The organism is Paenibacillus sp. sgz302164, from assembly GCF_056120505.1.
Map to the genome: position 1 here is coordinate 56,780 of NZ_JBVYOL010000006.1, position 56,454 is coordinate 113,233.

A 56,454-nucleotide genomic window follows, 5' to 3' on the forward strand; every position below is an offset into this window, starting at 1 on the left:
GTAAAATCTTTCCGCAGCAGCGGGATGCCCACCGCCTTGCGCACTGCGCTCAAGTAATCGTTGCTGCCTTGAAAGTACTGGACATCGGTCAGAACGGATATGCAGTCCGCTCCGGCCCGCTCGTACGCCTGCGCCAGCGCCACAGGCTCAAAATCGGGGCGTATCAAGCCTTTGGACGGCGATGCTTTCTTCACTTCCGCGATCAGCCCCATCGGGCGGTTTTTGCGCTCCGTGAGCGCCTTTTCGAATCCGAGGCACGGAGGCAGCTCGGCGATTTTTTTCTCCGCATCCCGCACGGAAAAGCTGTCCTTCATCGCTTCCACTTCCGCTTGCTTGGTGACTACGATTTTATCAAGAAACATGGCTCAATTCTCCCGTAAATTGAATGTATTCGTTCAGCTTTTGCTCCGCTTTGCCCGCGTCGATAATGTCGGCCGCAAGCTTGACCCCTTGCTGCAAAGTTCCGCAATGGCCCGTTACATAAAAGCATGCTGCGGCATTCGCCAGTACGATATCGCGGTGAGCGCCTTTGTCGCCGGCGAAAATATGACGGATAATTTCCGCATTCATCTGCGCGTCGCCGCCCGCCACATCTTTGATGCTGTGGGCTTTCAGCCCGAGTTCGTCCGGCGTGACCATGTAAGTTGAAACCGTGTCGACCTTCAGCTCGGTCACTTTGGTCGGCGCCGAGATGCTGATTTCGTCCAAGCCGTCTTCGCTGGCAAGCACCAGCGCCCGTTTGAGGCCCAGGTTTTGCAGCGCATGCGCGACCAGCTCCGTTTTGGAGCGGTCAAACACGCCCAGTACCTGGCGGTCGGCGCAGGCCGGGTTCGTCAGCGGCCCGAGCAGGTTGAACACGGTGCGGATGCCCAGCTCTCTGCGGGGCGCCGCTACGTGCTTCATCGATTGATGGTACGCCTGGGCGAACATGAAGCAGATGCCGGTCTCGTTCAAACAGCGGGCCGCCTGCTCGCCGTTGATCGTAATGTTGACGCCGAGCGCTTCAAGCACGTCGGCGCTGCCGCTTTTGCTCGACATCGCGCGGTTGCCGTGCTTTGCGACGCGGATGCCGCCGGCCGCCGCCACGAATGCAGCCGCCGTTGAAATGTTGAACGTATCCGCTCCGTCGCCGCCGGTTCCGCACGTATCCAGCAAGTTCGCCTGGGCTACGCGAACCTGCGTCGCCTTGCTGCGCATCGTCTCGGCAAAGCCGGTAATTTCATCCAGCGTCTCGCCCTTGATTCTCAGTGCCGTAAGCAGGCTGCCGATCTGGGCTTGCGTCGCCGCACCTTCCATAATTTCCGCCATGACAGTGCGCGCCTCAGCGCGATTCAGATGCCCGCCGCTCACAACTTTGGCAATTGCCGCCTGTACCGAAATATGCCCGTTCATACGCGTCCTCCTTCTCCCGATTCCCGCTTAGGAATTTACATAGTAATCTTTATTAATGTCGCTTACCGGTTTCGGCGCCGGGCTGAACATCGCCTCAGCCATGCGAATCGATTTCAAAAGCGCCTTCGCTTTGTTGACGGTCTCCTGGTACTCGCTCTCCGGCACGGAATCCCAGACGATGCCCGCTCCCGCCTGCACGTAAGCTTTGCCGTGTTTGAAAATGATCGTCCGGATCGTAATGCACGTATCCAGATTGCCGGAAAAGCCGAGATAGCCGATCGCTCCGGCATAAGCGCCGCGCGCTTCGGGCTCAAGCTCAGCGATGATTTCCATCGCTCTCAGCTTGGGTGCACCGGATACGGTCCCCGCCGGCAAGCAGGACAAGAAGGCGTCGAAGAAATCTTTATTTGGCGCGAGCTTGCCGGATACGTTGGAGACGATATGCATCACATGCGAGTATCGCTCGATATCCATGAACGTATCGCATTTGACCGAGCCGAACTCCGACACGCGGCCGATATCGTTGCGTCCGAGATCGACGAGCATCAAATGCTCGGCGCATTCTTTCTCGTCGGCGAGCAGCTCCCGTTCGAGCGCCAGATCCTCCTCCGGCGTCTTCCCTCTCGGCCTGGTGCCGGCAATCGGCCGCGTCTCGACTTTCTCCTCCTCGACGCGGACGAGAAGCTCCGGCGAAGTGCCGACTACGACTTCGTCGTCCATTTTCAGCACATACATGTACGGGGATGGGTTCATCGTGCGCAGCACGCGGTACACCTGAAGCGGCGAAACCGCCGTTTCGATTTCAAACCGCTGGGACAACACGACTTGGAAAATATCGCCGGCGCGAATATATTCCTTCGCTTTTTCCACATTGGCGATAAACTTCTCCTTCGTAATGTTGGAACGGATCTCGCCGAGTTCGGGCTCAGCGGCAATCGGATTGTGCGTCATCGTGTCCACGCTGAGCGGACGTTTGATTTTGTCGATCGTCACGTCGATCTTCGCGCAAGTTTCGTGGTAAGCTCTGACGATATCTTCTTCCGTGGCAAACTGCGGCACATGCACGTTCGCAATGACTTTGATCTGCTGCTTGAAGTGGTCGAATACGACTACCTGGTCGCAGAACATGAACTGGATGTCGTTCATTTGCAAATCGTCGATCCGGTGGGCCGGCAGGTTCTCGTAATATTGCAGCAGATCGTAGCCGAAAAATCCGACGGCGCCGCCCGTAAAACGCGGCAGATCGGGAAGCTGCGGGCTTGAAAAGGAGCGAAGATAAGCTTTGAGCACATCGATCGGCTTATCCGCCGTCACCTTCGTCTCCGCCGCCGTCTGCACTTCCGTTTGGCCATGCTTCGCCCGGATCATCAAAAACGGATCGCTGCCGATAAACGAATATCTCGCCCATTTTACGCCGCCCTCCACACTTTCCAGCAGAAAAGCGCGCGGTTCCGAGTACAGATGCTGAAAGACGCGAATCGGCGTTTCCGTATCGGCCAGCAAATTGCGGACTACGGGTATCAGATTATAATCCTTTGCCAGACGTATGACTTCTTGAATTTCCGGTGTGTACATGGTTTGGCATCCCCTTTCAATAAATCCCTGTTAAAATTCAGACTGCCCGAAAAACTCGATCGCGCGCACAACCCGCACTTTCGCACCGCTCCCGGCATGCGGTATTGCGCTTCATGACGGCGGTCGGTCGACCGCATGATCCGCCTGGCAACGCGGGAAAGCTTGCAAAAGCAAGACTACCGCAGAATTCCCTCGCTAAAGCTATCACATCTACCGGCAGTATGCAGAAAACCTGCAAAAGTGCAGCTTTTTGTCCGCAGATCCGCTTGCCTCGAAATATTCCTGCAAAACTGCAGGTTTTTCCCCCTAAACTCGCACCTTGAGCCGCAATGACCGAAAATTCCTGCACAATTGCAGGTTTTTCGCCAAAACAAGCTGCTTTTATGGAAAAAGCCTGCACTTTCGCAGGTTTTGCCAGGGGGCCGGGCCGGACGCGAGGTACCAGGTCGTCTACGAAACGGCCCTGACAGCGTGGCGAGACTTTCTCAACATTCTGAAAAGTTTCCCATCCTGTACAGCGAGTTGTTCGAAGCCAGTTTCGGCGCGGCAATGCTAATTGCGATCAGCCGATCCTCACTTTCAAAGCCGGCGGGGCGCGCCTGCTCCAGTCGTTGAAGCAACAGGCAAGCTCCCCAGGAACGGAGTCAAATAAAAAAACCTCTACCGAAGTAGAGGTGATCATGTTATAAGCAGAAAGGCAGCATGAATTGAATCAAAGAAAACAAGATTGCACCGGACGGGCAGACAATTCCCGCATCAAAAAAATCCGTATCCGGACTCCGGGTTCCACTTTGCATTCTCCACTCAACTTCGCTCAGCTCTACTATAACTATACTCGGCTCTACTCGCTACTTACTCAACTACAACCAATATACTACCACTTTTATTGGTTTGTCAATTTTACAATATCAGGACGAAGCGCTTGCGCCTCTTTCAAATAGACGTGGTTCATTTCGGACTGACTTTTAGTCGTATTCACCTGCACCATGAAGCGGATGCATCTGGGCAAGCTGTTTTCCACAGGAATTTCCAACGAGCACATGAGGGGAACGAGATCCCATCCTGCCATCGAACGAATGGCGCGCGCCGGAAAAGTCGCTGTAAGATCCTGCGTAACCGTAATGAATACGGAGCAAATCTCATCCGGTCTAAAATCGTTAGCTTCTATAATGGCATGAAGCAGCTCCGATGTTGCCGCTAAAATCTCTTGTTCTTCGTTGTGCTCCACTGTCGTCGCACCGCGAATTCCCCTGACGAACATAGACTAGCTCTCCCCTTTTAAATAATCCACAATTTGTCTGACCTGATCCACGGTCACGTCCTTGCGGATTTCCACCTTGCCGATTTCGGTCGGTATGATGTAGACCATCGTCCCTTCCTGGAACTTCTTGTCATGCATCATTGCGCTCATGATACTATCCGTATCCAAATGCGGTGGAATCTGTACAGGCAAACCGAATTTCAGAAACAAATTGCGCGTGATCGTATGGATGTCCTCGCTGTAACCGAATTGCTGAGCCAGCTTGGCCGCGCCGACCATACCGATGGATATGGCTTCCCCGTGAAGCAGCTCGCCGTATCCGGCCACAGCTTCCAAAGCATGTCCGATCGTATGTCCGAGATTAAGAATGGCGCGAAGATCGTTCTCCCGCTCATCCTGCGAGACGACGATGGCCTTGACTTTGCACCCTTGATACAGCGCATAGCCTAGCGCATCCGAGTCGAGGCCGAGCAGCTTGTCTGCGTTGTCGTCGCACCACTGGGTAAAAGCGGCGTCCCAGATCAAGCCGTGCTTGATCACTTCCGACAGCCCGGCCTTCACCTGGCGGTCGGGCAGCGTCAGCAGCGTGTCGAGGTCGAACAGGACAAGCTCAGGCTGGTGAAACGCGCCGATGATGTTCTTCGCCATCGGATGGTTCACGGCCACCTTGCCGCCGACACTGCTGTCGTGGGCAAGGATCGTCGTCGGGATCTGCACGAAGCGGATCCCGCGCATGAAGCTCGCCGCGGCGAAGCCGGCGAGGTCGCCGACCACGCCCCCTCCGAGGGCGACGATCGCGGATTTGCGATCGAGACCCGCCCGGAGGGCGGCCGAGACGATTCCCTCGAGCTGCGCGAGGGATTTGGACGTTTCGCCTGCGGGCACGACGCAGGCCTCGGCGGCATAGCCGCCCTCGCGGAGCCGCGTCATCACGCGCTCCAGGTGCAGCGGAGCCACTGCGTCGTCCGTGACGACGAGCAGCGGCGATTTGCGGCTCAGCTTATGCCGCTCGAACAGTTCGGCGATATCGCCGAGAATGCCTTGGCCGATATAGATAGGATAAGAGCGTTCTCCCAGATCGACGGTCAGCTCTCTCATCCTAGTAGCTCCCCACTTGCGCCAGGTAATTGTTCAGGTTCGCGCGGATCTCTTCCAGCGAATCTCCGCCGAATTTATCGAGGAACGCGTTCGCCACTTCCCACGCGATAACGTTCTCCATGATGACGCCGGCTGCCGGAACCGCACACGTATCGGAGCGTTCCACCTGGGCGGTGAACACTTCCTTCGTGTCGATATCCACGCTTTGCAGCGGCTTATACAGCGTAGAGATAGGCTTCATGACGCCGCGCACGACGATTTGCTCGCCCGTCGTCATTCCGCCCTCGAAGCCGCCTGCGCGGTTCGTAGCGCGGCGGAAGCCGCCTTCCGGCGTGTACAAAATTTCATCGTGCACATTGGAGCCTCTGCGCTCTGCGGCTTCGAAGCCGATGCCGAATTCAACGCCCTTGAAGGCTTGAATGGAAAGCACCGCCTGCGCGATTTTGCCGTCCAGCTTGCGGTCCCACTGCACGTGGCTGCCGAGTCCGACCGGCACGCCTTCGATGATCACTTCCACGATGCCGCCCAGCGTGTCGCCGTCATCTTTCGCTGCGTCGATGGCGGCGATCATTTTCGCTTCCGCGTCTTTATCCACGACGCGAACCGGCGATTCCTCCGTAAGCCGGATCAGCTCGTCGATCGGCAGTTCCTTGCGCTGAGCTTCAACGTCTCCGATGCGGATGACTTGCCCGGCTACTTTAATGCCGAATTCCGCAAGCAGTTGGCGGGCAACCGCGCCGGTCGCCACGCGCATCGTCGTTTCGCGGGCGCTGGAACGCTCCAAAATGTTGCGCAAATCTTTCTGATTGTATTTAAGGCCACCGTTCAAATCGGCGTGTCCCGGACGGGGACGGTTGACCCGGCGTTTGCCCTCGTTGTCCTCTTCCACAGGCTCGATGCCCATTACGGTCGTCCAATGCTTCCAATCGTTGTTCACGACAACGAGCGCGATCGGCGCGCCTGTCGTTTTGCCATGGCGTACGCCTCCGACAATGTCGGCGGTATCTTTTTCAATCTGCATCCGACGACCGCGGCCGTAGCCTTTTTGACGTCTATGTAATTGAAAGTTCAATTCATCGAAATTCAGGGTCACATTGCTCGGGAACCCCTCAATAATTGCCGTGAGCTGCGGACCGTGCGTTTCTCCAGCCGTCAAGTATCTCATTTTCCGTTTCCCCCTAAAGAGTTTTTCGAGAACAACCTGCTTCGCAAGCATTCCCGATCTCCTGACTCCTCCTTACGCGTCCGCCAAACACTTTAGCGCTTTGACGCGTAATTACCTTTTGTCATTATAGTATAGCTCTCCCCGTTTGGCAACCTGCCAAAGCTCCCGAAATGATACGAACCCATCGGCGGCTACCGTAACGGAACATCCCCGCGCAGCCGTCTGCATACAGCAAAAACACGCTTCATCAGGGAGAAAGCTTCTCTCTGCGAGGCGTGTCTATACGCGCTGCATCCGCATTTAACCGTGCATGTGCTGTTTTTGAATCACTCTCGGAATGTCGGCCATCTGCGGGTCGTTCATCAGCCCCATGAGCTGAATCGAATCGATGCCCAGTATTTGCGCGCACTCCTGAATCGTGATCATTCCCCTTCGGTAGGCGGTAATCACTTTTCTTTTGTCCATAAAGCCCCTCCTAAAAGTTTTCGCCCGGGAGTCTGTCGGCGGAGCTGCTTGTGTGCATACCGCCTGTACTGGGTTCACCCGCCAAACTCCAAGAAAACTTGCATCGTAAGCGCCGGCCGAGCGCTGCCTTGCTTTTGCAGAGCCGCCGCCGTAAGGATAAGTATTCTTAGTATAGGAAGATATGGAAAAAGTTATACCAGCCGCTGCCGAAGCTACCCCTTTTTACGGTAAAAGAACGTCTCCGCAGGTTCGAAATCGTATTGTCCCGGGGAGAAAATTTGCTCGGTAGAGCCGACAAACAGCAGCCCGCCCGGCTTCAGCGCCTTCGAAAACTTTTGATAGAGCACATGTTTCGCTTCTTCGGTAAAATAGATGATCACATTGCGGCACACGATCAGATCGAAGCCCGTGTCAAACGCATCGACAAGCAGGTTCTGCTTCTGAAATTTTATCGATCGTTTCAGCTCGTCCGAAACGCTGTACATGACCTGGTCCTGGCGGAAATATTTTTTGACGTACTTGTCCGGCACGTCGCGCAGCGAGCGATCGAGGTAGATGCCCTTGCGCGCTTTGTCCAGCGCTCCGTCGTCGATGTCCGTAGCTTGCAGATGAGTATCCGCAAGTGCGCCCTGCTCCGCTAAAATCATCGCCAGCGTATAAGGCTCTTCGCCTGTCGAGCACGCGGCGCTCCAAATTTTCAGGCGGCGGTTTTTGCGCAGCATCTCGGGAACGAACCGCTGCTCGACGAGCTCCCAGCGATTCGGGTTGCGCCAAAACTCCGATACGTTGATCGTCATTCTGTCGAGAAACTCATAGAACAGTTCCTTGTCCTTCATCATTGCATCGAAAAAAGCGACGAACGTGTTGTATCCGCGCTTCATCCGAAGCGTCGTCAGACGCCTTTTCATCTGCGCTTCTTTATACTGTGCAAGATCGATAGCCGTATAATCTTTGACTTTTTTTATAAAGAGGGAAAAATCCTGATCTTCCATGCTGTTCACCCGCCTTGACCATTTGCTGACTATAGGGATTCTGTAAAATAAAACAGAATTCCTGCAAATAACGACAAAGACTGTAAGACTCGCCTTGCCGAGCGCAAAAAAACCTGCAACTGCTTGGCCGTGTATAGCAAACTTGAATTCTTTTCATTCTGTGGGGCGACGTCTCCCGGTACGTGGTGTTGCGCTGCATGACGGCAGTTGATCGGCCACATGCCCAGAAACCACCCGCACGCCAGAGCCGGTCGCACAATCTGACTGGTTGCATGAAGAAAACCTGCAAAAGTACAGGAATTTGTGCCTTGATACGTTGGCAATGAAAAATTCCTGCAATTGTGCAGGCTTTTCAACGCAAATATGGGCTCAGAGTCTTTTTCACGGAAAATTCCTGCACTATCGCAGGCTTTTCGCTGAAATGACCCCTTTTCACGGAGAAAGCCTGCACTTTCGCAGGTTTTCTCTCTGCCAAGCCACCTTGTGCCCCCCACTTCAGCGCCGCAACCCGTGCAATTGTCGAAGAGAGGTTGCGCCACCACTGATGCCACTAGCCAGTCAGTATACTAACTATCTGATTGTTGCGGAATTTCTACGCGTTAATAGAGATGGGTCTCTCCAGTGTACGTTTTCTCAACAGCCTGACTTTTACAGGGTTTGCTGGGTTTGCTGGGTTTGCTGGGTTTGCTGGGTTTGCTGGGTTTGCTGGGTTTGCTGGGTTTGCTGGGTTTGCTGGGTTTGCTGGGTTTGCTGGGTTTGCTGGACTTGCAGGACTTGCGGGACTTGCAGAATTCGCAGGCGACCAAGCCACGCAGCAAAAAACAGCCCGCTGGCTTAAGCAGCAGGCTGTCTTATTCCGGAGACCGGCTCCGTGTTATGTATGTTTATATCAAATCCATGGACCGATCGCTTTGGCATACTCGCAGAGCTCGTTCGGGCTGAAAAAGTTGCCGATTTCGCGCTCCGCGCTGGCCGGGGAGTCCGATCCGTGGATCAGGTTCAAATTCGTATGTACGGCGAAATCTCCGCGAATAGTTCCGGGAAGAGCTTCCAGCGAGTTCGTTTTGCCGATCATCGTGCGAGACAGCGCTATAACCTGCTCGCCCTGCCAGACCATTGCAAAAACCGGGCCGGACGTAATAAAATTGACCAATCTTTCAAAAAAATCTTTACCTTTGTGCTCCGCGTAGTGATATTCCGCCTGCTCTCTCGTAATGACCATCAGCTTGCCGCCAATGAGATCAAAGCCCTTTTGCTCAAACCGCTTTACGATTTCGCCGATCAGCCCGCGCTGCACACCGTCAGGCTTCACCATTAAAAACGTTCTCTCCATGCATCATCGCCTCCTGATCATATTTACACGTACATCACTCTATAGTTTACACTTCTTGGAAGCATTTCTCAAATATATGATACGGGAACCGGTTAATAAGAACGATTGCCAATAAAATGCGCAACTTCGATAAGATCTTTTTTGGCTTGAATGTCGGGAAGCCGAACCAGCGCTGCGATCGCTTTGTCGATATATTTTTGCGCCAGCTCTTCGGCTTTGCGAATGCCTTCGCTGCCGCGAATGAGATCGAGAAAGCGGGTGACGTCCGTCTGCCCGTCCAACTGCTGAATCCTGTCCAGCTCCTGCAGCAGTTGCGGCTTAAGCAACGGATCCTGCAGCGCGAAAATGACGGGAATCGTAATGTTCCCCTGCTTGATATCGCTGCCCGGCGGCTTGCCTATTTGCTTCTCCGTTCCCGTCAAATCCAAAATATCGTCGCGGATCTGAAACGCCATGCCGACATTGTAGCCGAAAGCATAGAGCTTGTTGCTCGTCCAATCCTCGCTGTCGGCAGCCATCGCCCCGAGCTGGCAGCTGATGGCGATAAGCAGCGCCGTTTTGCGGCGGATCCGCAGCAAATAGTCGCGAACCGACTGCTCCGCATGGTAGAAGAAGCGGATTTGCTCCATTTCGCCGATCGACATTTCCACGATCGCCTTGGACATGACCTGATGCACGGCAGGCTTCCGGATTTGAGTAATGACGGTCAGTGCTTTGGCGAAAATATAGTCTCCCGTATACATCGCGATCCGGTTGTCCCACTTGGAACGGACCGTCAGCTGGCCCCGGCGCGTATTCGCATCATCGATCACGTCATCGTGCACAAGCGAAGCCATATGGATGAGCTCCAGCGATACGGCGACGTGTTTCATCGTTTGCAGCCTGTAGGTCCCGAATTCGCCGGACAACAGAACAATCGCGGGGCGAAGCCGCTTGCCCCCCGCTTTCAGCAGGTGCAGTGAGGTTTGTTTCAGCATCGCATGATCGGTATATACGCTTTCTTCCAGCTCTCTTTCGATCGAGGCGATGTCTTTTTTCTTTCTTGCATAAATATCCAATAGGTTTTTCATTCTGTCACCCGTGCTTTATCTTTCTCTGACCAAAGCTCAATCTTCGCCTGTTTCGGTAAAAAGCCAAGCTCATAGCAGTACTGATAATACAGCTGAAGGCCTTGCCATTGTTCCTGACCGAAATCGTAGCATAACGTATGAAAATAGTGATTCCAGTAGTCTTCCGTTCCGCCGACGCTCTCCCGGGCGTCCCGGATCATCGCTTCCGGCTGGCGGTGCGCCATTTCCTTGCTTTTTACAAACGCCGCGAACACTTCGGATACCAGCTCCGGATAGCGATCCACAGTATCCCTGCGGATCGCCCAGACGGCAAAAGACATCCATTGTCCGGTCCATTTCGCCCATTCTTGCCCAAGATCGGTAATCATATACTTGTCGTTCCGCCAGCTTTCCTTAATGGCGTCGTCGCCGATCAGGAGCGCTGCGTCCGAATCTTTGATCATCTCTTCCAGATTCGGGGCCGCATCGTGGTATTCCGGCTTGCCGCCGTAAAACTTTTCGATAATGACTTTCAACAGATTGACCGAGGTCGCCGATGTGGTCGGCAACGCAATGCGCCCGTTCGTAATTTCCCGCAGCGGCTTCTCGTGAAACAGCAGAATCGAATTGACGTCGCCGTAGGCGCTGACGGATAAATCGGGATAGAGCATGTAATGCTCGAACGACTCCCCGTAGGCGAATGACGAAATCGGCCCCATATCGATCTCGCCCGCGGCCATCGCCCGATTCAGAGAGGTGGGCACTTGTTCGATAATGTCGACCTCCCCGCTTGTCATCAGCTCGGGGAAATAATAGTAGATGGGCCAAACATTCGTATAGTCGATACGGCCGATTCTTATTTTAGCTTCCTGGTTGTTCATCGTTTTCTCCCCATCTTCGGTACAAGGAATGCTCAATGTCCATACTGTCCAGCACTTTGCCCACTAAAAAGTCGACTATTTCGCCGATCGAGCCGGGACGGTTGTAAAAAGCCGGCATCGCCGGAATAATACGCACGCCCATCTTCGACAAGGTGAGCATATTTTCAAGATGTATCGTATGCAGCGGCGTTTCCCTTGGCACCAAAATCAGTTTTCTTCCCTCTTTGAGCATCACGTCAGCCGTCCGCTCCAGCAAATTGTCGGAAGCGCCGTGAGCGATCCCCGATAATGTCCCCATCGAGCACGGGACGACGACCATCCCTTTCGTTCGAAAGGAGCCGCTGGCCACGGAAGCTCCGATATCGGCGATCGGATGATACGTATACGTTCCCGCAAACCCGCCGAAATGCTCCTGAAGCATTTCTTTCCGCTTGCCTGCGTTCCAATCCAGCTCATCGTGCAGAACTCTCCAGCCGGCTTCCGTAATCAACAGATGCACGTCCAAACCTTGCGCCAGCATCGCTTTACACAGTCTCACCCCATAGACCGCTCCGCTTGCGCCGGTTATCCCTACGACCCAGTTGCCGCTATTGCCGCTCATGGATGGTTGGAGACGACGACGTCCAGCAGCGTAAACGCGAATACGACTACGCTAAGCACACCGTTCATCGTGAAGAAGGCCGTATTCAGCTTGGATAAATCGTCGGGTGAGACCAGTCTGTGTTCTTTGTACAACAATACGTAAGCGATAACCAGTCCGATTAAATAAAACCAGCTGAGATGCGTCATGAAAAACAACGTGACCAAACCGACGGCCGTAAGCACATGCAGCACGCGAGCCGTCACCAGAGCCGCCTTGATCCCGAACCGGCCGGGCAGCGAATACAGTCCTTCCTTGCGGTCAAAATCCGTATCCTGGCACGCGTAGATGAGGTCGAAGCCGGCGCTCCAGCAGGCAACCGTCAAATAAAAGACGATCGACGACCAGGTGATATGACCGGTAACGGCCACCCACCCGCCGAGCGGCGCAAGTCCGAGCGTCAGGCCGAGAATGAAATGGCATGTCCACGTAAATCTTTTGGTGTAGGAGTAGAAAACAAGAAAAAACACTGCAATCGGCAGCAGTTTCATCGCTAAAGCGTTTAAATTGTAAGTTGCCCAAAACAGCAGCGCAAACGATAGAATGATATAGATGATTACTTGTCTGACCGATATCAAGCCTGCCGGAATGGCGCGGTTCGCCGTCCGCGGATTTTTTTTGTCGATCGCGCGGTCGATAACGCGGTTCAAAGCCATTGCGGCGGTTCTGGCTCCGACCATCGCCAGCGATATCCAAAGAATCTGCATCCAGGTCGGCAGATGCCCTGTCAGCACCACGGAGCCGAGTATCGCTCCCATGAAAGCGAACGGCAGCGCAAACAGCGAATGCTCGAATTTGATCATTTCCAAAAATACTTTTAGTTTTGTAAACATATCGTATTACACTCCCGAATTAGTTTTCCCCTTGGTGCCGATGTGCAGCGCCGCGATGCCGCCGGTCAGCGGGTAAGCTTGCACTTCCTGCAAACCCTGCTTGGCGAATATGGCAGCCAGCTCTTTATGATCGGGAAAATGAATTAATGATTCCGGCAGCCACTTGTACTGCTCGTAACTCTTGGCCAGCAGCTTGCCCAGAACGGGCAGCACGCGCTGAAAGTAAAAGTAGTAGATCGACTTAAAAGGCTGCCAAGTCGGCTTGGACAGTTCCAGCGACACGACCAGCCCGCCCGGCTTGACCACCCGCCGCATCTCGCGGATGACTTGCGCCAGATCGGGTACGTTGCGGAGCGCGAAGCCGATCGTCGCATAATCGAAGCTGTTGTCCTCGAAAGGGAGCGACATGGCGTTCCCGCGGATGAGGCGGATCTGCTTGTCCATCCCCAGCCGGCTGATTTTGTCCGCCCCGACGTCAAGCATTTGCTGGCTAAAATCAAGCCCTACCATCTCGCCGGTTCCGCTTGCCTGCGCCAGACTGATCGTCCAGTCGCACGTTCCGCAGCAGATATCGATCGCAGTAGAGCCTGGCTTAACTTGGATTTTGTTCATCGTGAACTTCCGCCACGCCTTATGCCGGCGAAAGCTCAAAATATCGTTCATCAAATCGTACTTCGGAGCGATCCGCTCAAACACGGAATGAACGAATTCCTCTTTGGATTTTGTCGTCATCAGGAAGGTCACCTCATATTTCTTCAAGCACTTTAGGTTTGGACAAAAACCGCAGGAACGGCTCCCCAATGTGAAACAGTTCACTTACGAGCTTATCGGAATCCAGCTGTGCGATCAACGTATGCAAATGCTTGACATTCGTTTCGAGCATTTGGTAAAGCTGCGATGAGACGTTATATTTATGCATCAGCAGGCGGATTTTGGCTTGATCCGTTTCTTCGGCATGAAGCTGGTTCCGCTCTTCCTTCGTGCCGTGCTGCAAAATGTGCCAGAATCCCCAGCTTCCGTGAAAATTAGCCGTCGTCTCGGCCCGGAAAATTTCTTCGGACAGCACTTCGCACTTCGTGTAGCCGTTTAAAATTTCCGGCCAGGCGCGGTCGTATACGCCCGCCATAAATTCCGAAAAAGACAAAAAAAGCTGAGACTTAATCTCCACCGAATGGTGAATATAATCTTCTGCCGTCATTTTGAACTGCTTCATTTTGGTATATACACTCATCTTCATCCGGTTCACATCGCAAATAGCGCCGGCCAGCTGCTTGATCGTATCGATATGGCCCGCCTGCGACAGAAGATGGTAAAATCGCGAGCTGAAATAATCGCCAGCCAGCACTTTGAGCTGCCGCGAACGCGCCGCCTTCTTCTCCTTCAGCTCATTTCCCGGAGACACTTGCTCATGCGTATCCAGCGCCAACTGCACGAGTGAGGTCGCCAGCGAATACAGTTCGCTTTCCCCGCTAAACTTCGTATTTCCGTTCAAAAAGGCAAACAGCAAACGTGTGCGAAGCTCCGGAAAATCCGGCAAATCGGTGTGAATCTGGATCATGTCATATTCCGTATATTGTTTGGCGATCTCTGGGATCCGAAAAGAATTCATTCAAAAGCCTCCGTAACCGTATGCAGTTGTGTCTCTATGCTCTCATCCAAGCAATTATATCATAACCCGCTATGAGAAGCACAATTAATTGTGATGACTCCCCATGCCTAAAGACAAGGGCTTCTCGGTTCATCGAGGATGGCAACCCGTTCCTCTCCCCGAAGGCTCCATCCGAGCCCAGTTCATGTTTAGGCGGTCGCTCGTTGCAAGATGTTAATTGCCGCGTTCACGTCTCGGTCTGCCACGTATCCGCAGTATGGACAGCGGTGGACGCGCTCTTTCAATTCTTTTTTAACTACTTCGCCGCACTTAGAGCATAGCTGTGACGTATTGCGGGGGTCAACTTGCTTCACGATTCTACCGGCACTTTCAGCCTTGTATTTCGTGAATCGGACAAGCTGATTCCATCCTGCGTCTGTGATGCTCTTTGCAAGCCTGTGATTCTTGACCATACCCAGCGCATTCAAGTCCTCGAAAGCAATCAACCCGTAACGGTTCACAAGGCTTCGGGAAAGTTTGTGCGCGTAATCCTTGCGCTGATTGGCGACATGCTCATGCAGACGCGACAGAACGCGCACAGCCTTCTTACGGCGGTTTGAGCCTTTCTTCTTGCGGCTTACTGCACGCTGAATACGCTTAAGCTGTCTCTCCCTATTACGCAAGCATTTCGGAGCGTCGAACGTCTCGCCATCTGATGTGATGGCAAGGTGTTTCAGTCCAAGATCAATTCCTACTTGGCTCTCATTTTGTGGTAGCGGAACCGTCTCGACTTCACAACTTAAGCAAACGTAATACTTGCCATTCTTCTGAATGACGGTGCAAGTCTTGATCCTGCCTTCGATGGGGCGGTGAAGCTTGATCTTAACGTCTCCGATCTTGGAAAGCTTAAGCTTGTTACCATTCAAAGCGTAACCGCCTTGCGGATAGGTGAAAGAATCGTATTGTGTCGCAGGTTTGAAGCGCGGGAATCCCGGCGTTTCCCCTTGCTTCACACGACGGAAGAAGGCTTGGAACGCTTTGTCTAGGCGTCCCGCAACGTCCTGCAATACTTGACTATGCACTTGCTTAAGCGCAGGGATATGTCGCTTACGCTCACCCAACGTATTCGCCTGATCGTAGTAATTTAAGCTCTTGCCTTCGCTCTTGTAAGCGTGGATACGTTCCTCAAGTAATCGATTGTACAGCAGACGACAACGTTCTAAAGTGAAGTCAATCGCCTTGCGCTGCTCTCGGTTTGGATACAGTCGGTATTTGTACGCTATGAGCATATGGTCACCGTTCCTTCTGCTCTTCGATGTACTTCTTAACCGTTTCGAGCGACACGCTTCCGACCGTGGCGACGAAATAGGAATTCGTCCACAGAGAAGGAAGTCGAGAAGATAGGTGCTTGTACTCCATGCGTAAAATGCGTGACGTATAGCCTTTCAGATGCTTTACGGCGCGATGAATGCCGAATTGCGGATCGCATTTAATGAGCAGGTGTACATGATCGGGCATTACTTCCATTTCCAGCAGCCCGACGCTAAGTTCCTGAGACTTTTCGCGGAATAGCTCTTTAAGCCGCTCGTCGATAGGCGAGACAAGAACTTTGCGGCGATACTTCGGACAGAATACAACGTGATATTTGCAATCAAAAACGACGTTATTGTTGCTGTCTATGTCTCTTGACATACTTTTCACCTCAAGAAAAGTATACCACAAACAATAGATAACTCCTAGATATCTATTAAAATGAAGGCAACTTACATCCTCATAGCTAAAGCAAGGGGTTTTACGTCGCATCCTATAAGGGGTAGCGCTGCTGCCATTTCGGGGTGTATGTGATGCGAAAACGGTTCGACAGCTGCTGTTCGAGCTGTACCTGGCTTAACTCGCTCGCCTTCTCCTTCATGTCTTTTCCGTGTTCGCGGTCCGCGACCATAGCCAGAACGAGCTGAGCCGACGAGCTTTCCACCGCCCCCGAATAGTCCATAACCCGTACCCATACTTGATTCACATTTTTCGTTCTGGCGTTCATCGTCTGCGCGATCGTATACAAGTCGCGGTACACTGCGGCGGCGTCCGCGTTTTTGGGAAGGCTCAGATCGATGAACAGGTTCGAATCGCTCAATTCCACTTTGCGGATCCGCAGCTGCAGCGGAACCTGAACGAGCAGATCGACCAGATTGCGGTCGGTCAGCTGTCCGGCGCGATGGCCGGACGACCACGCGTCGGATGTGCGGACGCCTGCCGACGGGTCCAGCTGCGGCAGCAGGGACAGGCCTAACGCCACAGCGCCCGAAATCCCCGCAGTGATCAAAATACGAGCCGTCCATTTCATGTACAAGGCACCCCCAGGCAATAGAGCTTATACACCATTGTACAATGAAAAAAAGCAGGCTATGCCTGCCGCAGCAAATTATTCACTCCTCGGTATCGACGACGCCGAATTTGGTCATAATGATCGCTTTCCCTCTTATCTTAACCGCCGAAGTGTGCTCCGTAAATTGGGCGATCATCACTTCGCCTTTGTCCAGCTTCTCCGTATGGCCAAACCGGGTTTCGTGTCCGCGGGTCAATCCGATTACATGAACCCCGTTGTCTTTGGCTTTGACGATAAAAAAATCGTTTCCGTTATTTGCTTCCATCTGCATTCCCCTCCGTTCCATGTCATGCGTGTTCATCTTGTTCCTATGATGCAAAAAAAGCTTCCGGAAGTCAACTCGATCGCCGCATTACGCCGAAGCGTTTTGGGAAACGGCGGCGGCTTTCTTCCCGTAAAACAGCTTGAATTTGGCCGGAATCACCTTGTTGGAAACCGTAGCAATGAGCAAATCGGCCAGTTTGACAGTGCCGTATGCGAACAGCATGCCGGCTATAACGTCGATCAGCCAATGAATTTGCAAATACAACGTCGAAAAAATAATCGAGCTGCAATACGCGACCATCATCGTTTTGAAAATACGGTCTTTCTCGCGCAGTGCCAGCAGCAGCATCGCGAACGAGATCGACGTGTGCATGCTCGGAAAGCAGTTCATCACCGCGACCAGCAGTTCGTTGTTGTCTACAAAAGTTCTGTGAAGCAAATCAGGCTGCCCGTTCACATACCAAACCTCATGGAGCAAAATCAGGTTATAAAAAGGCAATATGAGCGGAAACTGCAGCATGTGCCCGGAGAGCGCATAAGAAATCATTTTTTTGATGCTCCGCGTCCAAAAGCTGCGAACGATGCAAATCCAGAGCGACAGCACAAAGCCGTAGTTATAAATCCACACCATGGCCTTATCCAGAAACGGATTGGCGATCCATCTGGCCCATCCGCCGGTATTCAATGGAATCGCATTCATATATGCGTCCCAATGCCACGGATGACGGTTGTTTTCAAACATCCAATTCGCTATTCTCCACCAAAAGCTGTTGCCCGAACCGTAAAAGTAATAAAAAACGCCGAGCAGCGGAATGCCGAAAACGAAAAACTTTTTCCAATCCACATCGATCTGGTCCTTGCGGACGCCGAGCAGACAGATGAACAGCAAAATCCAGCATTCCGTGCTCCAGTTCCCAACGGTTCCGATCCGCCAGATCAAAAAGATCGATAAAATAATGCCGTACATCGTCCAATCCTGAGCCTTTGCCAGCTCATTTAATCGAAGCTTGTTCAATGCTGCTCCCCCTTTCCCCACAAACCGTGACAGAACCTTGCGAAGCGCAGTCCGCTTGTTGTACGGGGACCCCCTGAGTCAAAAAAGAAAAAGACATCGGCATGACGATGTCTTTCCCATGGTCGGAGTAACACGATTCGAACGTGCGACCTCACCCACCCCAAGGGTGCGCGCTACCAGGCTGCGCCATACCCCGAAAGCGAAAATAGCTGCTTATTTATTTTCTTTTGTAATTATAGTTGGACTGTTCAAAAATGTAAAGGTTATTTTAATGCAAAACAGGTAAAAATAAATAAAGCCGATAGCCAGCAATATGCGGCTACGGCTTCGTGCTTGATATGATGAAAAATCATATGTAAGACTTGCAATTATTGAATCCCGTCTCTAAGCGCTTTGCCAGGTTTGAAAGCTGGAATTTTGCTAGCAGGGATTTCAATTTCATCACCAGTCTGCGGGTTGCGTCCCTTACGAGCGGAACGTTCACGAACTTCGAAATTGCCGAATCCTACAAGTTGAACTTTATCTCCACTTTGCAGCGCTTCGGAAATTGCGTCAAAAACAGCGTCAACCGCTTTAGTCGCATCTTTCTTGGAAAGCTCGGAGGTTTCAGCAACCTTGTTAATCAATTCAGATTTATTCATGCCATTCACCTCCCCCCCAAAAATACTCACTTCCATTTACTTCCTGTTTTCACCGTTTCGTCAGAAAATATACATGATCGTACGAAAAATCGTTGATTTTATTAGGGAAAACGAATTCCCCCTAGCAGACGAATAAATTTATAGTAATACACCGGGGCGGCAATTTCAAGTGCCGTTTTGCTTGACGGGCGTTGGATTACGATAAAAATCGACAAAAAACACTCTTTCGAGTGTTTTTTGGTGTATGATTTCACATTCCTGCGAAAATTTTACAAAATGATCGCGATGAGACCGCCGGATCCTTCGTTAATGATCCGCCCAAGCGTCTCCTGCAGCTTGTAGCGCGCATTATCCGGCATCATGGCGAGCTTGCCCTGAATGCCTTCGCGCACGATGGAGTGAAGCGATCGGCCGAAAATGTCGGATTCCCATATTTTGAGCGGGTTATCCTCAAAGTCCTGCATCAGATAGCGGACAAGCTCCTCGCTCTGCTTCTCCGTCCCGATGATCGGCGAAAATTCGGATTCGACATCCACACGAATCATATGAATGGATGGCGCGGTCGCTTTCAGACGGACGCCGAACCTGGAGCCTTGACGGATCAGTTCGGGCTCGTCGAGCGCCATTTCCGCCAGCGTCGGCGGCGCAATGCCGTAGCCGGTCGTTTTGACCATTTCCAGCGCTTCGGCGAATTGGTCGTACTCGCGCTTGGCATGCGTGAAATCCTGCATCAGTTGGAGCAGGTGATCCTTGCCGCGGATTTCCACGCCGACGACCTCTTGCAAGATGCGGTCATACAGCTCATCCGGCGCTTGGAGGTCGATTTCGGCCACGCCCTGGCCCATGTTCATATCGGCCAAAGCGGCCTTTTCGATAAAGTCATATTCGGCGAACTGGCTGACCACCCGATCCACGTCGCGCAGGCGTCGGATGTCCTGCACCGTATCGCGTACGGAGTTCTCGAAGCGGCCGCGCAGCCAGTGATTTTCGCCCAGAACCATGACCCAGCTCGGCAGGTTGACGTTTACTTCATGCACAGGGAACTCGTAGAGCACCTCGCGGAGCACCGAGACCATTTCCTCTTCTCCCGCATTCGCCACGCTCATCGTGACGACAGGCACGTCATAGCGGCTTTGCAGCTCGCTCCGCAGCTCCAGCGCAGGCTCGCCCGTAGGCTTTTGCGAGTTAATAATGACGATGAACGGCTTGCCGACTTCTTTCAGTTCGTTGATGACTCTCTCTTCGGCCAGTACGTAAGAAGACCGGGGAATATCGGAAATCGTGCCGTCGGTCGTGACGACCACGCCGAGCGTCGAATGTTCCTGAATGACTTTGCGCGTTCCGATTTCAGCCGCTTCCTGAAACGGAATCGGTTCGTCGAACCATGGCGTATTGATCATCCGCGGTCCGTTTTCATCCTCGTAGCCTTTGGCGCCATCGACTGCATAGCCGACACAATCAACCAGCCGAACGTTAACGTTCAGCCCTTCCGCAACCGAGATTTGAACCGCTGTATTCGGTACGAATTTCGGCTCCGTTGTCATAATCGTGCGGCCGGCAGCGCTCTGCGGGAGTTCATCGGTAGCCCGGATCCTATCCGCTTCGCTTTGAATGTTGGGGAGCACTACAGATTCCACAAAACGTTTGATAAAGGTTGATTTTCCTGTCCGGACTGCGCCGACAACCCCCAGGTAAATATCCCCTCCCGTCCGTTCTGCAATGTCCTTAAAGATATCCACTTTCTCCAAGAGAATCCCTCCTACAGTTTGGTCGTCAACTGACTACTCGGCAGTAACCATTGACTACTCGTACATTCATTTGGACTAGTAAGAAATATATGTACTTTCGATAGAAATATGATAGATGTCCGCTATCTTTTTTTGCGGGCGCCTATTTCCGAAAAGCACATCATGCTTTCCCTGCCATGCTAAAGAACCTCTGAATGAATATATGAGAGACAGCTCTTTGATATTCTGAAAAAAATTAAGGACCATCCATGGGAGTCTGTCCGATGGACTCAGTAGAAGGCATACTTATGCAAAATGACAGACCTTGTGCAGCTTAAGCGGCATAAAGTCCGTCATTATTAAAAGTAAGTTTGTCGGAAAGACACCTAACCCAGGGCATTAGAATGACGAAAGGGCCGTCCCCGTAATAAGGGAGGGGGTGAGCGGGCTAACAGCAGAGACGGCGATTTGCCCGTTTCGGCAAGCGGATCGACAGCCTGAGCCTGGACCGCGAAGCCCGGTTCGATGGCTTAGCGCGATTGACAGGGCCATAAGCCCGGTTCGATTGCTTAGCTCGATTGCCGGGCCGCGAAGCCCGGTTCGATGGCTTAGCCCGATTGCCGGGCCGCGAAGCCCGGTTCGATGGCTTAGCCCGATTGCCGGGCCGCGAAGCCCGGTTCGATGGCTTAGCCCGATTGCCGGGCCGCGAAGCCCGGTTCGAAAGCCTAACTCAGCTGCCTGAATCGAAAAGCCTGCAAAAGTACAGGAATTTTCTGCAGAAGTGGCTCGTTTTCGGGAAAAGCCTGCGAAAGTGCAGGAATTATCGGCCAAAATGGAGTCCAAACCCGATTCGCAGCGAAAAAACTGTACTTTTGCAGGAATATTTCCCCGTAAGCGTATCTGCGAGAAAAAAACTGTACTTTTGCAGGCTTTCTGCGTAATTTCTATTTGCTCGTGAGATGACAGCTCGGCGGACTCGTTTTTTCACAGGCTTGCTGAGCACTGCCTCGATGCTCTAGCGGAGTACTGTCTCGCAATAACTCCACGCTGCACCTGCTCAGCTCCGCCGCACTCCTTGCGCGCCCCCACGCTGCGCCTGCCCTAGCTCCGCCGCACTCCTTGCGCGACTCCACGCTGCACCTGCTCGGCTCCGCCGCACTCCTTGCGCGACTCCACGCTGCGCCTGCTCAGCTCCGCCGCACTCCTTGCGCGACTCCACGCTGCGCCTGCTCAGCTCCGCCGCACTCCTTGACCGCCTCCACGCTGCGCCTACTCGCCTCCACGCTGCGCCTACTCGGCTCCGCAAGCAGCCCGAACGCCGCTAACGGATCAGCCTGCGAGCAAAGCTAATTATCGGATGGAAGCGGCTGGTTGTCTTTCCAATAGTAAGGATAGCTTTTGGCGGGTACAAAATAGGAGCTGGCTACGAGCAAATCGCGCAAATCCTGCTCGGGCGCAAGCGAGTTTTGCATCGCCTTGTCCTGGATCAGCTTCATGATGTCCGGCGCATAGTCGATCGCCACCGTACCGGAAACTTTATCCAGCATGTAGTTGACATAACTTTGTCTATTAAACGCCGATTTGATTTCCGGAGATTTCATGCCCAGCTTCTCAAAATCGACATAAACGAACGCTTCATCGATGGCGATGCCGGCGGGCAGCTGTCCGTTATGCTTTACTTTATAGGCGTCCACTTTGGCCTGCACGTCGGCTACGCTTTGAAACGCCAATAGATCGATCAGCTTCACTTCCGGCTTCGTTTCCGCATTGACGAGCACATACATAAAAATGCCGCCCTTTTCAAAGGCGTTGGCCGGGACGCTGCTCAAATAGTTCATTTTTTGCAGCTTGCCGAAATCGACGACATATTTCTCATAAAGCGGCGTGCTCATATCACTGTTTTTGATCGGCAGAACGCCCGTCTTCTCATGGAACTTGTCAATTGCCTGCTGAACGACCGTAATGAATTCGCCGGGATTGATTTTATTTTCCTGACGCAGCTCTTTCGGATAAGCACAGCCGCTTAACAGGACGAGCAGGCAGAGGCATAGGACGTACAATTTCAGCTGCCGGGGTATGAGATAAGTTTTCAACGCGGAATCATCCTTTTTAAAATAAATCTTCTTCCTCCCGCTGCCTGGCAAGCTGTGCGCGAATCGCCGCCTTCAGCGGATCTTCCGGAACGATGACCTGCACGGGGCCGGTTACGCGCGCCTGGCAGGCAAGCCGGAATCCTTCGTCGGCCTGTGCGCCGAGCTTCAGCCGCTCGTTCTGATTCATCGGGGCCAGGCCGCCCGCATCGGCCACTTTTACTTTGCACATCAGACAGGCGGCTTTGGCCCCGCAGCGCGTGCGGATGTTGACGCGGGCCCTGCGGCCTGCATCCAGCAAAGTTGTGCCGGGGCGCACCCCGATTTTTTTGTCGTCAGGCCAAAAATGCACTTCGCAAAGCGCCATCGCTATTCCCTTCTTTTTGACCGAAAATCGGATTATAATTGGCAGTCCAGCAGCATTTCCAGCCGGCGCAGCATCGGAATGCCCCAGTTGTTGCGGGCCAGCAAATCCTGAAGCGCCGGAAAATGCTCGCCGGGCTTCTGCTGCATAGCCTCGGCAATGCGCTCGTAGCGGTCGGGACGGCCGCGCAGCACATTGAACAGCAGCTCATGGGCGAGCGGCATGACTTTGACCGTACTCTCGCCGATGCATACCTCCGTGCTGTGGCGATCCCAAAAATAAGCCGCTTCGATCCGATAGGACGAATCCAGCGCGTGAACGCGGAAGGAACCTACCAATTCGACCGCATTGTCTTCAATTTGATAGTGACTAAGAATAGAAGCATAGATCGGAGTTTCGCTGTATAACGGCTGGTCCGTAGCATAGATGCGCAAAGCTTCGTGCACCCGGTCCACCTCTTCCTGATCGATATACAGATCCAGATCCCTCGGATCTCTCTCCAGCTTAATGCCGTGCAAAAGCAGCCCGCAACTGCCTCCGACGAGCCATTTCGCAGCCTGCGGCTCCAGCCGCCGGTAAATCGTATTTAAACCGCTGCAGAGCGGCTCTGATAAAAACAAGGGGCCCCACACCTTTCCGTATGTATGCTATGATGTTAAAAATATGGTTTGTGCGTGACGGAAATATCCCCATTTTGCCGAATCGCGCATTGACAGGCCAACCGGAAGCCTTGCTCCAGTTCTTCAGGCTCCAGGCGCAGTTCCTCCGCTTCGGTCGGCGGGGCCAGCAGTTCCCTTCCCGCTGCGACGTAGCACCGACATCTGGCGCATGTCCCCCGCGTGCACGAGAAGCCCCAGTCCACTTGATGTTTCAAAGCAAGATCCAGAATCGTCATTCCGGTATCGGTTTCAACTTTGGTTTGGCCTTTGCGAGTTTTAAGCTCCAGCATCCTTTCAACCCTCCACGCAGTCTACAGCATTGAAAGCAGCATGTACACCATAATCGGAATAAAAAGCAAAAAAGCGATGATCGACAAAATGGCGCGGACAGCGCCCTTCGTACGCGTTCTTGCAAACGAAATCAATAAGGAAGCGAAAACCATAAGTCCGATGGCGACAAACGACGCCCACATTTTATCCAAACCTGACATTCCCATTGCTCCTAATGTTAAATTTGCAAATTCAGCACTAATTATAGCATAAGCCGAAAAAAAATAAACCTTGACGGTCAGAGCCGCTCAAGGTTTTACGCTGCAAGCCATCTGTTTTTGCAAAATCATCCGCCTGCTCTTCGATATGAAATCAGCCGCAGGGGAAGCGCCTCTATCACTTATTTTTCCCAAGCATCATTTGCATCAATTCCTGCATGTTGTTCGTGTCCAGCTTGCTGCTTTTTACGGCCTGGATAATTTCCTTCATCGTCTCTTCCGAAACTTTGACGTTGACCAGTCCGGAAATCTGTTTGATCAGCTGGCGAAGCTGGGCTTCGCTAGTCATCGTCGAAGGTTTTACGCCGCTTGCTATTTTTTGGATATCTTTAGGAGTAACGGATTTACCCGTTCTTTTCTTGACCACGTTCAAAACGTCTTTGGACAGATCTCGATTCGTCACAATTGCCGCCTCCCTATTCCTGAGATCATTAAACTATCTAAGGTATAGTATGAAAGCAGGCTATGTATGGTGTAGGCTACCCCAACCATTTTGTCGCCGAGGAGCTGGCGATTTCTTCGATTTCATGCGTTTTGACGCGCCCCATCAAATCTTGCGCCGCCAATTTGGGCGACTTCCCTTCGAACAAAACGTGATGCAGCTCATCCGTAATCGGCATCGTCACCCGGTAGCGGCGGGACAGCTCGTAGGCCGCCTTGGTCGTCTTCACACCTTCAACGACCATGCCCATTTCTGCGAGCACTTCATCCAGCGGCGCGCCCTGCGCGAGCTTGTATCCGGCCCGCCAGTTGCGGCTGTGCTTGCTCGTGCAGGTGACGATCAGATCGCCGATGCCCGCAAGCCCGGCGAACGTCTGCGGATTCGCCCCCATCGCTGTGCCGAGCCGGGCAATTTCTGCGAGGCCCCGCGTAAGCAGCGCCGCCTTGGCGTTATCGCCGAAGCCGAGGCCGTCGGTAAGACCGGCGCCCAGCGCGATAATATTTTTCAATGCGCCGCCGACTTCGACGCCTTCGACGTCAGGATTCGTATATACGCGGAAATACGCGTTCATCAGCAAATCCTGGGCCGCTTCCGCCGCCGCCACCTCACGGGCCGCAACGACGACGGTCGTCGGACATTTGCAGATGACCTCTTCGGCATGGCTCGGCCCGGACAAAACGACGAGCCGATTGGCGTCGAAATCAGGCAGCTCATCGGCGATGACCTCCGTCATCCGCTTGAGCGTGCCTGCTTCGAATCCTTTGGTCGCATGGAGGAGCAGCGCATCGCTTTTCAAATACGGGCGAATGCGCGAGGCTACCTCCCGCATGCCGGACGAAGGCACGACCATCACGATGGCGTCGGCATCCTGAACGGCCTCCTGCAGCGAATTCGTCGCAACGATAAGCGGCGACAATTCGATATCATTCAGAAAGCGGCTGTTGCGGTGCTCTTCATTGATTTCGCGGACCTGCTGCTCGCTGCGCGACCACAGCAGCACCTGCTTCCCGTTATCCGCCAGCACGGAAGCGAGAGCCGTCCCCCAGCTTCCGGCGACGAGTACCGAAACTTTATTCGACAATATGGATGCCTCCTTAACCGGCTAAATTCAGTATCGGTCAGGCCCGCTTCGAGCCCAATTTGTTCTCCTTGCCTTGAATCAGCTTGACGATATTCGTGCGATGGCGAATAAAGGCAAATACGCAAAGCAAAATGCTGATCCACAAGATCGGCAGCGGCCGGTCCATCCCCCAAATTAAAAATGGTAAAAGTGCTGTAAGAATAAGGGAACCGAGCGAGACAAATCTTGTTATGGCAATGATGACGATAGCGGTAATTCCGGCGATCAAGGTAGGGATGAAGCACAGCGTAGCCATCACGCCGATCGTGGTCGCGATGCCCTTGCCGCCGCGAAATCCGAAGTAGACCGGCCAGTTATGGCCGACGATGGCGGCAAGCCCGCACAGCACGCGAATCCATATTTCGTCCGGCGCCGCCCAAATGCCGAACATGACAGCCGCGACGCCTTTGAGCCCATCCAGCAGCAGGACCATGATGGCCGGGCCTTTGCCGAGCACGCGCAGCGTGTTCGTCGCGCCCGCGTTGCCGCTGCCGTGCTTGCGGATATCGATGCCCTTGAACCATTTTCCAAACAAATAGCTGAAACTGACAGACCCTAACAAATATCCCGCAACTATAGCTATGATCGAATACAAGCTCAATTCCCCCTACTCGTCATCCGACGATTTTCTGCGGCTCAATATGCGAATCGGAGTTCCCTCGAAGCCGAAAGCCGCCCGTATCTTGTTGTCCAGATAACGCTCGTACGAGAAATGCATCAGCTCGGGCTCGTTCACGAAAAGCACGAAAACAGGAGGCTTCACCGCAACCTGTGTCGCGTAATTGATGCGCAGGCGCTTGCCTTTGTCGGTCGGCGGCGGGTTGTAGGCTACCGCATCGGAGACGACATCGTTCAAGACGTGCGTCTGCACGCGAAGCGCATGATTCTCCGCTACCTGCACGACGACCGGCAGCAGCTTGTGCAGCCTTTGCGTCGTTTTGGCAGAGACGAATACGACAGGCGCGTACGTCATGAACAGGAAATGATCGCGAATCTTTTGCGTGAACTGGTGCATCGTTTTGTCGTCTTTTTCCACGATATCCCATTTGTTCACGACGAAAATGGCCGCTTTGCCGGCTTCGTGCGCATAACCGGCGATATGTTTGTCCTGCTCGATAATGCCCTCCTGACCGTCGATGACGACGAGGACGACATCCGCGCGCTCAATCGCCTTCATGGCCCGCATCACGCTGTACTTTTCCGTGTTTTCGTAAACTTTGCCGCGCTTGCGCATGCCCGCCGTATCGATGATGACGTACTTTTGCCCGTCCCGCTCAAAAGGCGAATCGATCGCATCGCGCGTCGTTCCGGCCACATCGCTGACGATAACCCGCTCTTCGCCGAGAATAGCGTTGGTGAGCGACGATTTGCCGACGTTCGGGCGCCCGATAAGCGCAAACTTGATCACTTCTTCGCCATACTCCTCTTCCGCCGCCGACGGGAAATGGGAGCACGCCGCTTCCAGCAAGTCGCCGATTCCGATTCCGTGGGAGCCGGAAATGCCGATGGGATCGCCGAACCCCAGGCTGTAAAACTCGTAAATTTCGTCCTGCCGCTGCAAATTATCCACTTTATTAACCGCAAGCACGATCGGCTTCTTCGAACGGAACAAAAGCTGGGCGACTTCCTCGTCGGACGGAGTGACGCCGGCTTTGGCGTCCACCATGAAAATAATGACGTCGGCTTCCTCAATCGCCAGCTCCGCCTGCACGCGGACCGATTTCAAAATGGCGTCATCGCCGTCGATTTCGATACCTCCCGTATCGATGACGCTGAACGGCTGATTCTGCCATTCGCCGACTCCATACAAACGGTCACGCGTAACCCCCGGTTTATCTTCCACAATCGCAAGCCGGTCTCCGACAATACGATTAAAAATTGTCGATTTGCCGACGTTGGGACGTCCTACAATCGCAATAACAGGTCTGGCCACTTATTGTTCACTCCCTAGTGTTGTTCGCCACAAAAACTGGCTTCGCAAGCGTCAACTTCATTTTGCTTTTGGAAAAATTCACAACTTACATCATAACAAAAAAGACACGGCTTGGCTAATACCAAATGAGATGCGCTCATTCGGGCAGGCTTTTCTTCCGCATGACTCAGAAGTGCCTTACCAAGATCATCGTGCCGTTTTTCAAATCGTGAGCCGTTGCGTTCAATATTTTTTCCAATAAAAATGAAACTTTTTCCTGTTCTTCGGGGCTGTCCACGATAAAAATCGGCGCGCCGCCCCCCACCCGATCATGCTCCATGCTGATAACTGCAAGTATTTGCGACATCGACATCCTTCTCAAGCCTCCTTCCGTTGATTGACGCCGGCTTCGGAAGGCTTGCGCACCGCGCTTTCCAGCACAGGAACGCGATTCAGGGCGGTCAGCAATTTGTCCGCATCCTTCTCTTGCGGCAGCAGCAGGAGCGCCAGCGTACCGTCGTTAATATTCAGTTTCGCCATCGGAACCAGAGAAGGCTCGCCATCGTCGCGGTATACGCCGAACAGCGTGGAGATATCGTGCAAAATAGCTTGCCGCTGCCCCAAATTCGCCAGCGTAACGCGGCTGTTGCGGTTTTTCGGCTTCAGGTGATAACCGAGCGCGTGTTCCTGAATCAGCTTGCGGCTGCTTTCAAGGCCGACGTTCATAATGTAAATGGAGCCGACGAACAGGTCCGGCCCATCCAGGCGAACCGGCGCCTGCTCGATATGAGCGATCGATGACAAATTTTTGCCGGATTTCAAATAGTTCGACAGCCATATGGTAACGATCCCTGCCAATGCCCCCCAGTACCAGTCAAATATAATGCTGAACAGCGAGGCGGCAAAAGCGGAAAAAATGACGAGATAGTTCCTGCCCTCAAACACCATGGCGATTCCTTCGATGTAGGATACTCCTCTGGGAACGAGCTCCAGCTCGTCGATTTTGGACAAGCTTTGCCTCTCCATGTTGCGTACATCGCGAAACTGCTGCGCCGCAAGCGACAAAAACGTAACGGCCGTATAGTTTTTTTCCAGCAGCGCCGGAACCGCGACCGCCCCCAGAGCCGCCGCGATCACGCCGAGCGAGATGTGAATGATTTTTCCGTGCGGGTAAGTCGGATACTGCCGATAATCGGTGCGCAGCATGTTCATCCGGGATAAAATGCCGAAGATGACACCTATGACGACACCTGTCGTGTAGCGGTTCGCATGGATCCACTCGATCACTTTTTCCATCCTCCTTTTCGTTCCAAGACAGCCTGAAACCCGCTGTAAACTTGCTGCACCACAACGGTCAATACACGCGCCGCAAAAACCGCAAGCCACCATTGATCCTGAAAACCGGTGCCGCCGATCCGGTGAATGCCATTCCACGTATGAATGCTTGTCTGATACAGCTCGCCCAGCAGGCAGCCGATGGAAAGCCCCGCAATTTGCTGCAGTTCGCTGCGCTGAATGACCGTGACCGCGAAAGCCAGAAACAAAGCCGTATCCCACCCGGGATTGCCGACAATGAGTATCGGGTCCATCACCAGCAGCTGCTGGATCAGGAAGTGAAAGGAACCCAGCAGCAGTCCGATGGAAAGCAGGTGCAGCTTCTGGATGAAGCCCCGAGTCGCAAAAAGGATGCCTATGCTGACCAAAGCGATTCCCGCATACACCGCATACATTTGCACATGGCCCCATGTAATGACGATTCGCGAGCCAACGAGCCAAGCCATAAAAAAAAGAAGTATTCCCTTGTACGATATACTTCTTAAAAAAATCTCCTTCCAGCCGCTGACAACCAAAATCAGCGCAATGCAGAGGAGAATGAGCGAAAGATAGCCGGAATTCATGTCGTTACCCACCCTGCGGAACTTCGGGCCTCCGGACGCATCGGTCCGGAAGCTCCGTCTGAACCTTAGTATGGCAAAAAACAAATTATTTACTCCGGGTTCCTCTTTCTGCATATTCGGTTGTTGAAATGCCGCGCGCCCTGCACCACTCGGCCGTTTCGCCGGATATGACGGCTGGGCGGTCCCACAGCTCCCTGACCGTGCGGGCGCCGAGCGCCGTCATGATCAGGACGAGCCCATCGTGCAGCTCGCCGGCAAAACGGTGCAGCGCATCCGCTCCTTCGGTGCGCAGCACCTTCAGGAAGGCGCCGGCCATCCCGACGGCGGAGGCGCCGAGAACGAGCGCTTTGACCGCTTGCAAAGCGTTCGTAATGCCCCCCGAGGCGATGACCGAGCCGCGGGGATACACTTGCAGAGCTTCGAGCAGCGCGACGCTCGTCGGGCTTCCCCAATCGTTCAGCCAATCCAGCGCCGATGAACGCCGTGCATTCTCGATCGCGGCAAAATTCGTGCCGCCGGTCCCGCCGACATCGAGGATGCGCACGCCGATGTTATGCAGCTCCCTGGCGTTCTCCCCCAGGATGCCGAAGCCGACCTCTTTGACGATCACCGGCACTCCGGCCTGCCGGACAATCGCTTCAATGCGGCGCAGCATGCCGGTAAAGCTGCGGTCGCCTTCAGGCATGATCAGCTCCTGCATGACGTTCAAATGAATTTGCAGCGCATCCGCTTCGATCATGTGCACGGCGCGCAGCGCTTGCTCCACGGTCGCTTCGCTGCCTAAATTGGCGAAAATGACGCCGGCCGGGTTTTCGCGGCGCACCACCTGATAGCTGGATGCCATCCCGCTATCCTTAATCGCGGACATTTGCGAGCCTACGGCCATCGCCAGCCCCTTCTCCCGGGCGACGATCGACAGCTCGCGGTTAATGATTTCCGTCTCCTTAGCGCCGCCGGTCATCGCATTAATTAAAATCGGCGAGCTCAGATTGAGTTCGCCGATTTGAGTCGTTAATGCAATTTGATCCGTCGAAGTCTCAGGCAGACAATTGTGCACGAGCTTAACGTCCGACAAGCCCTGCTTGCCGGATTGGCCGAGCTCCAGCGCATAATGGACATGCTCCATTTTGCGTGAAACACGCATGTTGAGTCCTCCTAAGTGCTTTCTGCCGGAAAGCTTTCATCGAATCGCTTATTTGAACTTGGAAAGCTTGTCGCCGAAACGCTCGCCGAGCGTCAGGGAAAGACCTTGATTGCTGAGCGAAACGTTCTCGTTGCCGGCAATCTCTTTTTGATGGCTTGCGCTGTTGCCGCGGTCGCGGTCGGCGCGAGGCTGTCTTTCTCTTTCCGGTTTCGCGGATGCCGCAGGAGCTTCAGGAGCTTCTTCGGTCTCTTTGATGCTTAAGCTTACGCGCTTTTCAGCGGCGTTGATTTCAAGAATTTTCACTTGAACTTCCTGGCCCTCTTTCAATACTTCGTGAGGAGTGCCGATGTGACGGTGAGCAATTTGGGAAATGTGCACCAAACCTTCTACGCCCGGAGCAACCTCAACGAACGCGCCGAAAGATGCAAGGCGTTTTACAGTGCCGGAAACGATGTCTCCCGCTTTGAATTCGCGCTCCACTTTGGACCAAGGACCTTCTTGCGTCGCTTTGATGCTGAGGCTGATTTTTTCGTTGGCCGGATCGAGTTTGAGCACTTGAACTTTGACTTTATCGCCTTCTTTGACAACGTCGGAAGCTTGCTCGACATGGTGCCAAGCCATCTCGGAAATATGTACAAGTCCGTCGATGCCGCCGATATCGATAAATGCGCCGAACTGCGTCAAGCGTTGAACCGTGCCGTCCAGCACTTGTCCCACTTGGAGCCCTTCGATGATTTTCTTTTTGTTCGCTTCGAATTCTTCGTCCAGAACATCTTTCTGGGACAGAATCACTTTGTTTTTCTCGCGGTCGATCTCTTTCACGCGAAGGCGAAGCGTACGTCCTTTGTAGTCGCTGAAATCTTCAACGAAATGACGCTCAACCATGGAAGCCGGTACGAAGCCGCGAACGCCGACGTTGACTACGAGTCCGCCTTTTACCACTTCGGCTACGGCAGCTTCGATAATTTCGCCTTTTTCCAGCTGGCCTTGCAGCGTTTCCCACGCTTTTTCGCTATCGATGGCGCGTTTGGAAAGAACAAGTGTTTCTTTCGCATCATTGATCGATACGATTCTCAGTTCGACTTCCTGACCGATTTGTACCGCTTGGCTTGCGTCTTCAACGGTTACGGAAGAAAGCTCGCGCACAGGAATAACGCCGTCGTATTTATAACCGATATCAACGAACGCTTGGTCCGCATCCACTTTCACGATTTTACCTTTAACCGTAGCGCCTTTTTTCAGAACGGCTACGTTGTTCAGCGCTTGTTCGGCTTCAGCCTGGGATACGGCTGTTTCCTCCACCTCTTGAACTTCTTGTACCTCCTGGGATTGATCTTGCACTTTTACTTCTTCTGACATTGGTTAGTCCTCCTCATTCAACACTTACAATAATAGTTTATAAGTCACAAAGCATCGGCAAGCGAGCTTCTGCTCTGTATCAAACAAAAAATTCCATTCGCTTAAGAATAGTATAATTCCAAGCTTTCAATTCCATACATCGCGCTCAGCCTTTATTGTGCGACGCGTGCAGGGCGCGAATTTCTTTCATGATCAATTCGGTAGCTTGTTCCAGATCATCGGAGCTCGCTGCCGCAAAAGGGCTCAGATCGACCGGTTTCCCGTAGACGATCTTCATGGCGCGAAACGGCTTGTATTCGCCGATGATCGCTACCGGCACTACGGCTGCGCCCGATTTCAACGCAAGGCTGGCTGCGCCTTTCTTGCCCATTCCTCCGGCGTTGCTGCGGCTGCCTTCCGGGAAAATCCCCATGACGCCGCCGTCCTTCAGCAATTGGATCGCCAGGCGAATCGATTCTTTGCTGACGCCGCCCCGTTTCACGGGAAAAGCTCCCACTTTGCTGATGGCCGTGCCTAATACCGGAATATCGAAGAGCTCGGCTTTCGCCATGAAGTACACCATGCGCTTTAGCGGCGACCCGAGTAATGGAGGGTCCCACAAGCTGGTATGGTTGGCGCACAGGACAACCGCGCCCTGGGCAGGGACGTTGTCCGTTCCAATCGCGCGAAGGCGGAAAAGCAGGCCGAATATGACTCGAAACATCGCTCTGCCGATGCGGTAAAGCATCTTATTTGCCACCTCCGACTTTGTCTTTGCAAAGCCCCAAAATCCCGTCAACGACTTCATCTATCGTCATCGATGTACTATCCATAAGAATAGCGTCGGGAGCCCGTTTAAGCGGCGAAATCGCTCTTTCCTGATCCAGTTGGTCGCGGCGCGCAATATCCTGCTCCAATTGCTCGAGCGTCAGCGTACCGGAACCGCTGTCCTGCATTTCTTTGAAACGCCGCTCCGCACGCTCTTTGACGCTGGCCGTAAGGAATATTTTGAGTTCAGCGTCCGGTATGACATGGGTGCCGATATCTCTGCCGTCCATGACAACGCCTTTGGATACCGCCATTTGCTTCTGCATGGCTACAAGCAGTTCCCGGATGGCGCCGATGCTGGCGATCTGGGAAACATGATCCGTAATGGAAGTCGTGCGGATCTCGCGGGTCACGTCCGTGCCGTCCACTAGCACCTGTTGTCCGTCGGAACCGGGCACCAGCACGATGTTCATGCGATTCGCCAAAGCAATGACTTCCTTTTCTTGGTGAGGAAGCAGCCCTTCCTGCTGTACCTTCCACGTTACTGCCCGATACATGGCCCCGGTATCCACGTAAACAAAACCAAGCACGCCTGCGACAAGCCGTGCGATGGTGCTTTTGCCGGCTCCGGCGGGGCCATCTATGGCAATATTGAACTTTTCCAAGCTGCGGCTCCTCCTAACAATACCTTACGAACAAAAAAGCAGGCACTGCCTGCTAATGATGAAAATTATACCACACCCAAAAACCATATGCAAAACTAGAATCACTCGCCGCCGGTTTGCCGGCCTATCGGATACGGTTTGCCTTCCAAAGGATCGACTCTCGTAAAATGCTTGCGTACGTACGGAATGTGCAGCAGCGATTGCGCGCACAGCAGCAGAACGAAAAAAACGAGCGTCAGCCGGATTAACGCCTTCTCCACCTTGGTGGAAAAGACGATGAACAGCCGCTCGTAATCCGGATCTTCTTGATCCGATTTCATGGAATCACCCGCTTGTTATTGGCATTTTGCATCGTAGTATGCCCAGGCGCGGCGATTCTATGCATTATCTTTTGCGGAATTCCATCTGTCTTTCAAAGCAGAACCGGATCAGCTTTTGCCGGTCGCGGTCGACGATTTCGACAAATCTTACCATGGCGAGCTGCCGGCCGCTTTCCAGCTCTTTGATGCGGACGATTTCGCCCTTGAGCGGAATGTGCTCGATGCTTCCGTTTTTGAACGGCACCAGCACCCAACAGGAGATCTGCATATTGACCCCGATCGGTACGTGAGCGTCGCAAATAAAGGAAATGCCGCCTCCGCTCACATCGTCGGTCAGCGCGGTAAACTGGATTTGCTCGGATATCCGGACGGCCACTTCCAGCTCTGCAAGCACGCGCAGAAAGCTGCGCCGCTGAACTTGGGTGATCGCCTCCGGCTCCGGCTTTTTCAGCTCGACCAAGCGGATGACATCTTCGCTGGAACCTGTAACGGTAGTGGTGAAATAGTTTTTCACGCCGTCGCTGCCCAGAAAATAAGTGCTCAGTTCATCGCCTGTGTACAATTTTTTGAATCTGCCGGTCGTCTCGTTCAGCGGAACTTCGATAACAATAGTCGTATCCGAAATGTCGGCAATTCTCGACTTGTATTCGATCTTGGATTCCTCTTCGTCAATAGAATTGATCTGCATATGTAAAATTTGGTTAACCTTAGGAAACAAAGCCTGCACCTCCAACGCATTTTATGTCAAAATCTGCTTCTTAAGCACTACATCTCTGATTATAACATGACAACCGATTTTAGAAAGCAAATAAAAAAATCACCCTGCGGGTGACAAACGAATACATCCGTCGGAAAATGAACGACCGGCATCTCCGGCATGGTGAGAAAAAGCTGTGAATGACCACCGGTACCTGCCATTCGCAGACAACATGCAAAAAAAGGACCTCAGTAATGCGCGTAAAATCTGCAAAAATCAGGCAGTTGCTGGAACCCGCCCGCAAAGCCAGATGGCCTGGCTGCCTACATCCCCCGCGTCGGAGGGGATAGCCGCAATCTGCCTGGCTGTGCGAAGAAAGCCTGCTAAAGTCAGGCTCCCCATAACCCACGCGTCAGAGGCGATAACCTCAATACGCCTAGCTGCACGAAGAAAACCTGCTAAAGTCAGCCTCCCCCCACGTCAGAGGCGATACCCCCAATTTGCCTAGTTGCACAAAAAAAACCTGCAAAAATACATGAATTTGCGTCCTCAATTACTGGCTACGAACAATTCCTGCAAAAGTGCAGGCTTTTTACCGAATACATGGACTCAGATTCATTTTCAGCAAAAATTCCTGTACTTTTGCAGGTTTTTCGCCATTATAAGCCAATTCCGCAGAAAAAAACTGCACTTTCGCAGGTTTTTACCCTACCATCCTGCTTCCTGCCCAGTTGCGCACTTCCACGACCTATGCCGTTGCCCCGATAGGCGTTAGATAATTGCGCGATACCTCTTTCATAACGCCGAGCCGCACGATGTTCATCAAATCTTCCGCTTGCCAAAATCCGAGCATATATAAAATCTATATATGCAAAAAAGAAAGCGGGAATAGCCCCCGCTTTCCTTGAACGCTTATATTGATTTGGCCGCCGCGACCGTCTGCTCCGGCCGGATCGTCTCGATTTTTTCCTCGGTTCCGGTATCTCCGTTGACGTAGACGCGGTACGTGTTGCCTCTCATTTTGCCGATAAATTCATGGCACAGCACTTCCTGGTCGAGCTCATTCTTGATGACGGCCAGCGAGTGGCCGGACATTTGCATGTGCGGGCTCAACGTTTTGCGCGCTTCTTCCTCGGTCACTTTCGGCTTGCCGATCATGCGCTGTTTGTGTCCGAAAAGGTAATCGGTCGCATGAACGCCCGTCACTTCCAGATTGTCGAGCGCAACAGTGACGCTCACTTGCTCCGGATAGATCAGCACGTCATCCTGACGCTTGGCGAATATGATGTTCGCATGATTCTGGTATTGATCGTAGCTGACTGCGCTCATATCCTTATAGTCGTGCTGATCCAGGAACTCGTTTGCCGCGTCGCGCGCTTGCCGCAAATCGTACTTCCTTTCATTCACAGTCCGCGGCTTCATGAAGTACACGAGATGGCCGCCCTTTTTCGTGTAGTCCAGGTGAATATCGTTTTCCCGGCCGTCTCCGCCGGGCACGATGACGCTGAAGCTTTGATATTCGGGAGCGCTGCCGCCGTTTTCGACCACCTGAATTTTGGAGGTATCCTTGTGTCCCAAATACTGCGCGGCTTTCTGCTTGATCTCCTCGGCGGTCATCTGTTTGCCGGAGAGCGTGTTGACGTCGTTTTTTTGCAAAATGTTCAAGCTGCCGGGTCCCCAGTTAAGCTCCGGATAAGCTCCCACTTTTTTGTCCACGGTAGTAAAGCCGTCGATGATGGCGTTGTCGCGAACCTCTTTTTGCGAGATCAGGGCGGTTTCCACGTCCATCCAGCGCAAATTTTTGGTCATCACTTTATCCTGCACGCCCCGCAGTTCCTTCGTAATTTCGTTCGAATGGTCGTACAAAGTGTTCAGCGTCTTCATCTCATCTTCCGTCAAAGGCTGCTTCGTCATATCGCGGACAGACATCCGATAGGAGAAGTTGGCCATATTCGCCAGGAAATCCCCCGTTTTGTTAAACGGCAGCAGCGAGAGCGGCAGCTGGTTGATATCGCTTTGCGCCTGGCTGGTCAATCTCCATACATTGACAAGACCTTTCCTGTAGGACGGTTCGGAGGTAGAATTGACCGCCAGCGTGTTTCCAAGCTCGGTATGCAGCTTGTCCACATGAAAGGAAAGATCGTGAAACGCGCGCTGGTACTGATTTTCCGCTTTGATCAAAATCGTGTTTTTCTCCTGATGCTCCAAGTAGCCCCAGACTCCGGCACCGATTAATGCAAGCAAGAGGAACGGGAACAAAACCATACTTAATCTTTTGTACATAACCGCTTCCATTCTCCTTTCATTTCCGCCAAACTTGCCGTTAGTTTCTGCCCGGAAATGAAGGTTTATACATCCGAAATTACTTTACGGAGAATGGTTTCGAGACGCTAAGCGGGACTGCCCGAAAATGAAAAAAGAGGCCGATTCCATAAGAATCGCCTCTCCTAATCGTCGGTCTCCACGTCGAAATCGTGCTCATTGCTGCAAATGCATTGACGGAATCCCGTTTCGATCTTGCCCTTTTCTTTTTTGCCTTTCAAAACGAATCTTTCGCCGCACTGTTTGCAGCGGATCGTCACTTTGACTCTCGTTTCGGACATGTGCACCCTCCCGGCAATGGCGGAACATTCAACCATACGTCTGTTTATGTCCATTATGGCCAAATTCAGTGCATTTTAATCTTTTCGTCGCGGGAAGCGATCCTCATCGGAGAATGGGCGTTCGCTTTATTCACGCGCCACAGCGTGCGTATCCACAGGTACGTCATCACCGGGATCATGATCCAAACCCAGTACGTTTTGGCCACAAGCAAAATGTAATCGAACACGCCGTGCCATAAAATCGGAAAAAGCAGCGAGTACCACATATACGTTTGCGTTTTGTGCGGCGTAAACTTCGCTTTGCCCAAGTAATAGCCCATCATCACTCCGAATAGCGCATGCCCGGACACAGGAAGCAAAGCGCGAACCATCAACGCGCTGAACGACGACGCGTTCAGGAACGCGTATATAATGTTCTCCAGCGTCGCATACCCCAAGCTGACGGCCACCGCATACACGATGCCGTCATACGGTTCGTCGAACGAGGCATGGCGGTAAATCAAATGATACAAAACGAACCATTTCAGGAACTCTTCAATGCCGCCGGACAAAAAGAAAGCGGTCGTAATGTTGCCATTCCCGATCTCTTCAATAAACGCTCGCTGCAGCACCATAGTCGGATACACAAGTAGCACGCCGAAAATAAACATGCGGACGACCAAATGAATCGGCTCAGTTTCGTAGCGGTCTTTAAGATAAAAATAGGCAAGCAGGGAGAGACCCGGTGCGATAGCTGCCAACAAAATAGACAGTACTTGCATGTATAACTCCCCTTCTGCTTCGTTTTTGCGCGGCCGCCTGCTAGACCCACCCTCTGAACCGGGAGGCTTCGGCCATTTTGCGGACGCCTACCATATAGGCGGCCAGCCGCATGTCGACACCGCGCGTGCTATGAACATTATAGACATTTTCAAAGGACTTTTCCATGACATTTTGCAGCCTGGCATGAACTTCATCTTCCGTCCAGTAATATCCCTGATTATTTTGCACCCATTCGAAATAAGAAACGATGACGCCTCCGCTGCTGGCCAAAACGTCTGGGACGATCAGCACGCCTTTGTCCGTCAATATTTGCGTCGCTTCCAGGGTCGTCGGCCCGTTCGCCGCTTCCACCACGATGCTTGCCTTGATGCGGTCCGCATTGTCGCTCGTCAACTGGTTCTCGATCGCCGCGGGAACGAGGATGTCGCAATCCTGCTCCAAAATTTCCCGGTTCGTGAGCGTATTTTTGAACAGCTTGGTCACCGTGCCGAACGAATCCCGGCGGTCAAGCAAATATTCGATATCGAGACCGTTCGGGTCATACAAAGCCCCGTGCACATCGGAGATGCCGATAACTTTGGCTCCCGCCTCGTGCATGAATTTGGCCAAATAGCTGCCGGCGTTGCCGAAGCCTTGAATGATGACCCGGGCGCCCTGCAGCGCGATATTTTTTTTCTGCAAGGCCTTGTCGATCATGATCGTAACGCCTTTGGCGGTGGCCGTTTCCCGCCCATGGGAGCCCCCCAGCACCAGCGGCTTGCCCGTTATGAACCCTGGAGCGTCGAACTCCCGGATCCGGCTGTATTCATCCATCATCCAGGCCATGATCTGCGAATTCGTCATCACATCGGGCGCCGGAATATCTTTGGACGGCCCGACCAATTGACTGATCGCTCTGACATACCCCCGGCTGAGCCGCTCCAGCTCGCGAAAAGACATGTCCCGCGGGTCGCAAATGATGCCGCCTTTACCCCCGCCGTACGGGAGGTCCGAAATGCCGCATTTCAGGCTCATCCAGATCGAGAGCGCCTTTACCTCGTCTTCCGTCACATCCGGGTGAAAGCGCACGCCGCCCTTCGTCGGGCCGACAGCGTCATTATGCTGCGCCCTGTAGCCTGTGAACACCTTCACCTTGCCGTCATCCATGCGGATCGGAATCCGCACGGTCAACACGCGCAAAGGTTCTTTGAGCAGTTCATACATTTCATCGGAGTAGCCCAGACGTCTGAGCGCTTCGTGAATGACGGTTTGCGTCGATTCCAGCACATTCAAATTTTCGGTATGAGCCATAGGGACCCCCTCATGGTCGAGTTATTCGGTAAACAATGCCTGATCGTTATGGAAAAATACAGGCAGGAAGCCAAGCGTGCCGTTTCTGTTTTTCGTCAGTTCCAGAGACAGCGGCTGCACGTGATTTTCTTTCAAACCTTTTTGCTTCAAAATCATGACGACATCGGCGGAAGCCTGCACGCCTTCAGGCACATGTTCTTGCCCGGATTCCAGCGCGGATGCGGCGATGATCGGACTGTTCCACTCGCGAGACCACTGCTTAAGCGTGTAGGCGATAGCCGCCTGCTGCTGCTGCCAAGTCAATCCGGCCAATTGCTTGCCTACAGGTATGCGCTGCAGATGATCGATGAAGACGACCGGCTCTTTGCCGGCGATGACGGCAATCCGTTCGATCGAAGCCGCCACCTGATCAAGGCTCGTGTCCATCGTGCATTCCAGCGTCCAGAGCGTCCTGCTGATTTTGCCGTACTGCTTGTTGGCTTCGGCGACTTGATCCGGGTCCGCTTTGCCTCCCAGCACTTTCTGCGGGGCGATCCCGATAATTCTCGCGATGCTGCGGGCCCACAGCTCAAAATTGGTCATATCCCAGGAAACAAAAATAACCGGCGTTTGCTGCAGTGCGATATGGTCCGCCATTTGCTTCAGCAGCATGCTTTTGCCGATCGCCCCGGTGCCGGCCAGCAAGTAGAGACCGGCTCCGAAGCCGCCGAACAAAATCGTGTCCAGCTTGGCAAACCCGGAACTGATGCCCGAAACTTGGCCCCGGAAGCGCTTCATATACTCTTCCAAATAAACGGTGCTGTTTTTGATATCGGGCGCGACGGGCGCCAGCATCGTTTCTTCCACGGCCTCGTTCACCAGCTTGACGAACGCTTCCGCAGGATTTTGCGCCCGCACGAACAAATCGTTAATATCCCGGATCGTTTCCGGCAAATTAACAATATATGTTTCCTTAGCATGTTCGCTTAACAAAGATTCTATGCGGGTGGACTCCCTTCTCCCCGTCTCGTCGTTCCCCATGCAAATGTAAACCCTTTTATTCGCAAAGAGTTGAACGTGATAGTCTTTGAACACGGCGAAATCGGGCACGCATACGGCCGGCAGCCGCGCTTGAGTCAGCATCATCACGTCGAAAATGCCGTTGCAAAGCACGACTTCGTCCGATTCCCGAAGCACTTCATAGTTAAACAGAAACTGATCCACACCGTACAAAGGCTTGTACTTCGGCTCCCTGTGGTCGATCGAGCGTCCGATCAAGTCGACGACCTCACCGTCATAATTGCGAATCGGCACGATAACGCGGTTCTCGAAATAGCCGGCCAATTGATTTTGATCCACATAGAAGCCGATTTTCCCGATTTCAAAACCGATGCCGAACTGCCCGACAGTTTCCTCTGAAATCCCTCTTTTTTGCAAATAAAAATACGCTTCTTCCCGCAATTGCTTTTGATAATAGGATAACAGCTTATCCAAATCAACGGCAGCAGGAGTAGGCGCAATTTGTTTTCGTTCCGATCCAGCCATCTGCAGCGCCCCCAGTTGTTCAACATAAAAAGCACCTTGCAAAAACGAATGTTTTTGAAGATGCTTGTTTCATAACGATTCGAAAAAATGTTACCGGAAATGGTGACACAGCACTTTCACGGCGTCGTCAGCGATAATTACTTTTCCATATTCCTCCAAAATAGCTTGCGTTACCGACGCTGCTTCCCCAAATTCGGAAAGTACGGCAATCAAAGCTTGATATTTGGAATCTTCCAGCTCTACAGGCTCCAATTGCAAAATGTATCTTTCTTTATATGCATACAAGCTTCCGCCTTCCATCAGAAGCGGATTGATAATCTTCGCAACGCGCAGCAAGTCTTCGAAATCGCGAAATGCGTACGAGATCAGATCGCTCTGTTCGAGCGTCACTTCCATTTCATACACTTCGTCAGCCTCATGATCCTCATAGGAATCCGAGTTCGCGTACAAGTCAAGCTTGCCTCTAGTCACGATGACTACCATTCCTTGTGCAGGAAGCGCAAACACCTCGACTGCAAGCGGACCGGACGGATCGAATCCCAGCTCGGAATAAGCCTGATCCATCATTTCGCTAAAAAGCTCATGTACTTTTGGAATTTCCCTCCACATATCGTCTTTTTGAATCCCGCGTTCAGTTAAGTCATCGAATGTTAGGAAAATCCGTATCTTATCCTGACTTAAGCGTTCAATTTTCATGATAGGATCCTCCTCGGAGCTTTCCGACTGGAAAGCCAGCATCGTCAGCGATATCGTTTTTTTTGAAAAAAAGCCGCCATCGCAAGCGTGTGGTCTGCTCTCGTTAAAACAGAATATGAGCGAAAATAAAAAAAGGTGAGTGCGAAACGTTAAATTGGACATGCGGCCCTTAACGTTTTCAATTTCCATGTTAACATTTTTTGATGAGAAATGCACGCGAAAGATAAGTATAAATGAAAAAGCACAGCCGGCCCCGTGGGTTCCCTAACTGTGCGCAGGATGTATGTTTTATTGAACGGCCGCCGTATTTTCCTTGTTTTGTTCCAATATTTGATTGACCGTAGCTTTCAGCGACGAATCTTCATTGACAATTTTTCCGACCTGATGCAGTCCGTCCGCAGCGCCGCCGCCCATAGCTGCCATATTGGCACCCATATTGGCAGCCGATTTTTTAAACGTTTTGTTCGCCAAAGTATTTTTTGCTTTCCCCATCGCCTTGCCCATCGTTTCGCCGGAAGAGCTGAATGCGGAGAACAGCATCGATTTGTTTCTGCGGCTCAAATACATGACGGCCGCCGCGCCCGCAATGCCGCCGAGCAGGAATGTACCCAATCTCAATCTCATTATAATCCCTCCGAAAAAGTAGTATGAATCATAAATAGCTTGTTCGAATCGGAAGGCGGGCATACGCGCTGCGGGCAGGAAATCAAAGGCGATTGCAGCCGGAAAATGTGATAATATAGAGTTGGACATCAATCAGGATCGAGGGAGATTATAAGCATGAAACCATTAAGTCTAGTTTGCATCAGCGCCTGTCTGCTGCTCGGCGGATGCGGTCCGCAAAATGCCGGGCCGGCCCCTGCCAGCAGCAGCAACGTTGCCGCGGCGACGGCCGCACCGACAGCTTCGCCGAGCGCGACGCCGTCACCGACTCCGAGCCCCACGCCTGCGGCAGCGACAGAGCCTCCCGATCAGCAGGTAAAAAAAGAGTATCATATGAACAAAAACTATGATATCGTCCCCAACGATCCGAACGGCAACAAAAAAGTCGTGCTTTTAACGTTCGACGACGGCCCGAAAGAGAAAGAAATGAACGAAGGTCTCATTAATACGCTAAAGAAGCATAACGCCAAAGCGATCTTCTTCATGAACGGCTACCGCATCAAGCAAAAACTGGAGCTTGTGAAGCTGGTGCATGACAGCGGGCAAATTATCGGCAATCATTCCTGGGATCACATCGAATTGAACAAACAAACGGATGCCAAAATCGATCAGCAGATCGATGACGTTCAAAATATCGTCAAGGAGCTTACCGGCGAGGCCCCGCACTTTTTCAGACCTCCCTTCGGCCTTGGCAACGATTATCTCAAAAACAAAATCAAAAATGCCGGCATCCTCTACATGACTTGGTCCAACGGCTCGCTGGACTGGGAAATGACGACGAAGAAAAACGATCCGGACAAAGTGGTCGACAATGTTTTGAAACAGCTGCATCCCGGCAGCAACATTTTGATGCATGAGCTTCCCTGGACCGTCTCGGTTCTCGATTCGCTCCTGACGAAACTGGAGGAAAAAGGGTATTCTTTCGTAGACCCTCGGGCCATCGAGCTCGAGATGAGATAGACCTCCGCGCGCATAGCGAAGGGGCCGGCCCGCAGTCATGATCGATGACTTGCGGGCCGGCCCCTTCGGCGTTTAATAATTGATAACTACGGTGCGTGTGCTGTCGACGTAGCTGACTTTGGCCCCGAGCGTCTCGGACAGCAGCCTGACGGGAATCATTGTCGTATTCTGAACAAGCTGCGCCGGCGAATCGGTCTCGTGCTCCGTTCCGTTCAGCGAATAGGCACCGCGCGTCGTATAAAAAACGATCGTCTTATCTTTCTTTTTGTAAATCGCCGCTTTCTGCTGATCGTCCCACGTTACTTCCGCTCCCAGCGCCGCGGCAAGATCCCTGATATACAAGTAAGACGTTCCGTCCTCGATATAAGGCCGCTGCTTCATCGGGAATGAAACCATGTCAAGCTTATAGGCGCTGTCGTTAAGCCCGAAAGTGACCGTATGCGTGCGGTTCAGGCCGAAATTGGCCATTTGCGACGTATAGGCGACGGCATCCTGATGAAGCTTGAGCACTCCCAGGCCGTCAAGCGGCTCGGTTCTAAACGTCCATTCCTTCTCGAACGTCTTGGTCGTGCCGTCATCCAGCTCGGCATTCAGCTTGATCTTGGCCGTGTAGCTCGTATCGAGCTGCAGCGGCTTGGACGGAAGCAAAATAACGCCCGTGTCCAAATGATCGTCATTATCCGGGGTATTCACCAGCAGATTGACGGTCTTGCCGTTCTCATCCTTAAGCTGGGAATCGACCAGGCTTACTTTTTTAACGTTCGATCCGTTGACCGTCGCCATGATCGGATATCCGACCGGATAATCCGTCTGCGGATGGCCTCGAAGCGGGTCCGGCACCTCGTGGCCGCCGAACGAAGTCGGAACGTATACGTCGTTGCCCGCCGGCGATACGGCCAGTTCGGGCAGTCCGCCGTCGGTATAGCCGAATTCGATGACCTGGTAGTCCCCCTTCTTGTATATCCCGATCTCTTTGAGGCCGGGAACCATGAACGGCGATCGGTGGTAAGGCGCATCGAATAAGCTGTCGACCGCTTGCACCAACGTCACCCGGTTGTAGGATACATCCTCGCCGCCGGAGGTCGCATATCCGACATACTGCAGCCGGTCCGCCAGCTTTTGCCCGAAATAGCCGGGAAGCGACGGGTCCTCGTCATGCAGCGAAACGGACGTGCGTACGGCATCGACTTTGTTTTGATCCAAATATTCCGCATGCTTTTGGGCGGCCATATTGAGCGCACTGCTGAATTTGACCGTAGTCAGGCCGAGCTTGGCCCGATAATCGTTGATCGCTTTTAAGCCTTGCTGCTGCTCCGCGGTCGTTGTGCTTGAAAGAACCGTCGCATTAGGCATGATCGTAAAACTCCAATCAAGGGTGGCCGGTTGATAGCCGGACAATGAAAATACGAATCTCGCGGAATAATTCCCCGGCGCCAGATCCGCATCCGGATGATACGTATACGTGTCAGCGTCCGGATCGAAGGTAACGCTTTTTTCCTGACCGTTCAAGTAAAAATGATAGCTGTCCGCTTTCTTGCTTTCGCCCAGCTTGACTTCCGCTCCGATATCAGGGCGCGCCAGCCCGACATTTCCCTTGGGAAAAGTCCCATATTCGTAAGACAAGGCGTATGAAGTTTTGGCGGTGGCTAACAGGCCCGAAACTGCCAGACAGACGATCAGACTCATTTTTACGAGCCAGCCGATGCTCCTTGCTTTCCTCATTGGACTGCTCCTTTCTGGTAACAAAAAAAGAAACTATGAATCTATCATAGCTTCTTCCGTATCATCATACAAACTTTGCGGGTTTGGAAGTTTCAGGAATAACGAATTCCCCAGACGGTCAAACCGATAACCAGCATAACGAACAGCCACAACAAAGTGAGATAAAAGATTCGCGTCCATTTCCCCCTCTCCGAGGGGTGGACCGCTTTTCTAGGCGGTAAGTATGTATCATCGTCTTCCTGTGCGCGGTCAGCGTCAGCTGCCGGCATCGGGGTTCGATTGCGGGCGTTCATTCGCTCTCGTCATCCTCCTTGCTGTATCGCAGTATGCAGCCCATCACGAAATCAATGACGAAATGTGCGATAATCGGCGTCCATAAACTGCCCGTCTGCTCATAAATCCAGCCCAACCCGTAGCTGATGCTGAACACCATCCCCGTCATCAGCCAGTGCTGCAAGTAACGGATATGGATGGCGGCGAACAAAATGCTTGTCCAATATGGTCCCCAGGCGTATTGAATCGCTCCGCGGAACAATATTTCCTCGCAAATTGCGACAATGATCGAAATGAGTGCGATATGCCAAAGCGGCCGATTGCCGAAAAGCATCTGGTTAATTCCGCCGTCGTCGGTCACTTCCTTGGGAACCCATCTGGATATGAGCAGGTCGCCGCCGAGCACCGCCAGAGCGAACAAAACGCCCCAAAGCGGAATGGCCCAGCCGGATTGAAAATGAAACATGGAAAAGAATTGATGATTGCTCTGAAAAAATATAATGATCAATCCGATAATAATAGTTAGAAGCTGGGTTATGTACAGATTGAGCAGCAGCGTCCGGTCATTTAACTCGTGTAAATCAACTTTGCCGAAGCGGATATTTTTAAAATCGAATTTTTTCATGAAGCTGCCTCTTTCCCTCGCATATTCCCTTTTCCACATATTTCTCCTATACTGAGTTAAAAGAAAAAGAGAGAATAAGGAGCCTGATTATGGATAAGCGCCTGACCCGCACAGATTATTTATTTGCACTGATGTTCATCTTTATGCTCGTATGCATTATGGGCGCTTTTTTTTACGGCCTCAAGGTCGGCCAGCAAAAATCAGACCAAAAGTATGAAAAAATATTGCACGGCAATGAAGCGGTCCAGGAACCCGGAGCGTACGACCAGCAAGTACTGGTTTCCTATTACCATACCATCTTTTTGCCGTTTAGGGAATTTCAGAACAAATGGTTCGAACAGCTCAATCAAATCGAGCTCGGCAGCTCGACGGTCGATTCCTCCGCAGTCATGAAAGAGCTGTCCAAGCTAGCCGACGAAAAATACAACGCCCTGCAAGGCAAAAGCATGCCGGCTTCCTCACCGCTGCTGCAGCAGTCGCACGAGGGATATTTGAAAAGCTTGAAGCTGTTCTCGGATACGCTCAAAAACTATCAATCCAAAGCCAACGGAATGCACGGCGCAGAGCTGATCGACGCCATTAAAAAAGATCCCTACTACCTGGAGGCGATCACGCAGGCGCTCACCGCCCAAAAAAATTATTTCGCTTCCATCGTGGCTTGGAACGAGACGAACAATTCGGAGCTGGAGCCTTTCGATTCGAACAAAAATGCCAATCTCGATCAATGGCGGCAAATGAACGTCAACGTGAAAAACCTTTACATCACGGCCAAGCTGCTGAACAACAAATCGTTCACGCCGTTCTATCCGCAGGATTTGACGATTCGCATCGACGATTTCATCGCTTCCGGACAAGCTAAAAAATTGAACACCGCCGATGTGAACCAGACGATGGATCTGCTGCTCAGCACGAACGCCGTGCGCTCCGGGGATTTCGTAAAAGGAAAGGCCAAATGGTACAACAACGAGCCGCTCCCTCAGCTCCCCTTCTTTTTCGATGCGAATTGACCGATTCCGAACCGGGCCAGCAGGCCCGGTTTTTTAGTCGTATTGAAAGCCGCGAAGCTCGCCGACGGCCGCCATGCCGCCTTCAACGTTGATGACGCGGCCGTATCCGTTTTCGGCCAAAAATCCGCATACATGATAGCTTCGCACGCCATGCGCGCATACGACGTAAACGTCCTGATCGCCGGGCAGCTCGCCCAGACGCCCGGGAATATCCCGCATAGGAATAAGAACCGCGTCATCCAAATGGTAATACTCCCATTCGTGAGGTTCTCTCACATCGACGACCAAGCTTTCCTTCAGCTTGCCGCTGTCAAGCAGCTCAAGAAACTTCGCCGGATGAATGCTTGCAATCTCCACATGTATCCTTCCTTTCAGCGTGCATATCGGTAATATTTGTTTCTTTATGAAGAATAGCGAAATTTGTACGCAAGATCAAGCAAAATACCTTGCTTTTTGTCCTGTTTTTAATATAGAATGAGATCGAAAGCGATAGTTTTTGAAACAAACGAGCATTATATGGCGTACATGTGAAATTTGAATCGACACCTATTGACACTCCCTTGAGCCGCATGTTACTCTAATGAAAATTTTATATCGCAGTGAAGCGTTGACGGAGCCAAGCAAACAGTAGTAGCTTTCAGAGAGCCGATGGCAGGTGCGAATCGGCAGTGAACATGTTGCGGAGCACTCCAGAGTTGTTGCATTGAAAACCCAGTAGATGCAATCGGAATGGGAACCCGTTACAGTTCCAGGTCGCAAGACCAGTGAGGCTGTCCGTGCAAGCGGCCAGCGAATTAGGGTGGTACCACGAAAGCTAGCTCTCGTCCCTTCTGGATACAGATATATTTGTCTGTACCGAAGGGCTGGGAGTTTTTTTATGCGAAAAATTTGGAGGAGGAAACAATTATGTTCAAAGTGTTAGTATCAGATCCGATCAGCGACATGGGTATTCAGATGCTTTATGATGCAAGCGACGTTGAGGTTGTCAAACAACCGGGACTGTCCGAGGACGAGCTCGTCGCCATTATCGGCGAGTACGATGCACTGCTTGTACGCAGCCAGACGAAAGTTACCGAAAAAATTATGAACGCGGCTCCCAAGCTGAAAGTAATCGGCCGCGCCGGCGTCGGTGTCGACAACATTGACCTGGAAGCCGCCACCAAACGCGGGATCGTCGTCATTAACGCTCCGGACGGCAACACGATTGCTACTTGCGAGCTGACTTTCGCCATGATGATGTCGGTTGCCCGCTCCATTCCGCAAGCGTACAAAAAAACCGTCGGCGGCGAGTGGGACCGCAAATTTATCGGCGTCGAGCTGCGCGGCAAAACGCTCGGTATTCTCGGCATGGGCCGCATCGGCAGTGAGGTAGCCAAACGTGCAAAAGTATTCGGCATGGAAGTCATCGGCTACGATCCGTTCCTGACCGAAGAGCGCGCCGAGAAACTGGGAGTCAAGCTGGGCACTGTCAATGAAATTGCCGCTCAGGCCGATTTCATTACCGTTCATACGCCATTGACGCCCGAGACCCGCCACTTGATCGGCAAACCGCAATTCGAGCTGATGAAAAAAGGCGTTCGCATCATCAACTGCGCGCGCGGCGGTATCATTGACGAATTGGCACTGGTCGAAGCGATCGATCAAGGCATCGTAGCCGGAGCCGCTTTCGACGTATTCGAAGTGGAACCTCCGCAAAAGGATCATCCGTTCCTGAACAATCCTAAAATTATCGTAACGCCGCATCTCGGCGCTTCCACTGTTGAAGCTCAAGAGAATGTAGCGATCGACGTATCCGAAGAAGTGCTGCACATTTTGCGCGACGAGCCGTTTAAAAACGCGGTGAACATGCCTCCCGTTCCTGCCAACGTGCTCAACAAGCTGCAGCCGTACTTTAATCTCGGCGAAAAAATCGGCAGCATTCTCGGACAAGTTACTCATGGCGCGGTAAACGAAATTATCGTGAACTACGCAGGCGATTTGACCGATGTCGATACGAGCCCGCTTACCCGTTATATCGTAAAAGGCTTGTTTGAAAAACAGCTCGAATCGATCAACATCGTCAACGCCATGCATATGGCCAAAACGCGCGGCGTCAATATCATCGTCCAGCAATCGAACGCTTCGAGCAGCTTTACGAACCTCGTTACCGTAACCGTAAAAACGAAGCAGGAAGAAAAAACGTTGGCAGGCACGCTGCTGGCGGGCTTCGGGGAACGGATCGTCCGCATCGATCAGTATCCGGTCGACTTTTCCGCGGAAGGCAACCTGCTGCTCATTTCGCACAACGATAAGCCGGGCATTATCGGCCGCGTCGGTACGCTTCTCGGCAGCAACGACGTGAACATTGCGACCATGCAAGTGGGCCGTAAAGTGATCGGCGGCTCCGCGATCATGGTGTTGACCATCGACAAGCCGGCTCCAGCCGAAGTATTGGAAGAGCTCGGCAAGCAAGCCGAAATCGTAAACGTCCGCGCGCTTGCGATCTAGGAGTCTGTCCGATGAACCACGTAGAAGGCATATATATAAAATGACAGTAATTATGGAGCGTGAGCGGCAAGATATGTAGTCATTATTCAGTGGGTATGCACAAAAGTAACTCCGTCGGACAGACTCCTAATTGAAAATAACCGCATTGTTTCACGAACAACAAGATTAATTTTGAATATTCTACAAAAAAAGAGGCGTTTGCTGGAAGAACTTCAGCAAACGCCTTTTTAGTGTCGAATAGTCGCTTAGGTGTGGTACGAAGCATGAGAGCTTTCGTATCCGGTATCGGGACAGGCTCTTAGGAGTCTGTCCGATGAACCACGTTGAAGGTATATGAATGCAAAATGACAGTAATTATGCTGCGTAAGCGGCAATGTATGCAGTCATATTCCCCGGCATGCACAAAAGTAACTCCGTCGGATAGGCTCTCTTTACCTCGGGTTGCACGGCAGCAAAATGGTGAACGTCGTGCCCTGCCCTAACGTGCTTTGCACGGATACGCTGCCGTGGTGCGCGTCGACGATGTTTTTCACGATGGCGAGTCCGAGGCCTGTGCCGCCGGAGGAGCCGCGCGTACGCGCTTTGTCGGCCTTGTAAAAGCGCTCGAAAATGTACGGCAGGTCGTCGGCCGGGATGCCCTTTCCCGCATCGCTGACTTCGATGCGGATCGCCGGCTGGTCCTTATAGACCGCCGGCTCAGCCTTCACGGCAATACGCGCCCCGCCGGCGGTATGCCGGAACGCATTGTCGAGCAGGTTCGTCAGCACCTGCTCGAGCCTGTCCTCATCCGCGCTGGCGAGGATGAGGGGCTGCTCCGGCAGCTCGGCGCTCAGCGCGATGCCGCGCTCTTTGGCCAGCACCGCGAATTTGCGGTGCATGCGGCGCACCAGGGAGTCGACTTCGACCTCCCTGAAGTAAAGCTCGAGATGGCCGGCCTCCATCCTCGCCAGATCGAGCAGGTCGCGCACGAGACGCCCCATGCGGAGCGACTCGTCGTGGATGACCTGCGCCAGCTCTTTGCGCTCCTCGGGCGTGCCCGCGATGTCGTCGAGCAGCGCCTCGCTGTAGCCCTGCAGCATCGACAGCGGCGTGCGCAGCTCGTGCGACACGTTCGCGACGAAGTCTTTGCGCAGCTTGTCGAGGCGCTCCTCCTCCGTGACGTCGCGCAGCACGGCTACCGCGCCGCGCACCTGGTCGCGCGAATACAGCGGCGTCATCGCCACCGACCATACGCCGCTTTGCACGTAAAGCTTGGACGACGCTTCCGACGACTCGGCGACGACGGCCTCAAAGAGCGGTATGAGCGGGACGGGTATCGGCTCTTCGGAAGGGAAGCTGAAGCTGGTCAGCCCCCAATCGCCCAGCGCGGTGTCCTGCTTCGGCGGACGCTTCCTGTCCTCCTCGGACCACTCGATCAAGTTCCATTCCTGAACGATCTTCCCGCCCTTCGGATTCGTCAAAATGACCGAACCGTCCGCATCGAGCGTAATGACGGCATCGGTCATACTTCTCAAGACGCTGGACAAATGTTCTTTTTCCTCGCTGAGCGCCTCGATGCTCTCCCGCAGCTTCGTACCCATATGGTTGAACGTCTTGGCAAGCTCTCCGATCTCGTCCTTGCTCGTAATCGGAACGCGCGTGCCGTATTCGCCCAACGTAATTAAATCGGCCGCTTTTTTCAGCTGCTGCAGGGGACGCGTAATTCGCGAAAACAGGAAAAAGGCGAAAAACGTCGTCATCAGAAACCCTACGATCGACACGTAGATGAACAGCTTCAGCATGTACTGCTGCGTAGCTTCAAACGACTGCAAAGATTGATACAGCACCGTGGCCCCGACGATACTGGACTGCGTGTTGCGCAGCGGGACGGCTACCGCCAAATATTCGGCCCCGGAAAATAATTTCCCGCCGCCGTCCTTGCCGATCTGCTTGTTCAGTACTTGGCCCGCCAGCACTTGTTCGAGCTCGCTCACGGAGAAAAAATCCGCGGCGTGAAAGTCGGCAAGCTTGCTTCCTTCCACTTCCGGCATAGGGGTTTCTTTCAACTCCCTGGAAACGACGAGCATCCTCGCATCCTGAAAACTGAGCAATTCATTGCTCAGCTTATAAAACTGCTCGTCATACAAATGCCGCGAAGCTTCATTGGAAAACTGCTCGGCCAGCTTTTCCATATTGGCTCTCTGGTCGTTCGCCTGCGCAAAATAATTTTGCATATAATTGACAAGAAAAAAGCCCAGTATGAGCAGTACAACCGCAACCAGGCCAATAATCGTCAACCATAATTTTCCTACGACACTTCTGAAAATAAACACGTTATTTAGGCACCTCTAACTTATACCCTACTCCCCATACGGTCGTAATCATCGCCGCCGCATCAGGGGAAACTTTGTTCAGTTTTTCGCGCAGACGTTTGACGTGAGTGTCCACTGTGCGCAAATCGCCAAAAAATTCGTAATTCCAAACGTCCTTGAGCAGCTCTTCGCGCGAAAACACTTTATCCGGCGATACCGCCAAATAATGCAGCAGCTCGTATTCTTTCGGCGTCAGAGCGACTTCCTGCCCGCCTGCCGACACGCGATGCGCATCGTGTTCGATGACCAGATTCGGGAATACGATGTTATTGCTGGAACCGGCATCTTTGGACAAATAAGCGGTCGCCGACGAACGGCGCAAAATCGCTTTGACCCGGTAGATGACCTCGCGCGGACTGAACGGCTTGACCACGTAATCGTCGGCACCCACCTCAAAGCCGCTTACGCGGTTCGTCTCTTCGCCTTTGGCCGTCAGCATAATGACCGGTGTGGATTTCACCTGGCGCAGTCTGGCGCAAACTTCAATGCCGTCGATTCCAGGCAGCATGACGTCGAGCAATATCAAGTCGAAATCGGAGTCGACCGCCATGCGCAGCGCCGTCTCGCCGTCTTCGGCTTCCTCGATCAAGTAGCCTTCCTTTTCCAAATACATCCGCAGCAGTCTGCGAATGCGTTCTTCATCGTCAACAACCAATATGCTAGCTTTTATTTCCACCAGTCTCACATCCATTTCCAATTAAGTTGTCTTTTAAACCCCGGCGTACGAGTGGAGACCGGCAATGACCAGATTCACTCCGACCAAAGTAAACATCACGACCAAAAAACCGATGACGCACAGCCACGCCGACCGTTTGCCCTGCCAGCCGCGCGACAGCCGCAGGTGCAAAACAACGGCATAGAACAGCCATGTGATTAAAGCCCATACTTCTTTCGGGTCCCAGCCCCAAAATCGGCCCCATGCTTCCTGCGCCCAGATCATCGCAAAAATAAGCGCTCCGAGCGTGAACACCGGGTACCCGATCGCGATGGCCCTGTAGCTGATTTCATCGAGGTCCTCGGGATCCATGCTGTTAAGAATCGGACTTATTGCCGCTCCGAGCGGCTTCCGCGTCACAAGACGGGCCAGACCGTAAAGCACCAATCCGAGCAAAACCGACCAAATGACCGTGTTCAATTTCCGTCCCGCACTGGCCCCCTCCATCCATGAAGGAGCTTCGAAAAGCGGCTGCTGCATGCCGAGGAACGGCGTCATTTCGGCTACCGCCGTGCCGTGCGGCTTAACGATAGGCGGCAGCACGTACGTTTCGCTCTGGGCGTTCGTCACGGAAGCGCCGGAAACGTCCGTTGCCGTAACTTCTTTGGTGAACACCGCTTTATATCCTGCTGCATTGAAAGAAAATATGGAACCGATAAAAGCAATGAGTATAAGGATAAAAAACAAGGTGAATTCAACGCCGCGCTGCTCCCGCTTTTCACCCGCCGAAGTTCCCTTGTAGTTGACCGTGCGGAGCAAATACATCAAGCCGCCGGCAAAGCCTACCGCGAAGAAAGCTTCGCCTGCCGCCGCAGTCGTCACGTGTATTTTCAGCCAATAGCTTTGCAGCGCCGGAATGAGCGGCTGCACTTCGCTGGGAAATACGGATGCATAAGCGATCATGATAAAGCCGATCGGCAGCGCAAACACGCCAAGCACCGGCGTGCGGTATATCAAATATACGATCAGGAAGGCCAACATGATCATCATGCCCAAAAAAGTCATGAATTCGTACATGTTGGAGGTCGGAATATGGCCTCCCTCATACCATCTCGTAAAGAAGAAAGTCGCCTGACAGACGAATCCGGCAACGGAAACGACGAATGCGGCGAAGCCCCACCGCTTCGTATGCTCTTCCGGGTTCCTGTTGCTCCACGTTTTTCCGGTGATCGAAAGGACAAAAAGCAGAAAAGCCGCTATATATACGAAAAAAGCGATGAATAAAAACGTGCTGCTGACCGAGCTTACGTTCACTCTTGCTTCTCTCCCCTTTCCAATGTTTTAGGCAAGACAGGAATGTTGTTTTTGCTGAGTGCGGCAGCCACTTCGTTGCGCAAGCCGAACCAGTTTTTGTTCGTGTGCGCGCCCAGCGTAAGCCGGCCGTTATCGATGCGCAGCCATACCCGCCGATGCTGCCAGTAAAAGCCCATAATGACGCCGATCATAAAAATCGCCGCCCCGACCCAAATGTAGGGCATCGCTTTATCGACCCGGATATTCAAATACGAGGTGTATTCCGCGAATTGCACGCCATCCATGGATTTGACGGACAAATTCAGCTTCTTGCTGATTGCGCCGTTAATCGCATCCTGGCTGAACGCTTCTTTATCAACCTGCCGCGGGAAGTACATGTAGGGCTCTCCCCCTTCGGCAAGACCGGGCCCCGTGATGCTGAATATGAACGCAGGCGCTTTCGGTTCGTTCGATTTGCTGATCGGCTGGCCTTTTTCATCGATGCCGAATTCCGGGAAATAGCCTTTCAGCTTCAGCTTGTAAGGTCCGGCCTGGTATTCGTCCTTCGGATTGTTCATCGGAAGATCGATCGTCCCGTACACTTCGCCGGTCTGCGGATTACTCAGGTTCGGTTTGACGGAAATCAGCATAAGCGTCTGCTTGTAATCGAACTGGTACGCCTTAAGCCCTTTATAATCCATAGGCTCGTTCACCAAAATGTTCGACCTTTGGACTTCTTCGAGCACAGGCTCTTTCGCCGGATTGCCGCAATCGGCCGTGCAGTGATAAAGCACCGCCTGCGTTTCGTACGTTTTGGGCACGACCTGCCCCTTGTCCTTAATGCTTTTCGGCAGAGCGCTTTCATCATAAAATGCAAGCGTAAACTTTTCATTTTTCAAGTAAAAAGAAGTGTTCGGGATGCGCTTGGTTTCGCCTTCCATAATCCCCATATACTGATCCATATGCCAGCCCGGAATGCTTCTCATCAAGACGCCGAGCAAAAAAATGATCAGGCCGATATGGTTAATATAAGGCCCCCACCGGCTGAACCGGTACTTCTCGGCAAGCAGCGCGGACCCGTCCGCTTCCTTATGTATGCGGTAATTGCGTTTGCGAAGCAGAGCGCCGATTTGGCTTGTCCATTCGGCCGGATCGGTTCCGGGCGGCAGCTCTGCCGTATAGGTCACCTTTTGCCTCGTCAAAAAGCTGATGTGCTTGCGGATTTGCTGCTTTGATAACGCTTTGTAGAGCGGGAGCACGCGATCCAGGCTGCACACGACCAGCGAGGTGCCGATCATAAACAGCAGGGTGATGAACCACCACGAGTTGAATGTGTGCGACAGCCCTAGCTTGTAATAGATCGTGCCTAGCGTCCCGTAATTTTGCGCGTAATATTGCGCCGGATCCATATCGAGAAACGTATTTTCCTGCGGATAGATCGTGCCGACGGCGGAAGCGAGCAAGGTGGCGATAATGATGTACACCGCAATTTTAACCGAGGAAAAAAAGTTCCAAACCCGGTCGAGCGCGGAAGGGTTTGCTTTTTGCGAGCGGCGGGCCATCCCGTCGTAACGCATTTCCAGAACGCCGCTGCCGTCATCGTCTTCCAGAGGCTTGCCGCAGGATTCGCAAAGCGTCGTGCCGATATGGTTCTGATGGCCGCACTCGCATTTGGTGTTGGTAAACATGATGAACCTCCTCGAAGTTTTCTGCGAGGAAAACTTGCTTAGTTAACTCAGCCTGAGCTTCGGCCTCTATTCTTTTTTGCCGGCAATCGAGGCTATCGTCTGGTCAATGTACGATTCGTTCATTTGACCGATTCTTTTCACGGCGACTTTGCCGTCCGCACCTATGAAAAAGGTAGTCGGGTAGTCCATAACCCCGTACATTTTGCGGACTTCTTCCTGCGCGTCGAGCAGGACAGGCAGGCTCAGCTTGTACTGATCCATAAAGCTTTGTACCGTCACCTTGTTTTTGTCCACGTTAACTTCCAGGAATACGACGCCCTGCTGGCTCCATTTTTCATACTGCTTCTGCAGCGCCGGCATCTCCTCTTTACATGGCGGGCAGAAGGTGCCCCAGAAGTTGATCAGCACCGGTTTCCCTTTGTAGTCCGACAATTTGTGCGTGATGCCGTCCAGCCCGACCAGCGAGAAATCGAGCGCTTTGTCTCCTTCCTGCGGGTATTTCTTGTTTTCCGTAGCTGACAAATTCGTAATAATGGTAAACACGCCAATAATAAGCACGACAGCGAATATCGCGATCTGTACCCATTTTTTATTTGCTCCCACGCCATCATCACCTTTTGTTCACATTTTTAGCCATTTTACAGACGTACCTATGTTCAATTATAACGAAAAGAAGACCAAATCCTATTGGCCTTTTTGAATATTATGTGTCTGGTTTGCGGCATCCACGAGTTCCTTGATCTCGTTCGGCGTCAAATGGCGGTACTTGCCGCGGGGCACTCCCGTTAAAAAGAGCGGGCCGAATTTGATGCGTCTCAGCTTGATCACCGGAAACGAAATGGAATCGAACATCCGGCGCACCTGACGGTTTCTGCCTTCGTAAATCGTAATTTCGACGACCGTCTCATTTCTCTCGGGATTGACGTCGGCATATTCGACTTCGGCCGGAGACGTCATGCCGTCTTCAAGCTGCACGCCGTTTCTCAGCTTGTCCAGCAGCGAGCCGTGCGGCACTCCTTTGACCGTTGCCTGGTACGTTCTCGGCACGTGATGCTTCGGGTGCGTCAGCAAATGCGCAAACTCCCCGTCGTTCGTCAGCAGCAGCAGCCCTTCCGTATCGTAATCGAGCCGACCGACCGGGTATACGCGCTCTTTGATGCCGGGCAGGAAGTCCGTAACGACTTTGCGGCCGCCGGGATCGGTAGCGCTTGTGATGACACCCTTCGGTTTATTTAAAAGCAGATACAGTTTTTTCTGTTGGTTAATCGTCCGCCCGTCCACTTTAATCTCGTCCTGCTTGGGGTCTACCTTCACGCCGAGCGTCGTGACCACCTCTCCATTCACTTGCACTCTTCCCGCCGTGATGATGTCCTCACACTTTCTGCGGGAAGCGATACCCGCTTCTGCCAATACTTTTTGCAGTCGTTCCATTGTCCGCTTTCACCTCAAGCTAATGATAACGATTTATGAAGCAAATCACAAGAGCGCAGCGGTCAAGCGAACACAAGATAGCAAATAAAAATGGAGGCGGCGAAGCCGACCAGGTCGGAAATAAGCCCGACTTTGAGCGCGTAGCCGGCTTTGCGGA

Annotated in this window: 61 protein-coding genes, 1 tRNA gene and 1 other annotated feature (2 of these 63 only partly in view); of the genes, 3 read left to right on the plus strand and 59 right to left on the minus strand. The window is 52.7% G+C overall.

The features are described 5' to 3' along the window. The 48 genes from trpC to AC0LWT_RS11790 all read right to left on the minus strand — a co-directional run. Positions 1-362, minus strand: partial view of an indole-3-glycerol phosphate synthase TrpC gene (gene trpC, locus AC0LWT_RS11555; RefSeq protein WP_474681399.1) — the 5' end (the start) only. 424 nt of this gene lie to the left of the window's left edge; 362 of the gene's 786 nt are visible here — the first part of the coding sequence; the start codon lies at positions 360-362; its stop codon lies off the left edge, out of view. Next, positions 352-1,392, minus strand: a complete 1,041-nt coding sequence (gene trpD, locus AC0LWT_RS11560) for an anthranilate phosphoribosyltransferase (protein WP_474681400.1) — start codon at positions 1,390-1,392, stop codon at positions 352-354. The genes trpC and trpD overlap by 11 nt, the downstream gene beginning before the upstream one ends. A gap of 27 nt (positions 1,393-1,419) precedes the next feature. Continuing rightward, positions 1,420-2,967, minus strand: a complete 1,548-nt coding sequence (gene trpE, locus AC0LWT_RS11565; protein ID WP_474681401.1) for an anthranilate synthase component I — start codon at positions 2,965-2,967, stop codon at positions 1,420-1,422. Positions 2,968-3,850: 883 nt separating this feature from the next. Further along, complete coding sequence (aroH, locus tag AC0LWT_RS11570) at positions 3,851-4,228, minus strand: chorismate mutase (RefSeq protein WP_474681402.1); 378 nt, start codon at positions 4,226-4,228, stop codon at positions 3,851-3,853. A 3-nt stretch (positions 4,229-4,231) separates the two neighbouring features. Next, positions 4,232-5,326, minus strand: coding sequence for a 3-dehydroquinate synthase (gene aroB / locus AC0LWT_RS11575; protein WP_474681403.1), 1,095 nt, complete (start codon positions 5,324-5,326; stop codon positions 4,232-4,234). Between the two features lies 1 nt (position 5,327). After that, positions 5,328-6,491, minus strand: a complete 1,164-nt coding sequence (gene aroC, locus AC0LWT_RS11580; protein WP_474681404.1) for a chorismate synthase — start codon at positions 6,489-6,491, stop codon at positions 5,328-5,330. Positions 6,492-6,791: 300 nt separating this feature from the next. Further along, a complete protein-coding gene (locus AC0LWT_RS11585; protein ID WP_474681405.1) occupies positions 6,792-6,956 on the minus strand; it encodes a hypothetical protein in 165 nt (54 codons plus the stop codon). A 212-nt stretch (positions 6,957-7,168) separates the two neighbouring features. Beyond that, positions 7,169-7,948: a CheR family methyltransferase gene (locus AC0LWT_RS11590; protein ID WP_474681406.1), complete on the minus strand. Its 780-nt coding sequence runs from the start codon at positions 7,946-7,948 to the stop codon at positions 7,169-7,171. Positions 7,949-8,837: 889 nt separating this feature from the next. Beyond that, positions 8,838-9,281, minus strand: a complete 444-nt coding sequence (ndk, locus tag AC0LWT_RS11595) for a nucleoside-diphosphate kinase (RefSeq protein WP_474681407.1) — start codon at positions 9,279-9,281, stop codon at positions 8,838-8,840. Positions 9,282-9,373: 92 nt separating this feature from the next. Next, positions 9,374-10,351, minus strand: a complete 978-nt coding sequence (locus AC0LWT_RS11600) for a polyprenyl synthetase family protein (RefSeq protein ID WP_474681408.1) — start codon at positions 10,349-10,351, stop codon at positions 9,374-9,376. Beyond that, positions 10,348-11,211 carry a menaquinone biosynthetic enzyme MqnA/MqnD family protein gene (locus AC0LWT_RS11605; RefSeq protein WP_474681409.1) on the minus strand — a complete coding sequence of 288 codons (864 nt, stop codon included), beginning with the start codon at positions 11,209-11,211 and terminating at the stop codon, positions 10,348-10,350. The genes AC0LWT_RS11600 and AC0LWT_RS11605 overlap by 4 nt, the downstream gene beginning before the upstream one ends. Next, positions 11,192-11,812, minus strand: coding sequence for a UbiX family flavin prenyltransferase (locus AC0LWT_RS11610; protein ID WP_474681410.1), 621 nt, complete (start codon positions 11,810-11,812; stop codon positions 11,192-11,194). The genes AC0LWT_RS11605 and AC0LWT_RS11610 overlap by 20 nt, the downstream gene beginning before the upstream one ends. Then, complete coding sequence (locus tag AC0LWT_RS11615) at positions 11,809-12,684, minus strand: UbiA-like polyprenyltransferase (protein ID WP_474681411.1); 876 nt, start codon at positions 12,682-12,684, stop codon at positions 11,809-11,811. The genes AC0LWT_RS11610 and AC0LWT_RS11615 overlap by 4 nt, the downstream gene beginning before the upstream one ends. A 6-nt stretch (positions 12,685-12,690) precedes the next feature. After that, on the minus strand, positions 12,691-13,416 hold the full coding sequence (locus tag AC0LWT_RS11620; RefSeq protein ID WP_474681412.1) for a demethylmenaquinone methyltransferase: 726 nt from the start codon (positions 13,414-13,416) through the stop codon (positions 12,691-12,693). A gap of 13 nt (positions 13,417-13,429) precedes the next feature. Next, positions 13,430-14,293, minus strand: coding sequence for a heptaprenyl diphosphate synthase component 1 (locus AC0LWT_RS11625; protein WP_474681413.1), 864 nt, complete (start codon positions 14,291-14,293; stop codon positions 13,430-13,432). A gap of 188 nt (positions 14,294-14,481) precedes the next feature. Beyond that, positions 14,482-15,561, minus strand: a complete 1,080-nt coding sequence (locus tag AC0LWT_RS11630) for an RNA-guided endonuclease InsQ/TnpB family protein (protein WP_474681414.1) — start codon at positions 15,559-15,561, stop codon at positions 14,482-14,484. Positions 15,562-15,565: 4 nt separating this feature from the next. Continuing rightward, positions 15,566-15,964 carry an IS200/IS605 family transposase gene (gene tnpA, locus AC0LWT_RS11635; RefSeq protein ID WP_474681415.1) on the minus strand — a complete coding sequence of 133 codons (399 nt, stop codon included), beginning with the start codon at positions 15,962-15,964 and terminating at the stop codon, positions 15,566-15,568. Between the two features lie 112 nt (positions 15,965-16,076). Beyond that, positions 16,077-16,613, minus strand: a complete 537-nt coding sequence (locus AC0LWT_RS11640; RefSeq protein ID WP_474681416.1) for a hypothetical protein — start codon at positions 16,611-16,613, stop codon at positions 16,077-16,079. Between the two features lie 82 nt (positions 16,614-16,695). Next, positions 16,696-16,920: a trp RNA-binding attenuation protein MtrB gene (mtrB, locus tag AC0LWT_RS11645; RefSeq protein ID WP_474681417.1), complete on the minus strand. Its 225-nt coding sequence runs from the start codon at positions 16,918-16,920 to the stop codon at positions 16,696-16,698. An 87-nt stretch (positions 16,921-17,007) separates the two neighbouring features. Then, positions 17,008-17,934 (minus strand): phosphatase PAP2 family protein, encoded by a 927-nt coding sequence (locus AC0LWT_RS11650; protein ID WP_474681418.1) that lies wholly within the window; start codon positions 17,932-17,934, stop codon positions 17,008-17,010. A 119-nt stretch (positions 17,935-18,053) separates the two neighbouring features. After that, a tRNA-Pro gene (locus AC0LWT_RS11655) sits at positions 18,054-18,130 on the minus strand. 172 nt (positions 18,131-18,302) lie between these two features. Beyond that, a complete protein-coding gene (locus tag AC0LWT_RS11660; protein ID WP_235122749.1) occupies positions 18,303-18,575 on the minus strand; it encodes an HU family DNA-binding protein in 273 nt (90 codons plus the stop codon). 269 nt (positions 18,576-18,844) lie between these two features. After that, entirely contained in the window at positions 18,845-20,323 is a 1,479-nt protein-coding gene (gene spoIVA, locus AC0LWT_RS11665) for a stage IV sporulation protein A (protein ID WP_474681419.1), read from the minus strand. Positions 20,324-21,648: 1,325 nt separating this feature from the next. After that, a complete protein-coding gene (locus AC0LWT_RS11670; protein ID WP_474681420.1) occupies positions 21,649-22,395 on the minus strand; it encodes a hypothetical protein in 747 nt (248 codons plus the stop codon). Positions 22,396-22,411: 16 nt separating this feature from the next. Continuing rightward, positions 22,412-22,759: a 2Fe-2S iron-sulfur cluster-binding protein gene (locus AC0LWT_RS11675; protein ID WP_474681421.1), complete on the minus strand. Its 348-nt coding sequence runs from the start codon at positions 22,757-22,759 to the stop codon at positions 22,412-22,414. 32 nt (positions 22,760-22,791) lie between these two features. Then, the gene (locus tag AC0LWT_RS11680; protein WP_474681422.1) at positions 22,792-23,376 is read right to left on the minus strand and encodes a nucleotidyltransferase domain-containing protein; all 585 of its coding nucleotides are present in this window, start codon (positions 23,374-23,376) and stop codon (positions 22,792-22,794) included. 35 nt (positions 23,377-23,411) lie between these two features. Beyond that, entirely contained in the window at positions 23,412-23,705 is a 294-nt protein-coding gene (locus tag AC0LWT_RS11685; protein ID WP_474681423.1) for a 2Fe-2S iron-sulfur cluster-binding protein, read from the minus strand. Positions 23,706-23,726: 21 nt separating this feature from the next. Continuing rightward, positions 23,727-23,906 (minus strand): DUF2768 family protein, encoded by a 180-nt coding sequence (locus tag AC0LWT_RS11690; protein ID WP_474681424.1) that lies wholly within the window; start codon positions 23,904-23,906, stop codon positions 23,727-23,729. A gap of 175 nt (positions 23,907-24,081) precedes the next feature. Then, positions 24,082-24,366 carry a stage VI sporulation protein F gene (locus AC0LWT_RS11695; protein WP_474681425.1) on the minus strand — a complete coding sequence of 95 codons (285 nt, stop codon included), beginning with the start codon at positions 24,364-24,366 and terminating at the stop codon, positions 24,082-24,084. A 76-nt stretch (positions 24,367-24,442) separates the two neighbouring features. After that, positions 24,443-25,486, minus strand: a complete 1,044-nt coding sequence (locus AC0LWT_RS11700) for an NAD(P)H-dependent glycerol-3-phosphate dehydrogenase (protein WP_474681426.1) — start codon at positions 25,484-25,486, stop codon at positions 24,443-24,445. Between the two features lie 37 nt (positions 25,487-25,523). Continuing rightward, positions 25,524-26,120 carry a glycerol-3-phosphate 1-O-acyltransferase PlsY gene (gene plsY / locus AC0LWT_RS11705; RefSeq protein WP_474681427.1) on the minus strand — a complete coding sequence of 199 codons (597 nt, stop codon included), beginning with the start codon at positions 26,118-26,120 and terminating at the stop codon, positions 25,524-25,526. A 12-nt stretch (positions 26,121-26,132) separates the two neighbouring features. Further along, positions 26,133-27,458 (minus strand): ribosome biogenesis GTPase Der, encoded by a 1,326-nt coding sequence (der, locus tag AC0LWT_RS11710; RefSeq protein WP_474681428.1) that lies wholly within the window; start codon positions 27,456-27,458, stop codon positions 26,133-26,135. A 166-nt stretch (positions 27,459-27,624) separates the two neighbouring features. After that, positions 27,625-27,810: a capping complex subunit for YIEGIA gene (locus tag AC0LWT_RS11715; protein WP_474681429.1), complete on the minus strand. Its 186-nt coding sequence runs from the start codon at positions 27,808-27,810 to the stop codon at positions 27,625-27,627. Between the two features lie 5 nt (positions 27,811-27,815). Next, positions 27,816-28,733 carry a YIEGIA family protein gene (locus AC0LWT_RS11720; RefSeq protein ID WP_474681430.1) on the minus strand — a complete coding sequence of 306 codons (918 nt, stop codon included), beginning with the start codon at positions 28,731-28,733 and terminating at the stop codon, positions 27,816-27,818. Next, a complete protein-coding gene (locus AC0LWT_RS11725; protein WP_474681431.1) occupies positions 28,721-29,335 on the minus strand; it encodes a YphA family membrane protein in 615 nt (204 codons plus the stop codon). The genes AC0LWT_RS11720 and AC0LWT_RS11725 overlap by 13 nt, the downstream gene beginning before the upstream one ends. Positions 29,336-29,420: 85 nt before the next feature. Continuing rightward, the gene (gene fni, locus AC0LWT_RS11730) at positions 29,421-30,479 is read right to left on the minus strand and encodes a type 2 isopentenyl-diphosphate Delta-isomerase (protein WP_474681432.1); all 1,059 of its coding nucleotides are present in this window, start codon (positions 30,477-30,479) and stop codon (positions 29,421-29,423) included. A 48-nt stretch (positions 30,480-30,527) separates the two neighbouring features. Then, positions 30,528-31,838 carry a 30S ribosomal protein S1 gene (rpsA, locus tag AC0LWT_RS11735; RefSeq protein WP_474681433.1) on the minus strand — a complete coding sequence of 437 codons (1,311 nt, stop codon included), beginning with the start codon at positions 31,836-31,838 and terminating at the stop codon, positions 30,528-30,530. Positions 31,839-31,983: 145 nt separating this feature from the next. Further along, the gene (locus AC0LWT_RS11740; protein ID WP_474681434.1) at positions 31,984-32,565 is read right to left on the minus strand and encodes a lysophospholipid acyltransferase family protein; all 582 of its coding nucleotides are present in this window, start codon (positions 32,563-32,565) and stop codon (positions 31,984-31,986) included. 1 nt (position 32,566) lies between these two features. Further along, a complete protein-coding gene (cmk, locus tag AC0LWT_RS11745; RefSeq protein ID WP_474681435.1) occupies positions 32,567-33,250 on the minus strand; it encodes a (d)CMP kinase in 684 nt (227 codons plus the stop codon). Between the two features lie 101 nt (positions 33,251-33,351). Next, positions 33,352-33,570: a hypothetical protein gene (locus tag AC0LWT_RS11750; RefSeq protein WP_474681436.1), complete on the minus strand. Its 219-nt coding sequence runs from the start codon at positions 33,568-33,570 to the stop codon at positions 33,352-33,354. Positions 33,571-33,634: 64 nt separating this feature from the next. Further along, positions 33,635-34,288 carry a flagellar brake protein gene (locus AC0LWT_RS11755; protein ID WP_474681437.1) on the minus strand — a complete coding sequence of 218 codons (654 nt, stop codon included), beginning with the start codon at positions 34,286-34,288 and terminating at the stop codon, positions 33,635-33,637. A gap of 891 nt (positions 34,289-35,179) precedes the next feature. Then, positions 35,180-36,550 (minus strand): germination protein YpeB, encoded by a 1,371-nt coding sequence (ypeB, locus tag AC0LWT_RS11760; RefSeq protein ID WP_474681438.1) that lies wholly within the window; start codon positions 36,548-36,550, stop codon positions 35,180-35,182. 164 nt (positions 36,551-36,714) lie between these two features. After that, positions 36,715-36,870: a hypothetical protein gene (locus AC0LWT_RS11765; RefSeq protein WP_474681439.1), complete on the minus strand. Its 156-nt coding sequence runs from the start codon at positions 36,868-36,870 to the stop codon at positions 36,715-36,717. Positions 36,871-36,935: 65 nt separating this feature from the next. After that, the gene (gene prsW / locus AC0LWT_RS11770) at positions 36,936-37,631 is read right to left on the minus strand and encodes a glutamic-type intramembrane protease PrsW (RefSeq protein ID WP_474681440.1); all 696 of its coding nucleotides are present in this window, start codon (positions 37,629-37,631) and stop codon (positions 36,936-36,938) included. 40 nt (positions 37,632-37,671) lie between these two features. Further along, the gene (locus AC0LWT_RS11775; protein WP_474681441.1) at positions 37,672-38,922 is read right to left on the minus strand and encodes a Glu/Leu/Phe/Val family dehydrogenase; all 1,251 of its coding nucleotides are present in this window, start codon (positions 38,920-38,922) and stop codon (positions 37,672-37,674) included. Positions 38,923-38,943: 21 nt separating this feature from the next. After that, a complete protein-coding gene (locus AC0LWT_RS11780; RefSeq protein WP_474681442.1) occupies positions 38,944-40,446 on the minus strand; it encodes a DnaB-like helicase C-terminal domain-containing protein in 1,503 nt (500 codons plus the stop codon). A 90-nt stretch (positions 40,447-40,536) separates the two neighbouring features. Continuing rightward, on the minus strand, positions 40,537-41,142 hold the full coding sequence (locus tag AC0LWT_RS11785; RefSeq protein WP_474681443.1) for a genetic competence negative regulator: 606 nt from the start codon (positions 41,140-41,142) through the stop codon (positions 40,537-40,539). A 288-nt stretch (positions 41,143-41,430) separates the two neighbouring features. Then, positions 41,431-41,766, minus strand: coding sequence for a hypothetical protein (locus AC0LWT_RS11790; protein WP_474681444.1), 336 nt, complete (start codon positions 41,764-41,766; stop codon positions 41,431-41,433). Between the two features lie 156 nt (positions 41,767-41,922). Between AC0LWT_RS11790 and AC0LWT_RS11795 the strand changes: the two genes are divergently transcribed. Continuing rightward, positions 41,923-42,765 (plus strand): polysaccharide deacetylase family protein, encoded by an 843-nt coding sequence (locus AC0LWT_RS11795; RefSeq protein ID WP_474681445.1) that lies wholly within the window; start codon positions 41,923-41,925, stop codon positions 42,763-42,765. 72 nt (positions 42,766-42,837) lie between these two features. Here AC0LWT_RS11795 and AC0LWT_RS11800 read toward each other — a convergent pair whose 3' ends face one another. From AC0LWT_RS11800 to AC0LWT_RS11810, 3 genes are all read right to left on the minus strand, one after another. Then, the gene (locus tag AC0LWT_RS11800) at positions 42,838-44,487 is read right to left on the minus strand and encodes a stalk domain-containing protein (RefSeq protein WP_474681446.1); all 1,650 of its coding nucleotides are present in this window, start codon (positions 44,485-44,487) and stop codon (positions 42,838-42,840) included. A 33-nt stretch (positions 44,488-44,520) separates the two neighbouring features. Further along, on the minus strand, positions 44,521-44,667 hold the full coding sequence (locus AC0LWT_RS11805) for a hypothetical protein (protein WP_474681447.1): 147 nt from the start codon (positions 44,665-44,667) through the stop codon (positions 44,521-44,523). A 109-nt stretch (positions 44,668-44,776) separates the two neighbouring features. After that, positions 44,777-45,385, minus strand: coding sequence for a CPBP family intramembrane glutamic endopeptidase (locus AC0LWT_RS11810; protein WP_474681448.1), 609 nt, complete (start codon positions 45,383-45,385; stop codon positions 44,777-44,779). A gap of 89 nt (positions 45,386-45,474) precedes the next feature. Here AC0LWT_RS11810 and AC0LWT_RS11815 point away from each other — a divergent pair, with 89 nt between their 5' ends. Further along, entirely contained in the window at positions 45,475-46,392 is a 918-nt protein-coding gene (locus tag AC0LWT_RS11815) for a hypothetical protein (protein ID WP_474681449.1), read from the plus strand. Positions 46,393-46,425: 33 nt separating this feature from the next. On the opposite strand, the gene AC0LWT_RS11820 is transcribed toward AC0LWT_RS11815, so the two are convergent. After that, positions 46,426-46,749 (minus strand): rhodanese-like domain-containing protein, encoded by a 324-nt coding sequence (locus AC0LWT_RS11820; RefSeq protein ID WP_474681450.1) that lies wholly within the window; start codon positions 46,747-46,749, stop codon positions 46,426-46,428. Positions 46,750-46,990: 241 nt separating this feature from the next. Further along, positions 46,991-47,224, plus strand: a binding site (T-box leader). Between the two features lie 74 nt (positions 47,225-47,298). On the opposite strand from AC0LWT_RS11820, the gene serA reads away from it, so the two are divergent. Continuing rightward, positions 47,299-48,879 (plus strand): phosphoglycerate dehydrogenase, encoded by a 1,581-nt coding sequence (gene serA / locus AC0LWT_RS11825; RefSeq protein ID WP_474681451.1) that lies wholly within the window; start codon positions 47,299-47,301, stop codon positions 48,877-48,879. 431 nt (positions 48,880-49,310) lie between these two features. On the opposite strand, the gene AC0LWT_RS11830 is transcribed toward serA, so the two are convergent. The 7 genes from AC0LWT_RS11830 to AC0LWT_RS11860 form a co-directional block, all read right to left on the minus strand. Then, positions 49,311-51,191: an ATP-binding protein gene (locus AC0LWT_RS11830; protein ID WP_474681452.1), complete on the minus strand. Its 1,881-nt coding sequence runs from the start codon at positions 51,189-51,191 to the stop codon at positions 49,311-49,313. Position 51,192: 1 nt separating this feature from the next. Further along, positions 51,193-51,906, minus strand: a complete 714-nt coding sequence (locus AC0LWT_RS11835; protein WP_474681453.1) for a response regulator transcription factor — start codon at positions 51,904-51,906, stop codon at positions 51,193-51,195. A 33-nt stretch (positions 51,907-51,939) separates the two neighbouring features. Next, positions 51,940-53,199 carry a cytochrome c biogenesis protein CcsA gene (gene ccsA, locus AC0LWT_RS11840; RefSeq protein ID WP_474681454.1) on the minus strand — a complete coding sequence of 420 codons (1,260 nt, stop codon included), beginning with the start codon at positions 53,197-53,199 and terminating at the stop codon, positions 51,940-51,942. Further along, positions 53,196-54,866, minus strand: a complete 1,671-nt coding sequence (resB, locus tag AC0LWT_RS11845; protein ID WP_474681455.1) for a cytochrome c biogenesis protein ResB — start codon at positions 54,864-54,866, stop codon at positions 53,196-53,198. The genes ccsA and resB overlap by 4 nt, the downstream gene beginning before the upstream one ends. A 66-nt stretch (positions 54,867-54,932) precedes the next feature. Beyond that, on the minus strand, positions 54,933-55,469 hold the full coding sequence (locus tag AC0LWT_RS11850) for a redoxin domain-containing protein (protein WP_474681456.1): 537 nt from the start codon (positions 55,467-55,469) through the stop codon (positions 54,933-54,935). Between the two features lie 81 nt (positions 55,470-55,550). Next, positions 55,551-56,297, minus strand: coding sequence for a pseudouridine synthase (locus tag AC0LWT_RS11855; protein WP_474681457.1), 747 nt, complete (start codon positions 56,295-56,297; stop codon positions 55,551-55,553). A gap of 62 nt (positions 56,298-56,359) precedes the next feature. Then, on the minus strand, positions 56,360-56,454 hold the final stretch of the coding sequence (locus tag AC0LWT_RS11860; RefSeq protein WP_474681458.1) for a spore maturation protein. The gene runs 439 nt beyond the window's last position; the window shows 95 of its 534 coding nt (coding positions 440-534); its start codon lies beyond the right edge, outside the window; the stop codon is at positions 56,360-56,362.

What these genes read in the sequence shown, in the direction of transcription:
- trpD (WP_474681400.1), bottom strand. Translation starts at nt 1,392, where the DNA reads ATGAACGGGCATATTTCGGTACAGGCGGCAATTGCCAAAGTTGTGAGC.
- trpE (WP_474681401.1), bottom strand. Translation starts at nt 2,967, where the DNA reads ATGTACACACCGGAAATTCAAGAAGTCATACGTCTGGCAAAGGATTAT.
- aroH (WP_474681402.1), bottom strand. Translation starts at nt 4,228, where the DNA reads ATGTTCGTCAGGGGAATTCGCGGTGCGACGACAGTGGAGCACAACGAA.
- aroB (WP_474681403.1), bottom strand. Translation starts at nt 5,326, where the DNA reads ATGAGAGAGCTGACCGTCGATCTGGGAGAACGCTCTTATCCTATCTAT.
- aroC (WP_474681404.1), bottom strand. Translation starts at nt 6,491, where the DNA reads ATGAGATACTTGACGGCTGGAGAAACGCACGGTCCGCAGCTCACGGCA.
- AC0LWT_RS11585 (WP_474681405.1), bottom strand. Translation starts at nt 6,956, where the DNA reads ATGGACAAAAGAAAAGTGATTACCGCCTACCGAAGGGGAATGATCACG.
- AC0LWT_RS11590 (WP_474681406.1), bottom strand. Translation starts at nt 7,948, where the DNA reads ATGGAAGATCAGGATTTTTCCCTCTTTATAAAAAAAGTCAAAGATTAT.
- ndk (WP_474681407.1), bottom strand. Translation starts at nt 9,281, where the DNA reads ATGGAGAGAACGTTTTTAATGGTGAAGCCTGACGGTGTGCAGCGCGGG.
- AC0LWT_RS11600 (WP_474681408.1), bottom strand. Translation starts at nt 10,351, where the DNA reads ATGAAAAACCTATTGGATATTTATGCAAGAAAGAAAAAAGACATCGCC.
- AC0LWT_RS11605 (WP_474681409.1), bottom strand. Translation starts at nt 11,211, where the DNA reads ATGAACAACCAGGAAGCTAAAATAAGAATCGGCCGTATCGACTATACG.
- AC0LWT_RS11610 (WP_474681410.1), bottom strand. Translation starts at nt 11,812, where the DNA reads ATGAGCGGCAATAGCGGCAACTGGGTCGTAGGGATAACCGGCGCAAGC.
- AC0LWT_RS11615 (WP_474681411.1), bottom strand. Translation starts at nt 12,684, where the DNA reads ATGTTTACAAAACTAAAAGTATTTTTGGAAATGATCAAATTCGAGCAT.
- AC0LWT_RS11620 (WP_474681412.1), bottom strand. Translation starts at nt 13,416, where the DNA reads ATGACGACAAAATCCAAAGAGGAATTCGTTCATTCCGTGTTTGAGCGG.
- AC0LWT_RS11625 (WP_474681413.1), bottom strand. Translation starts at nt 14,293, where the DNA reads ATGAATTCTTTTCGGATCCCAGAGATCGCCAAACAATATACGGAATAT.
- AC0LWT_RS11630 (WP_474681414.1), bottom strand. Translation starts at nt 15,561, where the DNA reads ATGCTCATAGCGTACAAATACCGACTGTATCCAAACCGAGAGCAGCGC.
- tnpA (WP_474681415.1), bottom strand. Translation starts at nt 15,964, where the DNA reads ATGTCAAGAGACATAGACAGCAACAATAACGTCGTTTTTGATTGCAAA.
- AC0LWT_RS11640 (WP_474681416.1), bottom strand. Translation starts at nt 16,613, where the DNA reads ATGAAATGGACGGCTCGTATTTTGATCACTGCGGGGATTTCGGGCGCT.
- mtrB (WP_474681417.1), bottom strand. Translation starts at nt 16,920, where the DNA reads ATGGAAGCAAATAACGGAAACGATTTTTTTATCGTCAAAGCCAAAGAC.
- AC0LWT_RS11660 (WP_235122749.1), bottom strand. Translation starts at nt 18,575, where the DNA reads ATGAATAAATCTGAATTGATTAACAAGGTTGCTGAAACCTCCGAGCTT.
- AC0LWT_RS11675 (WP_474681421.1), bottom strand. Translation starts at nt 22,759, where the DNA reads ATGGCGCTTTGCGAAGTGCATTTTTGGCCTGACGACAAAAAAATCGGG.
- AC0LWT_RS11685 (WP_474681423.1), bottom strand. Translation starts at nt 23,705, where the DNA reads ATGCTGGAGCTTAAAACTCGCAAAGGCCAAACCAAAGTTGAAACCGAT.
- AC0LWT_RS11690 (WP_474681424.1), bottom strand. Translation starts at nt 23,906, where the DNA reads ATGTCAGGTTTGGATAAAATGTGGGCGTCGTTTGTCGCCATCGGACTT.
- AC0LWT_RS11715 (WP_474681429.1), bottom strand. Translation starts at nt 27,810, where the DNA reads ATGTCGATGTCGCAAATACTTGCAGTTATCAGCATGGAGCATGATCGG.
- AC0LWT_RS11720 (WP_474681430.1), bottom strand. Translation starts at nt 28,733, where the DNA reads ATGGAAAAAGTGATCGAGTGGATCCATGCGAACCGCTACACGACAGGT.
- AC0LWT_RS11725 (WP_474681431.1), bottom strand. Translation starts at nt 29,335, where the DNA reads ATGAATTCCGGCTATCTTTCGCTCATTCTCCTCTGCATTGCGCTGATT.
- fni (WP_474681432.1), bottom strand. Translation starts at nt 30,479, where the DNA reads ATGCGTGTTTCACGCAAAATGGAGCATGTCCATTATGCGCTGGAGCTC.
- rpsA (WP_474681433.1), bottom strand. Translation starts at nt 31,838, where the DNA reads ATGTCAGAAGAAGTAAAAGTGCAAGATCAATCCCAGGAGGTACAAGAA.
- AC0LWT_RS11740 (WP_474681434.1), bottom strand. Translation starts at nt 32,565, where the DNA reads ATGCTTTACCGCATCGGCAGAGCGATGTTTCGAGTCATATTCGGCCTG.
- AC0LWT_RS11750 (WP_474681436.1), bottom strand. Translation starts at nt 33,570, where the DNA reads ATGAAATCGGATCAAGAAGATCCGGATTACGAGCGGCTGTTCATCGTC.
- ypeB (WP_474681438.1), bottom strand. Translation starts at nt 36,550, where the DNA reads ATGTACAAAAGATTAAGTATGGTTTTGTTCCCGTTCCTCTTGCTTGCA.
- AC0LWT_RS11765 (WP_474681439.1), bottom strand. Translation starts at nt 36,870, where the DNA reads ATGTCCGAAACGAGAGTCAAAGTGACGATCCGCTGCAAACAGTGCGGC.
- prsW (WP_474681440.1), bottom strand. Translation starts at nt 37,631, where the DNA reads ATGCAAGTACTGTCTATTTTGTTGGCAGCTATCGCACCGGGTCTCTCC.
- AC0LWT_RS11775 (WP_474681441.1), bottom strand. Translation starts at nt 38,922, where the DNA reads ATGGCTCATACCGAAAATTTGAATGTGCTGGAATCGACGCAAACCGTC.
- AC0LWT_RS11780 (WP_474681442.1), bottom strand. Translation starts at nt 40,446, where the DNA reads ATGGCTGGATCGGAACGAAAACAAATTGCGCCTACTCCTGCTGCCGTT.
- AC0LWT_RS11785 (WP_474681443.1), bottom strand. Translation starts at nt 41,142, where the DNA reads ATGAAAATTGAACGCTTAAGTCAGGATAAGATACGGATTTTCCTAACA.
- AC0LWT_RS11790 (WP_474681444.1), bottom strand. Translation starts at nt 41,766, where the DNA reads ATGAGATTGAGATTGGGTACATTCCTGCTCGGCGGCATTGCGGGCGCG.
- AC0LWT_RS11795 (WP_474681445.1), top strand. Translation starts at nt 41,923, where the DNA reads ATGAAACCATTAAGTCTAGTTTGCATCAGCGCCTGTCTGCTGCTCGGC.
- AC0LWT_RS11800 (WP_474681446.1), bottom strand. Translation starts at nt 44,487, where the DNA reads ATGAGGAAAGCAAGGAGCATCGGCTGGCTCGTAAAAATGAGTCTGATC.
- AC0LWT_RS11805 (WP_474681447.1), bottom strand. Translation starts at nt 44,667, where the DNA reads ATGGACGCGAATCTTTTATCTCACTTTGTTGTGGCTGTTCGTTATGCT.
- AC0LWT_RS11810 (WP_474681448.1), bottom strand. Translation starts at nt 45,385, where the DNA reads ATGAAAAAATTCGATTTTAAAAATATCCGCTTCGGCAAAGTTGATTTA.
- AC0LWT_RS11815 (WP_474681449.1), top strand. Translation starts at nt 45,475, where the DNA reads ATGGATAAGCGCCTGACCCGCACAGATTATTTATTTGCACTGATGTTC.
- serA (WP_474681451.1), top strand. Translation starts at nt 47,299, where the DNA reads ATGTTCAAAGTGTTAGTATCAGATCCGATCAGCGACATGGGTATTCAG.
- resB (WP_474681455.1), bottom strand. Translation starts at nt 54,866, where the DNA reads ATGTTTACCAACACCAAATGCGAGTGCGGCCATCAGAACCATATCGGC.
- AC0LWT_RS11855 (WP_474681457.1), bottom strand. Translation starts at nt 56,297, where the DNA reads ATGGAACGACTGCAAAAAGTATTGGCAGAAGCGGGTATCGCTTCCCGC.